The 57,671-nt window shown below is 63.8% G+C and carries 52 protein-coding genes (2 of these 52 cut by a window edge); 15 read left to right on the top strand and 37 right to left on the bottom strand.

Features of this window, described 5'->3' with window-relative positions:
* A protein-coding gene (locus T5B8_RS10685) for a metallophosphoesterase family protein (RefSeq protein ID WP_353178600.1) crosses the window boundary here: on the bottom strand, positions 1-1,641 show its 5' portion. It extends 303 nt beyond the left edge of the window; the window shows 1,641 of its 1,944 coding nt (coding positions 1-1,641); the start codon lies at positions 1,639-1,641; its stop codon lies off the left edge, out of view.
* Between the two features lie 185 nt (positions 1,642-1,826).
* On the opposite strand from T5B8_RS10685, the gene T5B8_RS10680 reads away from it, so the two are divergent.
* Positions 1,827-3,098, top strand: a complete 1,272-nt coding sequence (locus tag T5B8_RS10680) for an Nramp family divalent metal transporter (protein WP_353178680.1) — start codon at positions 1,827-1,829, stop codon at positions 3,096-3,098.
* Position 3,099: 1 nt separating this feature from the next.
* On the opposite strand, the gene T5B8_RS10675 is transcribed toward T5B8_RS10680, so the two are convergent.
* Positions 3,100-4,320: an MFS transporter gene (locus T5B8_RS10675; RefSeq protein WP_353178598.1), complete on the bottom strand. Its 1,221-nt coding sequence runs from the start codon at positions 4,318-4,320 to the stop codon at positions 3,100-3,102.
* Between the two features lie 299 nt (positions 4,321-4,619).
* Here T5B8_RS10675 and typA point away from each other — a divergent pair, with 299 nt between their 5' ends.
* The 6 genes from typA (at position 4,620) to T5B8_RS10645 (ending at position 12,138) form a co-directional block, all read left to right on the top strand.
* Complete coding sequence (typA, locus tag T5B8_RS10670; RefSeq protein ID WP_353178597.1) at positions 4,620-6,452, top strand: translational GTPase TypA; 1,833 nt, start codon at positions 4,620-4,622, stop codon at positions 6,450-6,452.
* A gap of 101 nt (positions 6,453-6,553) precedes the next feature.
* Positions 6,554-8,137 carry a GNAT family N-acetyltransferase gene (locus tag T5B8_RS10665; protein ID WP_353178595.1) on the top strand — a complete coding sequence of 528 codons (1,584 nt, stop codon included), beginning with the start codon at positions 6,554-6,556 and terminating at the stop codon, positions 8,135-8,137.
* Between the two features lie 81 nt (positions 8,138-8,218).
* Positions 8,219-8,983: an SIR2 family NAD-dependent protein deacylase gene (locus tag T5B8_RS10660; protein WP_353178593.1), complete on the top strand. Its 765-nt coding sequence runs from the start codon at positions 8,219-8,221 to the stop codon at positions 8,981-8,983.
* Between the two features lie 85 nt (positions 8,984-9,068).
* Positions 9,069-9,833 (top strand): ParA family protein, encoded by a 765-nt coding sequence (locus tag T5B8_RS10655; RefSeq protein ID WP_353178591.1) that lies wholly within the window; start codon positions 9,069-9,071, stop codon positions 9,831-9,833.
* Between the two features lie 76 nt (positions 9,834-9,909).
* A complete protein-coding gene (locus T5B8_RS10650; RefSeq protein ID WP_353178589.1) occupies positions 9,910-11,346 on the top strand; it encodes an NfeD family protein in 1,437 nt (478 codons plus the stop codon).
* A 3-nt stretch (positions 11,347-11,349) separates the two neighbouring features.
* Positions 11,350-12,138, top strand: coding sequence for a slipin family protein (locus tag T5B8_RS10645; protein ID WP_353178587.1), 789 nt, complete (start codon positions 11,350-11,352; stop codon positions 12,136-12,138).
* Positions 12,139-12,426: 288 nt separating this feature from the next.
* Here the strand turns inward: T5B8_RS10645 and T5B8_RS10640 are convergent, their stop codons facing one another.
* Genes T5B8_RS10640 through T5B8_RS10630 form a run of 3 tightly spaced genes read right to left on the bottom strand, consistent with a single transcriptional unit; the run spans position 12,427 to position 14,192 of the window.
* Positions 12,427-13,164 (bottom strand): polyphosphate kinase 2 family protein, encoded by a 738-nt coding sequence (locus tag T5B8_RS10640; RefSeq protein WP_353178586.1) that lies wholly within the window; start codon positions 13,162-13,164, stop codon positions 12,427-12,429.
* Positions 13,154-13,828, bottom strand: a complete 675-nt coding sequence (locus T5B8_RS10635; RefSeq protein WP_353178585.1) for a CoA pyrophosphatase — start codon at positions 13,826-13,828, stop codon at positions 13,154-13,156. The genes T5B8_RS10640 and T5B8_RS10635 overlap by 11 nt, the downstream gene beginning before the upstream one ends.
* Before the next feature lie 4 nt (positions 13,829-13,832).
* Positions 13,833-14,192 carry a type 1 pili tip component gene (locus T5B8_RS10630; RefSeq protein WP_353178583.1) on the bottom strand — a complete coding sequence of 120 codons (360 nt, stop codon included), beginning with the start codon at positions 14,190-14,192 and terminating at the stop codon, positions 13,833-13,835.
* Positions 14,193-14,350: 158 nt separating this feature from the next.
* Here T5B8_RS10630 and T5B8_RS10625 point away from each other — a divergent pair, with 158 nt between their 5' ends.
* A complete protein-coding gene (locus tag T5B8_RS10625) occupies positions 14,351-14,611 on the top strand; it encodes a hypothetical protein (RefSeq protein ID WP_353178581.1) in 261 nt (86 codons plus the stop codon).
* A 27-nt stretch (positions 14,612-14,638) separates the two neighbouring features.
* On the opposite strand, the gene tal is transcribed toward T5B8_RS10625, so the two are convergent.
* Positions 14,639-15,589: a transaldolase gene (gene tal / locus T5B8_RS10620; RefSeq protein ID WP_353178580.1), complete on the bottom strand. Its 951-nt coding sequence runs from the start codon at positions 15,587-15,589 to the stop codon at positions 14,639-14,641.
* A gap of 95 nt (positions 15,590-15,684) precedes the next feature.
* Between tal and T5B8_RS10615 the strand changes: the two genes are divergently transcribed.
* Positions 15,685-16,434 (top strand): class I SAM-dependent methyltransferase, encoded by a 750-nt coding sequence (locus T5B8_RS10615; protein WP_353178578.1) that lies wholly within the window; start codon positions 15,685-15,687, stop codon positions 16,432-16,434.
* Here T5B8_RS10615 and T5B8_RS10610 read toward each other — a convergent pair whose 3' ends face one another.
* The 18 genes from T5B8_RS10610 to T5B8_RS10525 form a co-directional block, all read right to left on the bottom strand.
* Positions 16,435-16,959 (bottom strand): gamma carbonic anhydrase family protein, encoded by a 525-nt coding sequence (locus T5B8_RS10610; RefSeq protein ID WP_353178576.1) that lies wholly within the window; start codon positions 16,957-16,959, stop codon positions 16,435-16,437.
* Positions 16,960-17,009: 50 nt separating this feature from the next.
* Positions 17,010-17,693, bottom strand: a complete 684-nt coding sequence (gene tsaB / locus T5B8_RS10605) for a tRNA (adenosine(37)-N6)-threonylcarbamoyltransferase complex dimerization subunit type 1 TsaB (RefSeq protein ID WP_353178575.1) — start codon at positions 17,691-17,693, stop codon at positions 17,010-17,012.
* Positions 17,690-19,597 carry a DNA repair helicase YoaA gene (gene yoaA / locus T5B8_RS10600; protein WP_353178574.1) on the bottom strand — a complete coding sequence of 636 codons (1,908 nt, stop codon included), beginning with the start codon at positions 19,595-19,597 and terminating at the stop codon, positions 17,690-17,692. Before yoaA ends, tsaB begins: the two co-directional genes overlap by 4 nt.
* A complete protein-coding gene (locus T5B8_RS10595) occupies positions 19,594-20,136 on the bottom strand; it encodes a tetratricopeptide repeat protein (RefSeq protein WP_353178572.1) in 543 nt (180 codons plus the stop codon). Before T5B8_RS10595 ends, yoaA begins: the two co-directional genes overlap by 4 nt.
* A gap of 90 nt (positions 20,137-20,226) precedes the next feature.
* Positions 20,227-22,650, bottom strand: coding sequence for a penicillin-binding protein 1B (mrcB, locus tag T5B8_RS10590; protein WP_353178570.1), 2,424 nt, complete (start codon positions 22,648-22,650; stop codon positions 20,227-20,229).
* Positions 22,651-22,749: 99 nt separating this feature from the next.
* Positions 22,750-23,487 (bottom strand): phosphate signaling complex protein PhoU, encoded by a 738-nt coding sequence (phoU, locus tag T5B8_RS10585; protein WP_353178568.1) that lies wholly within the window; start codon positions 23,485-23,487, stop codon positions 22,750-22,752.
* Positions 23,488-23,513: 26 nt separating this feature from the next.
* A complete protein-coding gene (pstB, locus tag T5B8_RS10580; RefSeq protein WP_502950792.1) occupies positions 23,514-24,347 on the bottom strand; it encodes a phosphate ABC transporter ATP-binding protein PstB in 834 nt (277 codons plus the stop codon).
* Between the two features lie 60 nt (positions 24,348-24,407).
* On the bottom strand, positions 24,408-25,577 hold the full coding sequence (gene pstA / locus T5B8_RS10575; protein ID WP_353178566.1) for a phosphate ABC transporter permease PstA: 1,170 nt from the start codon (positions 25,575-25,577) through the stop codon (positions 24,408-24,410).
* 20 nt (positions 25,578-25,597) lie between these two features.
* On the bottom strand, positions 25,598-26,827 hold the full coding sequence (gene pstC, locus T5B8_RS10570) for a phosphate ABC transporter permease subunit PstC (RefSeq protein ID WP_353178564.1): 1,230 nt from the start codon (positions 26,825-26,827) through the stop codon (positions 25,598-25,600).
* Positions 26,828-26,934: 107 nt separating this feature from the next.
* Positions 26,935-27,960: a PstS family phosphate ABC transporter substrate-binding protein gene (locus T5B8_RS10565; RefSeq protein ID WP_353178563.1), complete on the bottom strand. Its 1,026-nt coding sequence runs from the start codon at positions 27,958-27,960 to the stop codon at positions 26,935-26,937.
* A gap of 129 nt (positions 27,961-28,089) precedes the next feature.
* A complete protein-coding gene (locus T5B8_RS10560) occupies positions 28,090-29,748 on the bottom strand; it encodes a choice-of-anchor I family protein (protein WP_353178561.1) in 1,659 nt (552 codons plus the stop codon).
* 87 nt (positions 29,749-29,835) lie between these two features.
* Complete coding sequence (locus T5B8_RS10555) at positions 29,836-31,044, bottom strand: porin (RefSeq protein WP_353178560.1); 1,209 nt, start codon at positions 31,042-31,044, stop codon at positions 29,836-29,838.
* 263 nt (positions 31,045-31,307) lie between these two features.
* Positions 31,308-32,636 (bottom strand): phosphate regulon sensor histidine kinase PhoR, encoded by a 1,329-nt coding sequence (gene phoR / locus T5B8_RS10550; RefSeq protein ID WP_353178558.1) that lies wholly within the window; start codon positions 32,634-32,636, stop codon positions 31,308-31,310.
* 30 nt (positions 32,637-32,666) lie between these two features.
* Complete coding sequence (gene phoB / locus T5B8_RS10545; protein ID WP_353178677.1) at positions 32,667-33,362, bottom strand: phosphate regulon transcriptional regulator PhoB; 696 nt, start codon at positions 33,360-33,362, stop codon at positions 32,667-32,669.
* 93 nt (positions 33,363-33,455) lie between these two features.
* On the bottom strand, positions 33,456-36,074 hold the full coding sequence (pepN, locus tag T5B8_RS10540; protein WP_353178556.1) for an aminopeptidase N: 2,619 nt from the start codon (positions 36,072-36,074) through the stop codon (positions 33,456-33,458).
* A 90-nt stretch (positions 36,075-36,164) separates the two neighbouring features.
* A complete protein-coding gene (locus T5B8_RS10535; protein ID WP_353178555.1) occupies positions 36,165-37,286 on the bottom strand; it encodes a beta-ketoacyl-ACP synthase III in 1,122 nt (373 codons plus the stop codon).
* A gap of 257 nt (positions 37,287-37,543) precedes the next feature.
* Positions 37,544-38,968: an alpha/beta hydrolase family protein gene (locus T5B8_RS10530; protein ID WP_353178553.1), complete on the bottom strand. Its 1,425-nt coding sequence runs from the start codon at positions 38,966-38,968 to the stop codon at positions 37,544-37,546.
* 19 nt (positions 38,969-38,987) lie between these two features.
* Positions 38,988-39,227: a hypothetical protein gene (locus T5B8_RS10525; protein WP_353178551.1), complete on the bottom strand. Its 240-nt coding sequence runs from the start codon at positions 39,225-39,227 to the stop codon at positions 38,988-38,990.
* A 151-nt stretch (positions 39,228-39,378) separates the two neighbouring features.
* Between T5B8_RS10525 and T5B8_RS10520 the strand changes: the two genes are divergently transcribed.
* Complete coding sequence (locus tag T5B8_RS10520; protein ID WP_353178550.1) at positions 39,379-39,897, top strand: YqiA/YcfP family alpha/beta fold hydrolase; 519 nt, start codon at positions 39,379-39,381, stop codon at positions 39,895-39,897.
* Here T5B8_RS10520 and T5B8_RS10515 read toward each other — a convergent pair.
* Positions 39,848-40,930 carry a quinone-dependent dihydroorotate dehydrogenase gene (locus T5B8_RS10515; protein WP_353178548.1) on the bottom strand — a complete coding sequence of 361 codons (1,083 nt, stop codon included), beginning with the start codon at positions 40,928-40,930 and terminating at the stop codon, positions 39,848-39,850. The genes T5B8_RS10520 and T5B8_RS10515 overlap by 50 nt on opposite strands.
* Positions 40,931-41,116: 186 nt before the next feature.
* Here T5B8_RS10515 and T5B8_RS10510 point away from each other — a divergent pair, with 186 nt between their 5' ends.
* From T5B8_RS10510 to T5B8_RS10490, 5 genes are all read left to right on the top strand, one after another.
* Positions 41,117-41,323: a hypothetical protein gene (locus tag T5B8_RS10510; RefSeq protein ID WP_353178546.1), complete on the top strand. Its 207-nt coding sequence runs from the start codon at positions 41,117-41,119 to the stop codon at positions 41,321-41,323.
* Between the two features lie 110 nt (positions 41,324-41,433).
* On the top strand, positions 41,434-42,477 hold the full coding sequence (gene dusA / locus T5B8_RS10505; RefSeq protein ID WP_353178545.1) for a tRNA dihydrouridine(20/20a) synthase DusA: 1,044 nt from the start codon (positions 41,434-41,436) through the stop codon (positions 42,475-42,477).
* Positions 42,477-43,067 (top strand): peptidylprolyl isomerase, encoded by a 591-nt coding sequence (locus T5B8_RS10500; protein ID WP_502950791.1) that lies wholly within the window; start codon positions 42,477-42,479, stop codon positions 43,065-43,067. Before dusA ends, T5B8_RS10500 begins: the two co-directional genes overlap by 1 nt.
* A 7-nt stretch (positions 43,068-43,074) precedes the next feature.
* The gene (locus T5B8_RS10495; protein ID WP_353178542.1) at positions 43,075-43,803 is read left to right on the top strand and encodes a UDP-2,3-diacylglucosamine diphosphatase; all 729 of its coding nucleotides are present in this window, start codon (positions 43,075-43,077) and stop codon (positions 43,801-43,803) included.
* Positions 43,804-43,873: 70 nt separating this feature from the next.
* Positions 43,874-44,635: an SDR family NAD(P)-dependent oxidoreductase gene (locus T5B8_RS10490; RefSeq protein WP_353178540.1), complete on the top strand. Its 762-nt coding sequence runs from the start codon at positions 43,874-43,876 to the stop codon at positions 44,633-44,635.
* Between the two features lie 8 nt (positions 44,636-44,643).
* Here T5B8_RS10490 and T5B8_RS10485 read toward each other — a convergent pair whose 3' ends face one another.
* The 12 genes from T5B8_RS10485 to T5B8_RS10430 all read right to left on the bottom strand — a co-directional run.
* On the bottom strand, positions 44,644-45,402 hold the full coding sequence (locus tag T5B8_RS10485; RefSeq protein ID WP_502950730.1) for a ferritin-like domain-containing protein: 759 nt from the start codon (positions 45,400-45,402) through the stop codon (positions 44,644-44,646).
* A 32-nt stretch (positions 45,403-45,434) separates the two neighbouring features.
* Positions 45,435-46,622, bottom strand: coding sequence for an O-succinylhomoserine sulfhydrylase (locus T5B8_RS10480; RefSeq protein ID WP_353178673.1), 1,188 nt, complete (start codon positions 46,620-46,622; stop codon positions 45,435-45,437).
* 452 nt (positions 46,623-47,074) lie between these two features.
* Positions 47,075-48,586 carry an amidophosphoribosyltransferase gene (gene purF, locus T5B8_RS10475; protein WP_353178539.1) on the bottom strand — a complete coding sequence of 504 codons (1,512 nt, stop codon included), beginning with the start codon at positions 48,584-48,586 and terminating at the stop codon, positions 47,075-47,077.
* Positions 48,587-48,598: 12 nt separating this feature from the next.
* Entirely contained in the window at positions 48,599-49,132 is a 534-nt protein-coding gene (locus tag T5B8_RS10470; RefSeq protein ID WP_353178538.1) for a CvpA family protein, read from the bottom strand.
* A gap of 67 nt (positions 49,133-49,199) precedes the next feature.
* A complete protein-coding gene (locus tag T5B8_RS10465) occupies positions 49,200-49,880 on the bottom strand; it encodes an SPOR domain-containing protein (protein ID WP_353178536.1) in 681 nt (226 codons plus the stop codon).
* Positions 49,881-49,888: 8 nt separating this feature from the next.
* A complete protein-coding gene (folC, locus tag T5B8_RS10460; protein WP_353178534.1) occupies positions 49,889-51,145 on the bottom strand; it encodes a bifunctional tetrahydrofolate synthase/dihydrofolate synthase in 1,257 nt (418 codons plus the stop codon).
* The gene (gene accD / locus T5B8_RS10455; RefSeq protein WP_353178532.1) at positions 51,142-52,029 is read right to left on the bottom strand and encodes an acetyl-CoA carboxylase, carboxyltransferase subunit beta; all 888 of its coding nucleotides are present in this window, start codon (positions 52,027-52,029) and stop codon (positions 51,142-51,144) included. Before accD ends, folC begins: the two co-directional genes overlap by 4 nt.
* Positions 52,026-52,862, bottom strand: a complete 837-nt coding sequence (gene trpA / locus T5B8_RS10450; RefSeq protein ID WP_353178531.1) for a tryptophan synthase subunit alpha — start codon at positions 52,860-52,862, stop codon at positions 52,026-52,028. The genes accD and trpA overlap by 4 nt, the downstream gene beginning before the upstream one ends.
* Positions 52,859-54,043, bottom strand: coding sequence for a tryptophan synthase subunit beta (gene trpB, locus T5B8_RS10445; protein ID WP_353178671.1), 1,185 nt, complete (start codon positions 54,041-54,043; stop codon positions 52,859-52,861). The genes trpA and trpB overlap by 4 nt, the downstream gene beginning before the upstream one ends.
* Before the next feature lie 135 nt (positions 54,044-54,178).
* A complete protein-coding gene (locus tag T5B8_RS10440; RefSeq protein WP_353178529.1) occupies positions 54,179-54,850 on the bottom strand; it encodes a phosphoribosylanthranilate isomerase in 672 nt (223 codons plus the stop codon).
* 43 nt (positions 54,851-54,893) lie between these two features.
* Positions 54,894-55,673 (bottom strand): tRNA pseudouridine(38-40) synthase TruA, encoded by a 780-nt coding sequence (gene truA / locus T5B8_RS10435; RefSeq protein ID WP_353178527.1) that lies wholly within the window; start codon positions 55,671-55,673, stop codon positions 54,894-54,896.
* Positions 55,674-55,916: 243 nt separating this feature from the next.
* Positions 55,917-57,671: the 3' portion of a FimV/HubP family polar landmark protein gene (locus tag T5B8_RS10430; protein ID WP_353178525.1), read on the bottom strand. 873 nt of this gene lie beyond the right edge of the window; 1,755 of the gene's 2,628 nt are visible here — the last part of the coding sequence; the start codon falls outside the window, past its right edge; its stop codon occupies positions 55,917-55,919.

Genomic DNA, 57,671 nt, shown 5'->3' with positions numbered 1-57,671 from the left:
CTTCTGGCGGGCGGCCGAAAAACGCAGGGTCACATCGTAGACGAACGAGTAATGCACATCGCCCGACAGGATGGTGAAATTCTTCGGCGTATTGCCGTGGCGGAATATGTTGAGCAGCGTATGGGCCGCGCCCGGGTGCGCCATCCAGTTTTCGGCGTCCACCATCAATGGCTTGCCGAACCAGGTGAATACGCGTTGGATGTTCTCGATGAGCTTGACGCCGAAAATCGGCGCGGCCGACACCATCACGACGCTCTCGCGATGCATGAGCTGGGTCTGCATGTCGCTGAGCGCCTCCCAGTCCATCAGCCCCGAGGGCTTGGCCGGCGCGCGCCCACGCCGCCAGCGCCGGGTGCGTGTATCCAGCACCAGCACGCCCGGTTCGGTTTCGAGCATGAAATCCCAGCGATGAAAGGCCAGCAGCGTGTCGATGAGCGCGTCGTGAGCGGTATTGTCGCGGGTGGCGTAATACGCTTCGACGCTGGGCCAGACGTTGTCCTCGAACACCTCCGGCCGATTGCCCCACCCCTGGCATAACAGATACGCGACCAAGGCATTGCCAATGATACGGCGCGAAAACGGATGGCCGTAGGCGGTATCCATCCATTCGCCGGTAAGGTTCCAGTCGTCCGTGACGTCGTGATCGTCGAAGATCATGGCGGTCACGCTGTTGGCCATGAGCCGGCGCACGCCCGGCAGTTCGGCCACGAAGCGCTCGATGATCGCAGCCTCTTCGTCGTAGCGTTCGCGCTCCTGCTCATCGAGGGCGGGTGGCGTGTATTCGAGTCCGCGCCAGGCCGCGTCCGACCAGCACAGCAGATACATCGCCAGCACTTCGGCAAGCGTAATCAGGTGGTTGCCGGAGGACGCCGAGGTAAACACCGGTTTGCGCGTGCCGCCGAAAAAGCGGTCGCGCAGATAGCGGTTGACCTTTTCCTGCGGCAGTAATTCGTCGCGCCGGTAATAGCAGGCACTACAGGCATACAGCGCATCGCTGTCGTCGAGCACGGCGCCTTCGAGCGTTTCCGGCCATAGCCCCAGCCGGGCGATGAGCGCATGAATCGCGCGCAGCATGGGCCCGGCGACGTCGTCGGCATAGATCTGATCGCCGGTCAGCAGCACCGCCACCGGCCAGCTTCGGCTGTCGTCGCGGCGCTCGCCCAGCCAGCGATCCGCGCGCGCCATGCCGTCGCCCGACGGATGATGGGGGCGCCGGCAGGAGCCATGCAGCAGGCTGTCGAGGCGAGTCTTGATGACAAAGCGCGGGCGCGCCTCGCCCGGATAACACAGGCCTGGATCGAGTGCGGCCAGCGAATGTCGCGCGTCGTTAAGCAACAGGTCGTAGCCGATCGGCGTATCTTCGGCCAGCGCATCGACCCCGGCGGCGGCCAGATCGATATCGATGAACACCAGCCAGGCGTGTTCGCCGATACGCAGATCGCGCCGGTAGCGATCGAGGGCGATCGTGTCGTCGGCGATCTGACGCCGGCCATCGTCGTCACGGTACAACGCCAGCGCCAAGTCCACCGGCTGCGATACGGCCAGCCATAGCACCAGCCGCTGCGGGCGCGCCTGGCGCAGGATTGGCCCGGCGAGCACGGTGTCTGAAACGGGCGACGGCGATAAGGCATTGTGCGGCATACGGCAATTGTACGGTGCGCGCCGCTGGGCGCCAGCCATTTCCCTATTGACCGCATCGATTGCGATCGCTAAATTCAGCCCATGCTAAGTTTTACAGTCTCGAGTCATACTCGATTGATGCCACGAATTGCACGCGTCTGGACCGCAAGCGCGTGAGCGCCGATCCCCACAGCCAATCCGCCGACATGCTGCCCGGCGAAGGGGCCACCATTCGTGCTGCCCAGGCCGCGCTGGATGGCCATCATCGCGGGCTGCGCGGACTGTGGCCGTTTCTCGGGCCCGCCTTCATCGCGGCCGTGGCATATATCGACCCCGGCAATTTCGCGACCAATATCCAGGCGGGCTCCACCTTCGGTTATCTGCTGTTGTGGGTCGTAGTGGCAGCCAATGTCATGGCCATCGTCATCCAGAGCATGTCGGCCAAGCTTGGTATCGCCACAGGCAAGAACGTGCCGGAAGTCTGTCGCGCGCGTTTTCCGCGGCCGGTCACCATTGCGCTGTGGATTCAGGCAGAGATCATCGCCATCGCCACCGATCTGGCCGAGTTCATCGGCGGCGCGTTGGGGCTGTACCTGCTATTCGGCATTCCGTTGTTTCCGGCAGCCCTGATCACTGGCGTGTTTTCCTTCGGCCTGCTGGAGTTGCAGCGGCGCGGTTTTCGCCCGCTCGAAGCCGGCATTACCGCGCTGGTCGGCGTGGTGATCGTGTCGTTTGCCTACGAAGTCTATGTCGCCGACCCGGCGATGGACGATCTCGCCCTGGGCCTGATTCCCGGCTTCGAAGGCAGCCATAGCGTGATGCTCGCTGCCGGTATTCTGGGCGCGACGGTGATGCCGCATGTCATCTACCTGCATTCGGCGCTCACCCAGCGGCGTGTGGTCGGGCGCAGTGCCAGCGAACGCCGGCGCATCTTTCGCTTCGAGTTCATCGATATCCTCATCGCCATGGGCGTGGCCGGCCTGATCAATGCCGCCATGCTGGTCATGGCGGCCGGGCTGTTCTTCGGCGCGACTACGCCCGTGACCACCCTGGAAGGCGCCTTCGCCCAGCTCGGTGACTATGCCGGGCCGACCGCGGCCGGCTTGTTCGGTCTCGGTCTGCTGGCCAGCGGCTTTTCCAGTTCCTCGGTAGGCACCATGAGCGGCCAGGTGGTGATGCAGGGCTTCATCGCCCGCCAGATTCCGTTGTTCGCCCGCCGCATGATCACCATGGCCCCGCCATTGGTCATTCTGGGCATGGGCGTGGATGCCACCACGGCATTGGTGATGAGCCAGGTGGTGTTGTCCTTCGGTATTCCCTTCGCGCTGATTCCGTTGCTGCTGTTCTGCTCCAACCGCGAGATCATGGGCGATCTGGTCAACCACCGCGCCACGACCATCGCCGCCTGGGCGATCGCCTGTGTGGTGATCGCACTCAACGTGTTTCTGCTTTACGAAACCTTTCGCGGCGGGTTTTAAACTACCGTTTCGAACGGCGCCAGCGCATCAGCCAAAGCGTGACCGCCAGCCCGGCGAGCAGGACCACCGCGACCATCAGTGTCACCCCGGCCCAGCCGGCCGCGCTCCAGAACAGCCCGCCCAGCGAGCCAACCACGCTCGAGCCGAGGTAGTAGCCCAGCAGATACAGCCCCGCGGCATGGCCCTTGCCGCGTTCGGCGAGCAGGCCGACAAAACCGCTGGCGGTGGAATGTCCGGCAAAGAAACCGATGGTCAGCAACGCCATGCCCAGCACCACGGCAATGAGGTTGGCCGGCCACATCACGGCCAGCCCGGCGGCCATGCACACGATCGCGAACAGCAACACCGGCGGACGGCCGGCGCTGTCGGCCACGCGCCCAGCAATGGGTGAGGTGAGAATACCGAGAATATAGATCACGAAGACCGATCCGATCGCGCCCTGGCCGAGCGAAAACGGGGCTTCGCTCAAGCGAAAGCCGATGTAGTTGTACACGGACACGAACGCGCCCATGAACAAAAAACCACAGACGAACACCCAGGGCAACGCCTTGTGGCGTAGATGTTCACCAATCGGGCCGGCGTGCTGGGCCAGCGACATGCCGCGCTTGGCGGTGAAGTTCTGCGAGCGCGGCAGCAACCAGAAGAAAAGCACGGTCGCAACCAGGCCGATCACGCCGATCGTGGCGAGTGCCACGCGCCAGTCCGCGTATTCGGAAATGAAACCGGTGATCACGCGTCCGCCCATGCCGCCGGTGGCGGTGCCGCCGATATACAAACCGGTGGCGGTGCCCAGATCGGAGGGCGCGATCTCTTCGGATAGATAAGCAATCGCCAACGCCGGCACGCCGCCCAGGGCCACGCCTTCGAGCGCCCGCGCGGCCAGCAGCGACCCCCAGCCCGGCGCGAGCGCGGCCGCGATCGACAACACGGCCGAGCCGATCAGCGAGGCGATCATCACCGGCTTGCGCTCGATCGCCTCGGACATCAGCCCGGCCAGCAATAACGTGAAGGCAAGCACGCCCGTGGTCACCGACAGCGACAGACTGCTCGCCGCCGCGCTGACATCGAATTCGCGCGCGAATGCGGGCATGAGTGGCTGCACCGCGTACATGGAGGAAAATGTCGCGAAGCCGGCTGCGAACAGCGCCAGATTCGCACGCCAGTAAATCCGGCTGCCGCGTTGCAGATAGCGCGTCTCGCGCGCGGGCTGGGCATTGTTCATCGACTTATTGTCGCATGCAGCTATCCACGGCCGGCAAAAGTAGGCATGTGTGCGTGCGGCTGCGGCGGCTTCGCATGCCGCAGCTGCGCAATATCGGTCCCGATATTGGGTCGGGCGCGCCTGACGCGCTCATATGCCCGGATGTTCTTAAAACGCGCAACCGCCGGTAACGCTGATAGCGGCTGCCATTGCGCGCTGCAGTGCAAGAAAATCGGCGGGCGCCGGGGCGCAGGGCCTAGCCGGGGAGCGGCTGCTTCACGGATAATGGCGCGCTTTATTTTCTACCGGCCACGGCCTCTATGATCGACAACCTGCGCAATATCGCGATTATCGCCCACGTGGACCATGGCAAGACCACGCTCGTGGACTGCCTGCTTCGCCAGTCCGGCACCTTCGAAGCGCGCGAGGAAGTCGCCGATCGGATCATGGATTCCAACGATCTGGAAAAAGAACGCGGCATTACGATTACGTCCAAGAATACCGCGATCGAATGGCGCGACCCGGACAGCAACGAAAACTATCGCATTAACATCGTCGACACCCCCGGCCATGCCGACTTCGGCGGCGAAGTCGAGCGCGTGCTGTCGATGGTGGACTCGGTGCTGCTGCTCGTCGATGCGGTCGACGGCCCCATGCCGCAGACCCGTTTCGTGACCGAAAAGGCCTTCGAGCTGGGCCTGAAGCCGATCGTGGTGATCAACAAGATCGACCGCGACGGCGCGCGCCCGGACTGGGTGCTGACCCAGACCTTCGATCTGTTCGACTCGCTCGGTGCCACCGACGAACAGCTGGATTTCCCCACCGTCTACACCTCGGCGCTCGGCGGCTATGCCGGCCTCGAAGACGACGTGCGCGAAGGCGACATGAAGCCGCTGTTTCGCACCATCACCGAACGCGTGCCCTCGCCCCCGGTCAAGACCGACGGCCCGTTCCAGATGCAGATCACCACGCTGGACTACAACAGCTTCGTCGGTCAGATCGGTATCGGCCGTATCGCCCGCGGCGCGATCAAACCGGCCACCCAGATCACCATCGTCGATCGCGAAGGCAACAAGCGCAACGCCAAGATTGCGGGCGTATTCGGCTTTCTCGGCCTTAACCGGGTGGAAGTCGATCAGGCGCAGGCCGGCGATATCGTCGCGCTGACCGGCATGGACGGGCTCGATATTTCCGACACGCTCTGCGATACCAGCGCGCCCGAGGCCCTGCCCGCGCTGACCGTCGACGAGCCGACCATGAGCATGACCTTCGAGGTCAACAAGTCGCCGCTGGCCGGCAAGGACGGCGACTACCTCACCTCGCGCCAGATTCGCGAGCGCCTTTATCGCGAACTCAAGTCCAACGTCGCCATGCGCGTGGATCTGACCAGCGATCCGGATCGCTTCAAGGTGTCCGGGCGTGGCCTGCTGCACCTGTCGGTGCTGCTGGAAACCATGCGCCGCGAAGGCTACGAGCTGTCGGTTTCGCGCCCGGAAGTGGTGACCCGTGAAGTCGACGGCGAAATCCACGAGCCCTACGAGCTGCTGATCTGCGATATCGAGGACGAACATCAAGGCGCGGTCATCGACAACCTCAACCAGCGCCGTGGCCAGCTGCAGAACATGCAGCCCGACGGCAACGGCCGTACCCGCCTGGAATTCATGATCCCCTCGCGCGGCTTGATCGGTTTTCAGACCGAGTTCATGAGCCTGACCTCGGGCACCGGCATCGTGACCCATGTGTTCGATCACTACGGGCCGAAAGGCGCGGATGCCATCGGCCAGCGTCATTCCGGCGTGCTCATTTCCAATGCCGCCGGCAAGGCCGTGGGCTTTGCCCTGTTCAACCTGCAGGATCGCGGCAAGATGATGGTCTCGCCCGGCGACGAGGTCTATGAAGGCATGGTCGTGGGTATTCATTCGCGCGAGAACGATCTCACCGTGAACGTGCTCAAGGCCAAGCAGCTCACCAACGTGCGCGCGGCCGGCTCCGACGAGAACATCGTGCTCACGCCGCCCATCCGCATGACGCTGGAACAGGCGCTGGAATTCATCAACGACGACGAACTCGTCGAAATCACCCCGGCCAACGTGCGCGTACGCAAGCGCTGGCTCAAGGAACACGAGCGCAAGAAAGCCAGCCGCGGCGGTTGATGCCGGCGCGCGGTTCGGTATTCATGCCGTAATCATCGATCGAGGCGGTACGCGCGCCAGTGCGTACGTATCGCCTCGTCATCGCCAACGAGGGATCGTTCATGCCCAGCCAAAGCCGTTCACGTCTGATCGTTCGTACCGCCAATCTGTCGGATATTCCGGCGATCAATCGGGTGGTACAACGTACCTATCCCAACCTCGACGATTACACCTTCGACGAGCTGCGCGGCCAGATCAACAACTTCCCCGAAGGCCAACTGGTCGCGGTCTACGAGGATGTCGTGGTCGGCTACTGCGCGACCCTGTGCCTGCCCGAGGATCAGGTCATGCGCCCGCATACCTGGGCCCGCATCACTGGCAACGGCTACGGCTCGACCCACGATATCGACGGCGATTATCTCTACGGCTACGAAATCTGCGTGGACCCGGAAGCCCGTGGCCTGCGTATCGGCCAGCGCCTCTATCGCGAACGTGAAGCGCTGTGCGTAAAGCTCGGGCTCAAGGGCATCGTCTTTTCCGGGCGCCTGCCCGGTCTCAAGCGCCGCTTCAAGAAGTACGGCAGCGCCGAGGCCTATGTCGAGGCGGTCCAGAACAAGGAAATCCGCGATTCGGTACTGAGCTTTCAGCTCAACCAGGGCTACGAACTGCTCGGCGTCATGCCCAACTATCTGCCGCCGGATGAAGAGTCGATGGGCTACGGCGCCCACCTGCTCTGGCGCAATCCGGAGTACAAGTACCGCGAGGATGTCGCCGGCGACTCGCATGTGCATCTGCAGCGCCCGGCCACGGTACGCATCGCCACCATCCAGTATGGCCAGCGCGCGATCAACTCCTTCGACGAGTTCGCCCAGATCGTGACCTATTTCGTACAGGAAACGGCCGATGCCAAGGCCGATTTCGTGGTGTTTCCGGAACTGTTCACGGTCCAGCTGCTGTCGATCAAGAACGAGGAATTGCGTCATCGCGCGGCCATTCAGCGTCTGGCCGATTTCGTCGACGAGTTCCGCGAGCTGATGGCCTCGCTGGCGGTGAAGTTCAATATCAACATCATTGCCGGTTCGCATCCGACCCGGGTCGGCGACGATCTGCAGAATATCGGCTATATCTATCTGCGCGACGGTTCGGAATACCAGCAGCCCAAGATTCATCCCACCCCGGGCGAGCGCCATTACTGGAATATCGTCGGTGGCGATTCGCTCAATGCCATCGAAACCGACTGCGGGCCGATCGGCGTGCTGGTGTGCTACGACAGCGAATTCCCCGAACTGTGCCGGCATCTGGCCGACCAGGGCATCAACATGCTGTTCGTGCCCTATTCCACGGAAGACCGCAACGGCCATCTGCGGGTGCGCTATTCGGCGCATGCACGGGCGGTGGAAAACCAGATCTATGTCGCCACCGCCGGCAATGTCGGCAACCTGCCCCGGGTGCATGCCATGGACCTGCACTACGGCCAGAGCGCGATCATCACGCCCTGCGATTTCGCCTTCGCCCGCGACGGCATCGCCGCGGACACCACGCCCAACGTGGAAATGGTGGCAATCGCCGATGTCCGCCTGGACGTACTGCTGGACGCCCGTACCACCGGCTCGGTACAGAACATGCTCGACCGTCGCCACGATCTCTATCACGTGCAGTGGATGCCGCGCCGGCGTGCGGTCAAGGCGCCGCGCAGTCGTCGCTAGCGGCATGACCCGCGGCGGCGACAGCCGTTAGAGTATCGGGCAGCGTTTTCCAATGGCCGGCCTTCGGGCCGGCGCTGCCTCATGACAGCGACTCCGATGATAGATGCGGCGGCCCGCGCACTTGCGCGCAGCCGGCGTTTACTCGTACTTTCCGGCGCCGGGTTGTCGGCCGAGTCCGGTATCCCGACTTTTCGCGAAGCCCAGACCGGCCTCTGGGCGCAGTTCTCACCCCAGGATCTGGCCACGCCGGAAGCCTTTGCCGCCAACCCGGAACGCGTCTGGGCGTGGTATCGCTGGCGGCGCACGCTCATCGCGCGCGGCGGCGTAAACGCCGGCCACCGCGCGATCGCGGCGCTGGAACGGCATATGGACGTGGTCATCGCCACCCAGAATGTCGATGGCCTGCAAAGTACGGCCGGCAGTCGCGACGTGTCCGAACTGCACGGCAATATCTGGATCGATTGTTGTAGTGAATGCGGCGACGAACGCCGCCAGGCAGTCGCCGAAGCCGACGAGCAGGCCCCCCTCCCAACGTGCCAGTCCTGCGGCGCACGCATGCGCCCGGGCGTGGTCTGGTTTGGCGAGATGCTGCCCATGGCCGCGCTCGAACGCGCCCAGGCGGAACTGGGTCGCTGTGACTGCGTGCTGGTCGTGGGCACTTCCAATCAGGTCTATCCCGCCGCCGCATTGGTGGAAATGGCCGTGGACGGGCCCACGCCCGTCATCGAGGTCAACCCGCAGGCCACCGCCGTATCGCCCTCCGTGGATGTGCATATCGCCGAGACCGCGAGCATGGCACTGCCGGCGCTGGTCGACAGGCTCGACGCTATGCGGACAGCCCGCTAAGCTCCCTTATTCGGAAAAAACGGGTTTTACGCCGGCCCACCTTTACAACACGCCGGCCATAGCCAGGGCAGACCGGGGGTTATCGATGACGCGTCGCGTGGTGTTCAATCAAAAAGGCGGGGTCGGCAAGACCACGCTGTTGTGCAATCTGGCCGCGATCGCTGCCGCGCGCGGCAAGCGCACGCTGGTGATCGATCTGGATGCCCAGTGCAATGCCAGCCAGTATCTGCTGTCGTCGGACAACCGACAGGCCGAGGCCGGCAGCGCGGATTTCTTCGAATCCACCCTGTCGCGGGCGCGCACGGGCAGTAATCTGGCCGACTACATCACGCCCTCGCCGTTCGAAAATCTATCGGTGATGGCCGCGCATCCGGACCTGGAAGAACTGCGCATCAAACTCGAGGCCAAGCACAAGATCTACAAGCTCAAGCAATCGCTGGCACGCCTTCACGACTACGATGCGATCTTCATCGACACGCCACCGGCGCTGAATTTCTATTCGCAATCGGCGCTGATCGCCGCCGAGCGCTGTCTCGTGCCGTTCGATTGCGACGATTTCGCCCGCCAGGCGCTGTATTCGCTGTTCGACAACATCCACGAGATCCAGGACGACCACAACCCCGATCTGGTGATTGACGGCATCGTGGTCAATCAATTCCAGGCGCGGGCCAAACTGCCCGAGCGCATGCTCGCCGAGCTCGCCGCCGAAGGCCATCCGCTGATCGAAACGCGTATCACCTCTTCGATCAAGGTGCGCGAATCCCACGACGCCTCGATCCCGCTGATCCACTACGCGCCCAGTCACAAGGTCACCCAGCAGCTGATCGCGCTCTACGAACGCCTCGACTAGCCCACTCGGCAAAAGCACGCGCGCCGAGGCTGGCGCACGGGCATCGTAAAGCGCCGCGATCGCGTAATATCGCCCCATGGCTTTCGTACGCACAGGGTTGATCGGGTTGCTCTTGTTCGTCCTGATGGCGGGCACAGGGGCGATTTCGGCCCAACCCTCGGCGAGCGATGCGCCCGGCGTGCGCGAAGTTCCCATCGTCGGCCCGATCGGCCCTGCCACCAGCGCCTTCGTGCACGACGAACTGGCGGCCGCCGCGCAGGCGAACACGGATCTGATCATACTGCGCCTGGATACACCGGGCGGGCTCGACGGCGCGATGCGCGATATCGTCAAGGCGATACTGGCGTCATCCGTGCCGGTCGCCGCCTATGTCGCGCCCGGCGGCGCGCGCGCCGCCAGTGCCGGCACCTATATCCTCTACGCCAGCCATATCGCGGCCATGGCGCCAGCCACCAATCTCGGCGCCGCCACGCCCGTATCGATCGGTGGCGACAGCAAGCCGACCTCGCCCGCGCCATCCGATTCCCCGGATAACGAAGCGGAAGGTCGCGAGGCGCCGGCCGACGACGCCACCGCCAAGCGCCGCAAGGCCGTCAACGATGCGGTGGCCTATATCCGCAGCCTGGCCGAACAGCGCGGGCGCAATGCCGACTGGGCCGAAAAAGCCGTCCGCGAAGGCGTGAGCCTGTCGGCCAGGGCCGCGCTGGACGCCAACGTCATCGACCTGATCGCCGCGAACACCACCGAACTGCTCGCCGCGCTCGACGGCCGGCGGGTCGATACCGCGGCCGGACCACAGCAGCTCAACGTCGCCGGCGCGGCGATCGAACAGCGCGAACCGGGCTGGCAGACGGAACTGCTGTCGGTGATCACCAATCCCACCGTGGCCTATCTGCTGTTCATGATCGGCATCTATGGCCTGATTCTGGAAGGCCTGAACCCGGGTACCGCGGTGCCGGGCGTGGTCGGCGCAATCAGCCTGCTGTGCGCGCTGTTCGCTTTTCAGGTGCTGCCGGTCAACTATGCCGGCCTGGCGCTGATCGCGCTCGGCGCGGGCTTGATGATCGCCGAGATGTTCGCGCCCAGCTTCGGTATTCTGGGTCTGGGCGGCGTCGCCGCCTTCGTGTTCGGCTCGATCATGCTCATGGATACCGACGTACCCGGTTTCGAAATCCCGTTCGGCCTGATCGGCGGGCTCGCCGTAGCCAGCGCCCTGCTGCTGTTCGGGATCGTGTATCTGTTTTTGCGCTCGCGACGCGAGAAGATACAGACCGGCCATGCCGGGCTCATCGGCAGCCGTTGCGTGTCCCTCACCGACTTCGAGCACGAAGGCCGCGTGCTGCTGCACGGTGAATCCTGGCTGGCACAAAGCCCCACGCCGGTCGCGCGCGACGACCAACTCATCGTCACCGATGCCGAAGGCCTGAAAGTATTCGTGCGCCCTGCCGGGCCGGCGGATACCACCATTCATACGGGCAACGCCTCAGCGCGTCGGCCCAAACCGCGGAGCTAAGCCATGCTGATCAATTTCGGTTTCGCCATCGTCATTCTGCTCGCCCTGCTGATCTTCGCCTCGATCAAGATCCTGCCCGAATACGAACGTGGCGTGATGTTCACCCTCGGGCGCATGACCGGCGTGAAGGGCCCCGGCCTGTTTCTGGTCATTCCGGTGATCCAGAAGATGGTCAAGGTTGATATGCGCGTGGTGGTGCTCGATGTGCCGCCCCAGGACGTGATCTCGCGCGATAACGTGTCGGTGCGGGTCAACGCCGTGGTGTATTTCCGCGTGATCGATGCCGACAAGGCGATCGTGGAAGTCGAGCATTTCTACGACGCGGTCAGCCAGCTCGCCCAGACCACTCTGCGCAGCGTGCTCGGCAAGCACGAACTCGACGAAATGCTCGCCGAGCGCGACAAGCTCAATGCCGATATCCAGGAAATTCTGGATCGGCATACCGATGCCTGGGGCCTGAAAGTGGCCAATGTCGAGATCAAGCAGGTCGATCTCGATGAAAGCATGACGCGGGCGATCGCCCGCCAGGCCGAAGCCGAACGTGCGCGCCGGGCCAAGGTCATCAACGCCGAAGGCGAAATGCAGGCCGCCGAAAATCTGCGCGAAGCCGCCAATCAGCTCGCCAAGGAACCCCAGGCCCTGCAGCTACGCTATCTGCAGACGCTCGTGGATATCGCCGGCGACAACAACTCCACTATCGTCTTCCCGCTGCCGATGGATCTGATCGAACCGCTCATGGACGTGGCGCGGAAAATCGACGATCGAGCGCCGAGGAGCGACAACGACGGTTAGGGAAGCTCTGCACAACCTGTCACGGTCGCGCCGGCGTGCTTTGCGCGTGGCTGGCAGACAGAGGCGCAGCGTAGCGTGCTGGTTGCACGGTGCGTTACGCCTCGACGCCGTCCAGGCGCGCGCAAAGCCCTGGCCCCGAAGGGGTTCGGCCTCAAATGCGCCGCGACTGCGTTGCCGAGCTTGACCTGCCCCTCGTTGATTTCCTGGGGCAGGCGCTGCGCTCGGACGCCTTGTCGCAACGCATGTGAGGACTCGAACGCGATCCGCGAGAGGATATGCAGAGCTTCCCTAGGAACTCGCCAACATGAACCGTTCCACGATCGGGTCGACCTGGGGCTCGGCGGACAGATCGAGTCCCGCGCCGAGCACCTCCACGATACGCTGCAGCGCCGCTACACGGGCGCGCGGCTTGTGGTTGGCATCAATACGGGTCCAGGGCGCATACGCGGTGGAGCAACGCTCGAACATGCGCGCATAGGCCTGTTCGTAATCCTGCCAGCGCGCGCGGTTACGGATATCGTCTTCGGTGAGTTTCCAGCGCTTGGCCGGATTCTCGTAGCGGGCACGAAAACGCGCGAGCTGGGTATCGGCATCGATGTCCAGAAACAGCTTCACCAGGCGCACACCGTTGTCGACCAACGTGCGCTCGAAGGCATTGATCTCGTCATAGGCGCGTTCGCACTCGGCCTCGGTAATGAAGCCCTCGATACGCTCGACCAGGACCCGCCCGTACCAGCTCCGGTCGAAGATCGCGATTTCGCTGGCCGTGGGCAAGCGCTCCCAGAAGCGTTGCAGCCACAGCTCGCGGCGTTCGCGTGCATCCGGGGCCTTGATCGGCCATACATCGAGATAACGCGGATCGAGTGTCCAGGCGATACGCCGGATCAGCCCGCCCTTGCCGGCCGCATCCCAGCCTTCGAGCACGATCACGCCCGTATACGCATACGATGCATAGACATGCTGAATACGCAGCAGCTGCGCCTGCAGCGCCTTGAGTTCGTCGCGCGCCGACTTGTCAGCGGCCACGGCGCACGGTCTCCTCTTCGGCCGGGCGCGGCATATCCAGCGGCCGCCGTTCGGCATGGGCCAGACGTTGTACGAGGCCGAGCAGAATACCCGCGGTCGCGCCCCAGATATGATCGTCGCCGTAATCGATGCCGTAGACCTGATAGGTCTGGCCGTTACGCTCGTACGGGTAGCGTCGATAGTTGTCCAGATCCAGCACATGCGCCAGCGGCACGGCGAACAGCCGTGCGACCTCGGCGTCGTCGGGGTAGACCTGGGCGTTCGGGTCCACCCAGCCGACGAAGGGGCTGATCACGAACCCCGTGACGGTCGGGTATTCGGGTAGCTCGCCAAGCACTTCGACATGGCGCGGGTGCAACTCGATTTCTTCCTCAGCCTCGCGCAACGCGGCGTGTTCCGCATTGCGATCGCTGGCTTCCATGCTGCCACCGGGAAAACTGATCTGGCCCGGATGATGCCGCAGGGCCGCGCTGCGCTGGGTGAAATAGACATAGGGCTCGGCGGCGGCGACCACGGGGATGAGCACCCCGGCACGGCGCGCCGACCGCCCGTGGGCGGCGATCGGGCGGTTATCCCCCGGGTCGCGATGGCCCACCGGCATGGTGACCGACAGCGCCTGTTCCAGGCGCGCCCGCCAGGCGCCCGACGAGGTCGCGCGCGTCAAGACATCAACCGCGCGACGCGGCGGATTGGTCGATACGCTCGCCCGCCTGCAGCTTTTCGGCATATTCCTTGGCCAGCGCCTGGAAGCGCGGCGTCAGTCCGGCATCGGCATACATCGGGTCGCCTTCTTCGTCGTAGGCCGCGATTTCGGTGCCCGGTTCGTAGGAAAACGAGCTGGCCAGTTCGTCCAGGGCGGCAGCCAGCAGATCGGTGAGAATACGTTCCTGGGTCAGGCCGGGAAACAGATCGCACAGGGCTGCCACCTTGGCCGCGTCGTAGAGGGGCAGACGAATCTCGTAGCTTTCGTCGGTGCGCGTTTCGCCAGCATTGGCTTGCCATTGTGCGACCAGTTCGTTGACTTTCATCCGGGTACCTGCAGTGTGAAGAATCGATGCGCGTCCATGCGCCTATAGATTACGAGAGTCATCGCCGTTCGAACAACGTCACGCGGGCGTTTGAAAGTCGCGTTGACCCGTTTCTAAGCGCCTGCTAGCTTGGCGCCAACTCAACCCGAGAGCAACGCATGGCCAAGACCGAAAAGACCTGGAGCCTGAAGGAAATCGATCAGCAGCGCGGTGACAAGAAAGGCACGGCGTTCCTGGCATTCAAACAGCTCAAGGACAGTTTCGACGAGGGCCGCGACTACTATTACCTGAGCGCAAGCCAGGATGCGCGCGAGATCGAGCAGCTGCGCCAGGCCGGGCGTATCTACGAAAGCACGGTCAACGCCATTCTGTTGACCGAAGGCGGCTACAGCGCGGTACTCGACTACCTCGACGGCTAACGCAATGCCCGGCCGGCGCGCACGCGCTCAGCCGCCCAGTTGTGTTTCCAGCGCGCGCTGATCGTCGGCAAAACGGCGAATGCCCTCGGCGAGTTTCTCGGTGGCCATGGCATCGGCGTTCATGGCCCAATCGAACGCGCGCCGATCGAGCATCAGCCGCGGCACATCGGAGTCGGTCGTGGTGATGCCCGGCGTATCGCTTTCCTCCAGCCCGGCCAGCTCTTCGAGCAGCGCCGGCGAAATGGTCATCAGATCGGCCCCGGCCAGCGCGAGAATCTGTTCGCGGTTACGAAAGCTCGCGGCCATCACCTGGGTCGGATAACCATGGGTTTTTGCATAGGCATTGATACGGCGCACACTGGCTACGCCCGGATCGTCTTCCGGCGCGTAATGGTCGACGCCGTCGGCTTTCTTGTACCAGTCGGTAATACGACCGACGAACGGCGAAATCAGCGTCACCCCCGCCTCGAAACAGGCCTGGGCCTGGGCCAGCGAAAAGATCAGCGTCATGTTGCAGGCAATGCCCTCGGCCTCGAGCACGCTGGCCGCGCGAATACCGGCCCAGGTGCTGGCGATCTTGATCAGGATACGATCGGCGCCTACCCCCAGCTCGGCATAGTCAGCAATCAGCGCGCGCGCCTTGCGGATGGTGGCATCGGTATCGAACGACAGGCGGGCGTCCACTTCGGTGGACACATAGCGCGGCACGACCTGCGTGAGTTCGCGCCCGAACAGCGTCATCAGTCGTTCCACCCGCGTGAGCCCGCCAGCGGGCGTAGCACCCAGGGCCTCGTCCACGAGATGCCGATAGCGGCTATCGCCGGCGGCCTGCAGGACCAGGCTCGGGTTCGTCGTGGCATCGGTCGGCTTATAGGCCCGAATGGTTTCGAAATCGCCGCTATCGGCAACCACCGTGGTACGGGCGCGCAAGGCTTCGAGCGCATTCGGCGCCGCGGCGCGGGCGAAGGATTCGGACATGACGTGACTCGTGGCGAACAAAGGCGTCACTATAAAACACCCGGCCAATCGGCGGCCAAACCCGGGCCGCGAAAGCGCCGGCCGGCGCCTTGTTCATGAATCAGATCCACACCACCCTGCCGCCCCTGATCGTCGAACCCGGCTGTACAGCAGGCGCAAGCGAGGCCGTGCGTGGCTTCGTCATTCGCGACGCCCCGCCCGAGGCCGGCTTTTATCTATGCCAGCAGCCCGACGGGCTCACCCTCTACCATGCGCAGGCGCCTGCGACCGATCGCGGCCTGCGTATCGATCTGCTCGATGCCAGCGTGGACAAACGCGCCGCGGGTGGGCGCCGCTCGCCGCTGGCCGGCGCGCTCGGGCTGCGCCGGCATCCGGGTGCGCACGTGCTGGATACCACCTGCGGGCTCGGCCGCGATAGCGCCACGCTGGCCGCGCTGGGCTGTCAGGTCGTTGCTATCGAGCGCCATCCCGTGTTGTTCGCGCTCGTGGCGGATGCGCGCGAACGCGCACGACTGGCCGCCCCGGCCTGGCTGGCCAACTGGCCCTCGTTGATTCATGCCGACGCGCGCGCGTGGCTAACCGTGGCCGACGCGGCGCCATTCGATGTGATCTATATCGACCCCATGTTCGATACACCGCGTCGCAAGGCCCGGCCCCAGAAAGCCCTGGCCTGGATGCACGAATTGATCGGCACCGATGGCGACGCAGCCGAGTTGCTGGCCTGTGCGCGCACGCGCGCCACGCGCCAGGTGGTGGTCAAGCAGCATGCACGGGCCGCGCCGCTGGCCAAACCGGATCGCCAGGTCGAAGGCAAGGCGATCCGCTTCGATATCTATCTAAGCTGACTACACCGGTACCAGACCGGCCAGAAAGCGCTTGTAGTTTTCGACATAGTGGGCGGCGCCGCGCTTGAGCTTCTTGGCGTCGTCCTCGCTGAGCTCGCGTTTCACCCGCCCGGGCACGCCGATCACCATGCTGTTGTCCGGGATCTCCTTGCCTTCAGGCACCAGCGCGCCCGCGCCGATCAGACAGTTGCGGCCGATCTTGGCGCCGTTGAGCACGGTCGCCTTGATCCCGATCAGGCTGTTATCGCCAATCGTACAACCGTGCAGCATGGCCTGATGGCCCACCGTGCAGTCCGCGCCCACCGTCAAGGGAAAACCGGGATCGGTATGCAGCACACAGCCATCCTGGATGTTGCTGCCGCGGCCGATGGTGATCAGTTCCTGGTCGCCGCGCAGCACGGCGTTGAACCAGATACTGGCATCGACTTCGAGCGTCACGTTGCCCAGCACCGTGGCATTCTCGGCCACGAAGAACTGGCCCTCGCCCGGCGTTTGCGGGCTGATGTCGTCCAATCGATACAGCATGTCTTCCTCCGTTTTGTGTTTTCGCCCGGCCTGGCGCGGCCGGTGCGATCTCAGCGCGCCCCGCCCGGCTTGCGGGCCACATCGTCGCGCACGTAGACCGGCAGCGCCCGGGCCGCGGCTACGCCGTCGCCGCGTGCCAACACCGGCCAGGCAAGACGGGCGATATCCAGCGCGTGCGGCCATTGCTCGAGGGCAACTAGCGTATCGGCCGCCACGCCACGCGCGCTGGCCACCACGCCCCAGCCGTTGCCGGCCCGTACCCAGGCGTCATCGGTGTCCAGCGCTTCGGGCCGTATCACCCGTTCCTCTTCAATCACAATCGGCGCGGCCGTCTCGCCGCGCTTGTAATCCGCGGTATAGATCTCGCCCATGCGGGCATCCTGAACTACGCGCACGTGCCGGATTTTTTCGTCGTGATGAAAACAACGCGCGGCGAGTGCGGCGAGTGTCGAAACCGGCACCACCGGCCGATCCACCCCGGCCGCCAGGCCTTGCACGAGCCCGGCGGCGATCCGCAGGCCGGTGAACGCACCCGGCCCCCGCCCGAAGGCAAAGCCATCGAGATCGGCGAGGGCGAGTTCGGCGCGTTCCAGCAGTTCCTGGGCGAGCGGCAACAAACGGCGCGCGTGCGCCTGGGGCGCGATCTCGAAATGTTCGATCTCGTAGTCGCGCTCGCTGTCGACGACCGCCACGGATAACGCCTCGGTCGAGGCATCGAGTGCAAGCAGCTTCATGCGGGCGCCAGGCTGTCGAGGAATTCGCAGGCTACCGCCTGATCGCGGGTGATCGGCATGGGCGGCAGGCTGGCACGAATGGCACCCCCGTAGCGGGCCGTGAACAAACGGGGGTCGCAGATCGCGAGCACGCCCTGGTCGGCCGCATCGCGAATGAGTCGTCCGACGCCCTGTTTGAGCGTGATGATCGCCTGCGGCAGCTGATAATCCATGAATGGATTCTCACCGGCCTCCTTCATCGCGGTAAAGCGTGCGGCCAATACCGGGTCGGCCGGCGAGGCAAACGGCAGCCGGTCGATAATCACCAGTCGCAGCGCCTGCCCGCGTACGTCCACGCCTTCCCAGAAGCTGCTGGTGGCCACGAGTACGGCATTGTCGTCGTTACGAAAATCGGCCAGTAGCGTGGTGCGCGGCGCACTGCCCTGCATGAGCACCTCGATACCGGCCGCGGCCAGGGCCTCGCCGTAACGGGCGACCGCGCGATAACTGGTACACAGCAAAAACGTACCGCCGCCCGAGGCTTCGATGAGCGCCAGCGCCTGCGAAACCACGGCGTCGTCGAAATCGGGCGTGTTCGGCGCCGGCATCGACTGCGGCGCGTAAAGCATGGCATTGCGCTGGTAATCGAACGGGCTCGGCAAGACCTGCTGGGCGACATCGGCCAGCCCGAGCCGGCGACAGAAATAGTTCAGGTCGTTTTTGACCGCGAGCGTGGCCGAGGTGAATATCCAGGCGCCCGGATAGGCCTCGATCGCGCGCGAAAACGGCGTGGCCACATCCAGCGGCGTGCTGTGCCAGATCCAGGCGTTGCCGCGTTTTTCCAGCCAGCTGATACGGTCGGCATCGCTGGCGCTGACCGTGGTCAAGGCGGTTTCCAGTTCGCCACAGCGCCGCGAGAGCGCTTTCATGCGATCGCTACGGCTGGCGACCGGTTCCACGCCGGTCTTGAGCGCGATCAGTGCGGCCGCCAGATCGTCGCGCGCAGCCCGGCGTATATCGGTGGCCAGTTCCTCCCAGCTGCGATTGCCGGGCGCATCGCCCAGCGCATCGGCAAAGCGGCGTTCGGCATTGCCGACATCCTTGAGCTTGGCCTTGAGGCCCGGCATATCGCCACCCAGCGTATCCAGCTCGGCCAGGCCATCGCGCACCAGATCCTTGAGCTGGCGTGCAGACAAGGCCTGGCCGAAAAAACGTCCGGCGATATCGGGCAGGCGATGGGCCTCGTCGAGCACGATGGCATCGGCGCCGGGCAATACCTCGCCGAAGCCGGATTCGCGCAGGGTCAGATCGGCGAACAGCAGGTAGTGGTTGACGATCACCAGATCGGCGGCCTGAGCCTCGCGGCGTGCATGCACGACCCAGCATTGATCGAACAACGGGCATTCCTGGCCCAGGCAATTATCCGTGGTCGAGGTGATACGTGGCCATAACGCATCGCCATCGCCCAGGTCGCCGAATTCGCCCAGATCGCCGGTCGTCGTGCGTGCCGCCCATTCGCGTACCGCGCGGATCTTGGGCGCGAGATAGAGATCGCCGCTGGCCTCGGTCAGATTGAGCCGGTGCAGGCACAGATAGTTCGCCCGCCCCTTGAGCACGGTGGCATGTACCTCGCGGCCCAGCACGGTCTGAGCCAGCGGCACGTCCTTGTCGTCGAGCTGGCTTTGCAGATAGCGCGTGGCCGTGGAGACGATGATCTTGCGCTGCGAGGCCAGCGCCGGCAGCAGATAGGCCAGGGTCTTGCCCGTGCCGGTACCGGCCTCGACGACGAGGCGTTCGCCCGCGTCGATCGCACGGGCGACAGCACTCGCCATCTCGGCCTGCCCCGCCCGGGCGGCATAACCCGGCAGCGCGCGGGCGAGCGCCTGGTCATCGGCAAAAATCGCGGCGCCGGCCGCTGCACTCATCGCATGAGCTGCTGGCTGGCGGTGCGATAGTTGCTGGCCCGCTGAATGGCTTCGTCCGCGCCGCTACGATCGCCGTCGGCACGGCGCGCTTCGGCGATCAGACGCCAGTTGTCGGCGCGTACGAAGGGATTGTCGCCGGCCACGCTATTGGACTTGCGCGCCATCGCCTCGGCCTGAGCGCCCTGACCCTGGGCGAGCTTAACCGCGGCCAGGCGCTGATAGACGAAGGGATTGCGCGGCTCCAGATCGAGCGCGCGCTCGAGCGTGGCCGCGGCCATGTCCATATTGCCGTTGCGTGCGAGCGTATCGGCACGCCCGAGTAGCGACAGGACCGCGGGACTGCTGGCCTCCTGGGCCGAACGCGGCGGCATGACCTGCGGCTTGGCCGGCGCGACCGGCTCGCGCTCCGGTCCGGACGGGCGTTGCGGCGTGGGCGTGCTCGGCCCGGCCGGGCCCTGCGGCGGCGGAAAGCTCGTGCGCTGGGTGGTGGCACAGCCGGCCAATACCACGGCCAGCGCCAGTACTGCGATTCGTTGCATGCGTCGAAAACCTCTCGTCAGATACGCGCGCGGCCGCCGCCGGTTGCCGTGGCTGCGGCGTTATACCGGCCGCGCCACGCGCTAACGGCATCAGCCGAACAGCCGCTGCAGCCAGTTGCCCTCTTTCTTCTGCTCGTCCGGTTCGCTTGGCTGCTGCCGGCGATAGCGATTTTCACGCATGATATCGCTATCGCAATCGGAAAGCCCGTCCGGCACATAGCCGCGTATGAACGGCACCGGCGTGGTACCGCTGCAGCCACCGTAGTCGTTGCCGGCACTACGGTCGGCATCGAAGCGCAGGCGCAGCGGCACTTCCACCACGTCTTCGGGCGGCACGTTCATCAGGCCGCGCGGGTCGATATCGGCCATGATACCGGCCCACAGCTGCAGCGCGCCGGTCGCACCGGTCAGCTGGGCGGGCTTGTTGTCATCGCGCCCGACCCACACCACAGCCAGACGATTGGCGGCAAAGCCGGCAAACCAGCTGTCGCGCAGATCGTCTGTCGTACCGGTCTTGCCGGCCACATTCAGCGAGCGATTCAGGGTGTTGTACATCGATGCGCCGGTGCCGTGGCGCGCCACACGCTGGAGTATCCAGTTGGTCAGATAGACCGGCGCCTCGTCGACCGCCCGACGAATCTTGAGCGGGTAGCGCGACAAGGGCTCGCCTTCGCGCGTGGTCACATCACGAATCGCCAGCAATGGCGTGTAATAACCCCCAGCCGCGAGCGTGTTGTAGATCTGGGCGACCTGCATGGGCGCCATATCCACCGCACCCAGCGACAGCGACGGTACCGACAACGGATCGCCGTTGTAACCCAGTTCCTTGAGTGTGTCGATCACATTGGGAATGCCGACATCCAGAGCCAAACGCGCGGTGGCCAGGTTGTAGCTGTGGGTCAGCGCATAGTGCAGCGGCACTTCGCTGCCATGCGTGCGCTTGGAGTAATTCTGCGGCCGCCAGGTGTCGCCGTTGGCCAGCTTCACCGACAACGCGCTGTCATCCAGCGGCGTGATCACGTTGTATCTGGACGGTTCGGCGAGCGCGGTAAGATAGACCACCGGCTTGATCAGCGAGCCGATCGGCCGGCGTGCATCGAGCGCACGATTGAAACCGGCGAAACCGGCATTGCGCCCGCCCACCAGAGCCAGCACGCGCCCGCCCTCGACGCTGGTCACTACGGCCGAGGCCTGCAGGCTGTCGCGGTCGATACCGCGGGCGGCTTCCACCTTGTCGAGCCCGTCGGCGACGCGTTTCTCGGCAGCGGCCTGTACGGCCGGGTCGAGCGTGGTGAAGATGCGCAGGCCTTCTTCGGTGAGATCTTCGTCCTTGTACTGGCCCAGCAGCTGGCGTCGTACCAGGTCGATGAAGGCCGGATACTGGCTGGTACTGCGTACCGAACGCGCGGTCACGCCCAGATCGGCTTTCTTGGCTTCGCGCCAGGCATCGTCTTCCAGAAAACCGGCATTGTGGAACATGTCCAGCACCAGATTACGACGCCGCTCGGCCCGTTCCGGATTACGGCGCGGGTCGTAATAGCTCGGGCCCTTGACCATGGCCACGAGCAAGGCGATTTCCTGGGGCTGGAGTTCTTCCAGCGGTTTCTGGAAATAGAAATAGCTGGCCAGGCCAAAGCCGTGAATGGCGCGGCTGCCGTCCTGGCCCAGATAGACCTCGTTGAGATAGGCCTCGAGGATTTCCGGTTTGGAGTAATGCGCATCGAGCAGGATCGCCATCAGCGCTTCCTTGGCCTTGCGCACCAGCGTCTGCTGATTGTTGAGATAGAAATTCTTGACCAGCTGCTGGGTAATGGTCGAGCCGCCCTGCACCACACCGCCCGCGCGTACGTTGGCGATCGCCGCACGCAAGATCGACTTGGGCGATACGCCCCAGTGGTGCATGAAATCACGGTCTTCGACCGTAATCAGCCCGGCCGGCAACATCGGCGGCACCTCGCCCAGCTTGACCAGAATGCGATCCTCGCCCTGTTTGGGGTAGATACTGCCGATCATCAGCGGGTCGAGCCGGATCAGGGCGAGATCGCCCTGCTTGTCGAGCGCGCTCAACGAACTCACGCCGGTGGCATCGAAGTTCAGCCGGATTTCGCGCGCGTCTTGCTTGCCGTCCCAGAAGTGAAAGGCACGGGTATGAATATCCAGTCGACTACCGCTGCTGCGATAGGTACCCGAACGGGCCAGCTCCGCACTGGCGCGATAGCCCTGGCGTTGCAGACGCGACACGATCTCGCCACGCGACAGATCCAGCCCGGCATAGAGCTCGAGCGGGCTGGCATACACCTTGGCCGGCAGCGTCCAGCGCGTGCCCTCGAACTGGGCCCGTACCGCGCTGTCGAGATAGACCATATAGCCGGCGAGTACGGCCGCGCCGATACAGGCCAGCAGAAACACATACGGCAGTAAACGCCGAAAGAAACCGCGCCGGGGCTTGGTACGCGCGCTGCTGCGCGTACGGCGTTTGGGGGTGGGTTTGGAGGGTCGCTTTTTCTGGGCCAATTCCGCTATCCGCGCCAATCAGGGACGCCGATAGTATCAAAGCCCGGCGCGGCTTTTGTGCGCCGCACCGGGGTTTTGCAGTCGCGGCCGGCGCCGGGCTCAGCCACCACGCCGGCGGGCGGCCCCTTCGTTGATTTCCTTTTCCATCGCCTCGAGGCCGATATGGCGCACATCCTTGCCCTCGACGAAGTACACCACGTACTCGCCGATGTTGGTGGAGTGATCGCCGATACGCTCGAGCGCCTTGACCGCCCAGAGCACATCGAGCATGTGCCGGATGGTGCGCGGGTCTTCCATCATGTAAGTGATGCACTGGCGCACCACGCCTTCGTATTCGCGGTCGACATCTTCGTCCTGCTGGGCGACCCGCAAGGCCGCTTCGGAATCGAGCCGGGCAAAGGCATCGAGGGCGTCGCGTAGCATCTCGCGCACATGCCGGCCCAGGGTCTCGATCTGACGAAACGCACTCTTGGGCCGATCGTAGCTGGCCAGATGGGTGGCCATACGACCGATCTTCTCGGCTTCATCGCCGATGCGCTCGAGATCGGTAATGGTCTTGGCGATGGCGATGATCAGGCGCAAATCGCCCGCCTGGGGCGCGCGCCGCGCGAGTATCCGGGTGCATTCCTCGTCGATCTCGACTTCCATGCGGTTGACTTCGGTATCGCCCTGAACGACATCCTCGCCCAGTGTGCCCTCGCCCGAAATCAGGGCGCGCACGGCGTCGGCAATCTGCTGCTCGACCAGCCCGCCCATCGAGAGGACGAGTTCACGCACATCCTCGAGATCGGCATCGAATTGTTTCGAGGTGTGTTTTTCCAGCCCGACCTTATCCATAGCGTTCTCCTGACCGTACGCCGCGTTCAGCCGTAGCGGCCGGTGATGTAGTCCTCGGTCTTCTTCTCGCGCGGATGCGTGAACAGCGAGTCGGTATCGGCGTATTCAACGATATTGCCCAGATGGAAGAACGCCGTATAGCCCGCCACACGTGCTGCCTGTTGCAGGTTATGGGTGACGATGACGATGGTGTAGTTCTCCTTGAGCTCGTCGATGAGCTGTTCGACCGTGGCCGTGGCAACCGGGTCGAGCGCCGAACAGGGTTCGTCCATAAGCAGAACCGACGGGCTGACCGCGATCGCACGCGCAATACACAGGCGCTGTTGCTGACCACCCGACAACGACAGTCCCGGCATGTCGAGACGGTCCTTGACCTCTTCCCACAGGCCGGCGCGCTTGAGCGAATGCTCGACCAGATCCTCCATATCGGTGCGCTTGCGCACCTGGCCGAGGATCTTCGGCGCATAGGCGATGTTGTCGTAGATGCTCTTCGGGAACGGATTGGGCTTTTGAAAGACCATGCCGATATGCGAACGCAGTTCCACCACATCGACTTCCGGTGCGTAGATGTTCTGGTTCTCGAACTCGACCTCGCCTTCGATGCGCACATCCGGGATGAGATCGTTCATACGGTTCAAGCAGCGCAGAAACGTCGACTTGCCACAGCCCGATGGGCCGATCAAGGCGGTGACCTCGTTTTCGGCCACTTCCATCGAAACGCCATGCAATGCCTGTTTTTCACCGTACCAGACGGCCAGGTCGTTGACCTTCATTTTCGTCTTCTGCTTCACCTGCGGGCGCTCCGTGGTCGGCACTTGCACCACCTGGGTACTGTCGCCGGTCAAATCTCGTGTACGCATCCTAAGTCTCCGCCCGATAAAATGGAAAATGTTTCAACCCGTTAGATCGCCGCTTCCCGACTACCAGCGGCGCTCGAAGCGATTACGCAGAATCACCGCGCTCGCGTTGAGCGTAATCAGAAGTGCCAGCAACACCAGAATGCCGGCCGCGGTCAGGCTCACATAGGCACCTTCCGGCATGCCCGACCAGGTATAGATCTGCGCGGGCAGCACGGTGGCGGCCTCGGTCATGCTCGTCGGCGCGTCCGGAATATAGGCGATCATGCCGATCAGCAGCAGCGGCGCAGTTTCTCCCATCGCCTGCGCGATGCCGATGATCGTGCCGGTGAGAATGCCCGGCAGCGATAGCGGCAGCACGTGATCGCGAATCGCCTGCCAGCGCGACGCGCCTACGGCCTGCGCGCCCTGACGGATATTCTGTGGCACCGCCTTGAGCGCGGCACGGGTACTGATGATGATCACCGGCAGCGTCATCAGCGACAGGGTCAGACCACCGGCGAGCGCCGACGAGCGCGGCACGCCGAAGAAGTTGATGAAGATCGCCAGACCCAGCAGACCGAACAGAATCGAGGGCACGGCCGCGAGATTGTTGATATTGATCTCGATGGCCTGGGTGAAGCGATTGTCCGGGGCAAACTCTTCCAGATAGATTGCCGTGGCCACGCCAATGGGAAAGCTCACGATGAGCACGACGAGCATCACATAGAACGAGCCCACAAACGCCGACCACAGACCGGCATTGGACGGAATCTTGGAATCACCCGAGAAGAACAACCCGGAGTTGAAGCCGTAGGCCACCCGGCCCTCGGATTCGAGCCGTTCCAGCGTCGACCTCATATCGGGATCGAGCCGGTCGCTATAGCCTTTGCGAAACTGGTCCACATGCGCGGTCGCGGTCAGCCAGCGCGTCTGGGTGGTGCCCATCAGCGAGGGGTCGGCATCCACCTGACGCGGAATACTGCGAAAGAAGGCGCGCGAAACCAGCGGCGAGATCTCTTCGGGCACGGATTCGTTGGTGAACTTGACCGTATCCTCGTTGTAGGTGACCTCGGCCTTGATTTCGGTCTGTACGAAGGCCGAATACCCCTGGCGGATCATGTCCGAGAAGAACAGCACGAGAAACGCCATCGCCAGCACCAGCGCGCCGATGCAATAGGCCTTGAAGCGTTTCTCTGCCCGATACCGTTTCTTGAGCTGGCGCGACGGCGTCAGCGTAATGCCTTGACTCATAATCGAATGCCCTTGCAGCGCTATTCGTAGGACTGGCGGAACTTGCGGATGATGATGATCGAAACCAGATTCAGCGTGAGGGTGACCACGAACAGCACCAGACCAAGCGCGAAGGCGGCCAGGGTTTCCGGGCTGTCGAAGGCCTGATCACCGGTAAGCGCATCGACGATACGCACGGTCACCGTGGTCATGTCCTCGAGCGGGTTCCAGGTCAAATTCGGTCGCAGGCCGGCGGCCATGACCACGATCATGGTTTCACCCAGGGCGCGCGAGATACCCAGTAACGAAGCGGCCATGATCCCGGGAAACGCCGCCGGCAGAATGATCTGCTTGATCGTTTCCGACTTGGTTGCGCCCAGCGCATAGGCGCCTTCACGCAGGCTGTTGGGGATGGAATTGATCACGTCGTCGGACAACGACGAAATAAAGGGAATGATCATGATGCCCATGACCAGCCCCGGCGCGAGCGCGTTGGTATAGGAGGAGTGCAAACCGAAGAAATTGGCTACCTCCACCACCAGCGGGCTGACCGTAATCGCGGCGAAAAAGCCATACACCACGGTCGGGATGCCGGCCAGGATTTCCAGCAGCGGCTTGGCCAGCGTACGCACCCGGTAGCTGGCGTATTCGGACATGTAGATCGCCGCCAGCAGGCCGACCGGAATCGCCACCGACATGGCGATCAGGGTGATCATGAACGTGCCGGCGAACAGCGGCACCGAACCGAATTGCGAGTTGGCAGCTTCCTGGCCCGGGCGGAATGTGGCCACGGGCGACCAGTTGGTTCCGGTCACGAAATCCCAGACGCTGACCTGACTGAAGAACTTCAGCGCCTCGAACAGAATCGAAATGATGATGCCGAACGTGGTGAGAATCGACACCAGCGACGCCGCGAACAGCGTCCAGTAGACGAATTTTTCGATCGCGTTGCGGGCGCGCAGCGAGGGTTCGACCTTGCGCAGCGCCAACGCCAGACCAATGGCGGCGCCAAACAGCGCGAACGACAACACGAACGGCGCCGACGGTACGCGTACGCCCAGCAATGCGGCGCCGGCGGCAACCACACCGATGGCCAACGCAGGCAGCGCCATCCAGGTCGCCACATACACGCCGTACTGCGCCGGCAGCGAATGCATGCGGCTGCCGGCGGCATCCGACAACAGCGCCTTGCGCCGACCGAGGGCAAACGCCACTGCGGCCATGGGCACGAGACCGCCAAAGAAGATGAGCAGGATCTGGCTGGTTTCCAAAACGCGTTTCCTAGGCTGAAATGCGAATGCGGCGGGTCGCCATCATAATCAAGATGGCGCCGACGCGCCGCCAAGCGGCGGCGGCCGGCGCCCATACGGTCGAGCTGTTAGCCCTTGAGATCCGATGCCTTGAGCTTGGCACGGGATTCCCATTCGCTACGCTCTTTCTTCAGACGATCTTCCGGCAGCGGAATCAGGCCGAGGTTCTTGAGATAGCCACGGTCGCTGACCATCTGGTCGGACAGGAACAGGTCGACATAGTCTTCCATGCCCTTGACCTTATCCAGGTGCGCGTTCTTGGTGTAGAAGAACAGCGAGCGCGACACCGGGTATTCGCCCGACGAGATCAGATCACGCTTGGGCTCGACGCCGTCGATCTTGGCGCCCTGGATCTTGTCGCGGTTCTCTTCCAGATAGGAGAAACCGAAAATGCCGAAGGCGTCCTTGTTCTGGGCCAGCTTCTGCACGATCAGGTTGTCGTTCTCGCCGGAGGGCACGTATTTGCCGTCCTGACGGATGGTGGTGTAGCCCTCGTCGTAGCCGTCGATGTTTTCGGAGCCGTGCTCCATGACCAGCTCTTCGAAGGCGTCACGCGTGCCCGAGGAGGTCGGCGGGCCGTAGATCAGGATTTCACGATCCGGCAGCGACGAATCGATATCGCTCCACTTGTTGTACGGGTTGTCGACCAGCTTGCCGTCTTTCGGCACCTTGGCAGCGACCGCCAGCGTGATCTGCTCGCGGGTCAGATCGATTGCGTCGTCCGACTTGCTCTGCGCGAACACGATGCCGTCAAAGCCGACCACGTTTTCGGTGATGTCCTTGACGCCGTTTTTCTGGCACATCTCGAATTCGGACGGCTTCATGCGGCGCGAGGCGTTGGTGATGTCCGGCGTATCGTCACCGACACCGGCACAGAACAGCTTCATGCCACCACCGGAACCAGTGGATTCGACGACCGGCGTACGGATGTCGGTGGTCGCGCCCAGTTCCTCGGCGACGTACGACGAGAACGGATAGACCGTGGACGAACCCACGATACGAATCTGTTCGGCGGCCTGCGCGGTACCGACCGCGGCGAGCAGGCCCGCGGCGATGCCCGCCACGCCCAGCGTGTGTTGCAAACGAAGTTTCATCAATGTCTCCCGGATGAAATGTCAGGCCAGCCCTTCTGACCTGCGGTGAGTGTGGGAGCCGACTTTGAACAGGGTATTGCCGATTGATGACAGATTTGTGACATCCGCGGCCAAACCCTGTCATCGCGGCTATTTCAGGTCGAGTCGATAGAGCGTGGTCGAGCCGCTGACCTCGTTACCGACCGCCAACAGCGGCACCCCGGGTACCGGACTTTGCTCGGCATCGATGAACACGATGCTTTCCGGGCCCAGATCACCAGCCATCAACGCGCCGTTTTCGGTGTCCATATCGACGCTGACATCGCGCGCGTTGGTATAGCTGACATATTCGGGGGCATCGACATCGGTGATGTCGTAGACGAAGAAACCGCCCATGCGCTCCAGACCAATGAACGCATAACGCCGACCGTCGATCACGCCGTAGGCGATGGCTTCGGGTTCCGGCCCCTTGTTGTCCGAGCGCGAATCGCCGTCGTTTTCGTTATTGTCATTGTTGAACTCGTCACCGTAACGCTCGCCGGTAATACGCTCGAAGTCATCGCCGGAGTCGTAGACCAGTTCGGCGGTATCCGCGCGTCGGATCGAAAACGAGCGCGCGCCAAAGGCGTAGAGCGCGTCGTAGATCGGCTCACCCTCGCCATCGGTTTCGCCAGTACGGCCCAGGGTCGTCGTGACCTTGAGATCGCCCAGCTGGGCGTCTTCCTGCAGCGCAGCCGCGTTCGCAAAGGCGTCGGGGTCCAGCGACAGATCCTTCACGTCGGCCTCTTCGCTGAAGCCGTCATAATCGCGCGAGTCGCCCTCGTTGGCGGTCAGCAGGTAGGTGGTGCCGCCGTCCTCGAAGGCGGCGATCGTATCCGGCTGATACATGCCCATGACCGGCACGGTGCGGATGTTCAGGCCGTCTTCGTTGCTCGGGTCGATGCCCTGCCCGGCCGCGCTGTGGTCCTTGTAGCCTAGCGGCAATACATCGGTAATCCGCATCGCTGCGAGATCGATGACCGCGATGGCGTTGTTCTCCTGCAGACTGGCATAGGCATGCTCACCGTCGGCCGCCACGGCGATATATTCCGGCTCGAAATCCTGGGCGGCGGTCGCGTTCGGGCCGAAAATACGCACGCCCTTCGCGCGCAGCGCATCGGCCTGGTCGTTGAAGTCCTCGAAACCCAGGGTCGTCACCGTGGGCGCATTGAAGCCGCCCGTCACATCGACCACGCTGATCGAGCCTTCCGGATCGTTGGTGTAGTCGTCGTTCGGCTCCCCCTCGTTTGCCACGAGTACGCGTGTGCCGTCGGGCGTGAAGGTAACCATATCGGGCAACGCCCCGACCGTGGCCTCGCCGAGCTTTTCCAGCCCCGTGCCGGAGTAGAACACCACCTTGCCGGGCGCCTGCGTGTCGTCGGCTTCGATGGCTACAGCGACGGTGCCCTCGTGTACGGCAACGCTATTGGCCGAGTCGCCTTCCGCGGTGGCATCGATCTGGCCCATGCGCAGGAGGCGGCCGCTGCTGTCGATGGCCAGCACGTCGACCGTTTTCGCGTTCGAGTTGACCACGTACAGACGCTGGGTGGTTGCATCGTAGGTCACGATCTCGGCCGCGCCTTCGTCGAACACATCGTCGAGAAACGACTCGCCGGCGGCAGGCTGCACCTGGTAGCGGCCGACACGGGTCACCGAGAGTGTGCGTGCCGGTGCGTCATTGGCGGTTTCGACCGAGTTATCGTCGTCGTTACAGCCGCTCAGCCCGACCACGGCGAGCGCCGCGGCAAAGCATACTGTTAAATATTTCATGTTTCCGTCGTCCAAAAAAAAAGACCCCGGACGAGCCGGGGTCATGATCAAAGGGAGCAATCCGCTTCTTTTTCTTCAGGGGAGTTGTTACAGAACCTGCTGGAACTGCAGGAACAGCGTGTTCTGATCGCCACCGATGTTCGACGGCGCCTGGACCTGGCCGTTGGCATCGTTGGTGTAGAGCACGTCACGACCGATTTCATAGGTCAGCTGAATCTTGGCGTCGTGCTTGTTGAAAAAGTAGTTCAGACCGGCCGAATAGCGCTTGTCCATGTCGTCATACTTCTCGCCGCCGGCATAGAAACCGTCGTCCGGGTCGAGCGCGGAAAAGCCGGCCACGAATTCCAGCTTGCTCGGCACGACCATGTAGCCGGCCTTGACCAGATAGGTCGAGAACTTAGCGTCGCCGTTTTCGTCGACCAGACCGGTGGAGCTCGCCGCGCCGTCGATGGTGTCGGCATCGAAGTACTGGACCGCCGCATCCGCCGAGAAATAGCCCGAACGAAAGCCGGCGTCCACGCCGTAACCGTTGACGGTGTCGTACTGATTCTGGATGTCGTCGTCGCTGATGTCGTCGTCGTTGTTCCAGGTGAAGGCGTTCAGGCCCATGCCGAATTTGGTCTCTTCACCGAAGGCGCCCTGGGCCATCTTGAATTTGCCCAGCGGCGTCCAGTCAATACGGCCCGCAACCATGTTGCCGAAGTACTCGGCATCGGAACTCACGCGCGACTCGAAGTCGACCTTGGAGAAGCTGGGGTCGATACCGGCCTGGTAGATGCCCAGCGAGCCCTGAACCATGTCGTTGTCGTCGAGGTTGTAGGTCACGCCCATCTGACGATCCGGCACACCGTAGTTGTGATCGCCCACGACCGTGCGCTCGACGAATTGCTGGCGCTTGGAGGAGGTCAGCAGTTCACGCGAAAACGGCACCTTCGCGTTACCCACCGTGATGTTGCCCATCGGCAGGCCGGAATAGTTGATGAAGGCGTCCTTGACTTCCGGATCGTCCGAGGTGTCGCCGAAATCCACCTGCCAGATGCCATAGATGTTCTCGGTCAGCGTGCCTTCGATATAGAAGCGCATACGACGCAGAAAGAAGTCGTCGCCCGAATCGCTGCCCTCGGCGTCGCCATTGTCACCGTCGACCAGACGGTACTGCGGTTGCAGACGGCCGCCGATCTCCAGCGACTTGTTGCCTTCTTCGTAAAGGGTGATGCCAGCCGAAGCGAGCATGGGCATGGCGGTCACGGCCGCGCCGGCGAGCACGCCCATGGCGCGCAGTTGAAAACGGTTCATCAGTAGGTCTCCCTGGATTGTGTCTCGGCTTGTGCAGCCGCGGGAGAAACTACCTAAGGCGTATGACAGCCAGATAACGACTTTATGACGGTCCAGTGACAACGCCGCACGCATGCAAACGCGCCGCCGGGCCGCCATGTAAGCACGCCGCGGCCCGGCCGTGCCGGCCGCCCTGGCGATCGTCGATTAAAGGCAGAAACGGCCACCGGGACGTCGCATCGGTCAGACCGGTTCGACGCCGGTCGAAGCGCTCGATGACGGGCTCAGGCCGCCTGGCGGTCGAGCGCGCGCTGGGCCGGGAAACGACAGGTAAAAGTCGAACCGTGGCCGGGTTCGCTGTCGATATTCAGTTCGGCCTCGTGATGCTCGAGACAGTGCTTGACGATGGCCAGGCCCAGACCGGTGCCGCCCGTGCTCGCCTGTCGCCCGGCATCGACCCGATAGAAACGCTCGGTCAGGCGTGGCAGGTGCTGGGGTTCGATACCGGGGCCATTGTCGGTGACCGAAAAACAGGCAGCGTCCTCTTCGCGCCACCAGCGCACGGTGATCTTGCCTTCGTCGCCGGTGGTATAGCGCACCGCGTTGGACAACAGATTGGAAAACACGCTTTCCAGTTCGCCCGGTCGCCCGTAGAGCCCCAGCCCCGGCTCGATATCCATGACGATTTCGTGCGTTGTGGCATTCGCACGCCGGATATCGTCGACCAGCGACTGCAGCATGGCGGGGATATCGATACGTTCCTGGCGTTGTTGCAAACCTTCGCTTTCCAGGCGCGCGAGCTTGAGCAGGCTTTCGATGATGCGATTCATGCGCCGCGACTGCTCGCCCATCTCCCGGATCGGTGCCTGCCAGCCCTTGAGCGGGCCGTCGCTGGCGGCTTCCTCTTCCATCATCTCCAGATAGCCGCGCAGCACCGTAAGCGGCGTGCGCAGTTCGTGCGAGGCATTGGCCACGAAGTCGCGCCGGGTATGCTCGAGACGCTTCTGTTCGCTGATATCGCGGGCAATCAGCAGGCGTTGATTGTTGCCGTAGGGAATCAGGCGCAACAGTAATGTGTCCGCTTCGTTGACGGGCGACGGTACTTCCAGTTCGCCCACCCCTTCGGCTTTGATCAGATGACTGGACACCCGCGGATGGCGCAACAGATTGGCCAGACGCTGCCCCAGATCCTGCGGACTGCGCAGTGCCATGAGCGCGCCCGCGGCTTCATTGAACCAGACGATACGTCCCTGCGAATCCAGCACCACGGCACCATCCGGCAGCGCCGCGGTCGAGGCCTGGAATTCGTGGACGATGCTCTTGAGCCGTTTCTTGCGTTTGCGATTACGCTGCTTGAGCCGATACAGCTCGGTATAGATTTCCTGCCAGACACCGATGCCGTCGGATGGCTCGATGCGGTCCGAGGCCAGCCATCGATGCAACTGGTAGGCATAGGCCAGGTGCATGCCCAGATAGGCGCACACACCCAGTAACACGGCCACGAGCACATAGCCGGTAAACAGCCCGAGCAATACGCACAGAGCCAGCCACGCCCCGATGAGCAACAGTTCGCGCCGCCATACGCGCGCCACACCAAGCGTGGGCATACTCATGAGTCCGCCGGCCACGCCATGGGCGCGGCCCTACACACCCTTGCTGGAAAAACGATAGCCGCTGCCGCGTACCGTCTGAATGAAATGGTCGAAGCCATACGGCGCCAACGCCTTGCGTAGACGCCGGATATGGACATCCACAGTGCGCTCTTCGACGAACACATTCTGTCCCCAGACACGATCGAGCATCTGCTCGCGCGAGTACACGCGCTCCGGGTTGCTCATGAAAAAACGCAGCAGCCGGTATTCCGTGGGTCCCAGCTTGACCGGCGAATCGCCAGCGGCGACCCGCTGGCTGGCCGCATCGAGCACCAGCCCGTCGAGCTCCAGGGTTTCGTCCTCGCCGCCCGGCAAACTGCGACGCAGCACCGCGCGCACGCGCGCAACCAGTTCGGAGGACGAAAACGGTTTGGTGATGTAGTCGTCCGCGCCGAGATTGAGCCCGCGTACGCGGTCGTCCGCATCCACACGCGCGGTGACCATGATCACCGGTAACTGGGCGGTGAGTTCGTCGCGGCGCAGCTCGCGCGCGAATTCCGCCCCCGACACGCCGGGCAACATCCAGTCGAGCAACACCAGATCCGGGCGCCGCTCGGCCATCGCCAGACGCGCACTCTGGGCATCCTCGGCTTCACTGACGGCAAAATCCGCCCGTTCGAGGGCGAATCGGATCATGTCGCGAATCGGCGCTTCGTCCTCGACGATCAGAACATGCTTGTGCTGCATTACGTGGGGTCTCATGGGGACTATGACGCCGTAACGCTAGGCACTCGATATTACAGCAACATGACAGTTATTTGGCAGCGGGCACCCGCGGCCTCAGTCCGTGCTATCGCGGCGCTCGAGCCCGACGGTCACGATTTCGCGCGTATTGTCGGATAGTTGCGCGGCCGCGATACGCTCGAGCGCGCTGCGCATGCCGTCGGCCTGGGCCGGCACATGGCGTGCCCAGTCGGTGAGCATGGACGCCAGGGCCGCCGCCAACTGCGGATTGAGCGGATCCAGACGCAGGATTTCGTCGGCGACCAGGCGATAACCTTCGCCATCGGCGCGATGAAACCCCACCCGATTGGCGCGCACGAACCCACCCAGCAGCGCACGGATACGGTTGGGGTTGGTGAAGTCGAAACGGCTATCGCCGAGCAGTTCGCGCACGTGCTCGACGCTGTCGTCGCGGCGCGTGCTGGCCTGCAGGCGCAGCCACTTGTCCATGACCAGCGGGTAATCGGCCCAGCGCTCGGCGAAATCGGCGAGCACTTGTTCGCGTTCGGGCACATCCATATCGCGCAGCGCGTCGAGCGCGGCCATGCGATCGGTCATGTTGTCGGCGCATTCGTAAACGCTGGCCGCGCGTGCGGCGATGCCGTCGGCCTCGATCGCTGCCAGATAGTCGAGTGCGAGCGCGAACACGCGTCGGCGCCCGGCCTCGGCCACATCGAATACGTAGGCTTGCGTGGGCGCATGGGCATCGGCGAGTGCCGCGAAGCGGGCATCAAAACGGCGCGCGATCACCTGTTTGAGCGCGCGCCGCGCGGCATCGACGGCGAAGATATCGATCGTATCGAACTGTTCGCCGAGCATGGCTTCGCTGGGCAGCGTGAGCATTTCCGCGAGCAGTTCGCGATCGTCCGGCGGGTTGTCGAGCAACGTGGCGATTGCATCGAACAACAACTCGGGCGCCGCGACCGGCGCGCTGCCCGCGCGTCGCGCCTCGACATCGGCGATCAGTGTTTTCAGGTACAACGCCTGGGCCGCGTCCCAGCGACACACGGGGTCGCTATCGTGGGCCATCAGCCGGGCCAGCGCGGTATCGCTTTGTTCGTATTCCAGACGTACGGGGGCGGTGAAACCACGCAGCGCCGATACCGTGGGTTCGGCCTCAAAGTCATCGAACGTCCAGTGTTGTTCGGCCTGGGTCAGACGCAACACCTGCGGCGCACCCACCGGCGCACCGTTGGCATCGAACAGTGCGATCTCCACCGGGATGTCGAACAGGGGCTTGTCGGCCTGGCCGGGCGTGGCCGGGGTGTGCTGCGACAGGGTCAGCTGCAGGCGTCCATCCGCGAATTCGGTGGCCACCCGCACACGCGGCGTGCCGGCCTGAGCATACCAGTGCCGGAACTGGGCCAGGTCCAGGCCGGTCGATTCTTCCATCGCAATGACGAAATCCTCGATGGTCACGGCCTGGCCGTCGTGCTTGTCCAGATAGTGGCGCACGGCCGCGATGAAGGCCTCGCGCCCGGCCATCTGGGCGATCATGCGGATCACCTCGCCGCCTTTTTCATAGACGGTGATGGTGTAGAAATTGTTCATTTCCACATAAGATTCCGGGCGCACCGGATGCGCACGCGGGCCGGCGTCCTCGGGGAACTGGATTTCGCGCATGGCGCGCACCTGGCGAATCCGGGTCACGCCGGGCGAACCCTGATCGATCGCGAACTGATGCTCGCGATAGACGGTCAGCCCTTCCTTCAACGACAGCTGGAACCAATCGCGACAGGTCACGCGGTTGCCGGTGTAGTTGTGGAAGTACTCGTGGGCGACCACGTCGCGCACCAGCGCAAAATCGCTATCCGTGGCGGTATCGGCCCGGGCGAAGATACAGGCCGTATTGAATACGTTCAGGCCCTTGTTCTCCATCGCGCCCATGTTGAAGCTGCCCACGGCGACGGTGACATAGCTGTCGAGATCGTATTCCAGGCCGTAGGTGTCTTCGTCCCAGGCCATGGCCTGCTTGAGCGAGGCCATGGCGTGGTGGCACTGATCCTCGTTGCCATGCTCGGTGTAGAGCCGAAGATCGACCGTACGCCCGGAGGCAGTGGTATAGGTATCGCGGATCATGCCCAGATCGCCGGCGACCATGGCGAACAGATAACAGGGTTTCGGGAACGGGTCCTCGAACACCGCATAGTGGTGGCCGCAGGGCATCGGCCCGGATTCCACGCAATTGCCGTTGGCCAGCAACACCGGAAACGCCTCGGGCCAGGCCACGATACGCGTGGTATAGCGCGCCATCACGTCGGGGCGGTCCGGGAAATAGGTGATCCGCGAAAAGCCGTTGGCCTCGCACTGGGTACACAGAATATCGCCGGAGCGGTACAGCCCTTCCAGCGAAAGATTGTTTTCGGGGTGGATCGTGTTCTCGATCAGCAGTTCGAACTGATCGGGCGGATCGAAGATCGTGAGCGTCGTATCGTCTACACGGTATTGCGAGGCGTGCAGCTCGCGACCGTCGATCGCGAGCTGTTCGAGTGCCATATCCCGGCCATCGAGCACCAGCGGCCCGGTCGCACTCGCCTGCGGGTTGCGCCGCAGCTGGTGGGTCGCCCGTACGTGGGTATGGTCCGCCTCCAGGCCGAACGCGATATCGACATGGTCGATGAGATAGCCCGGCGGCTGGTAGTCGGCGCGATACTTGCGCTGTGTCTGGCCCGTCATAACAGCCTGTCCAATCGAATTGTTGGTCCGGTAAAAGACAGCGGCCGTGGTCCGCTGTTTTCAACGCTCACGCGCGCGGCGTGCGATGTCTCAACGCTTGCGTGTCACCACGCTACCCGCGGAATAACCCGCACCGAAGCCGCACAACACGCCCACGTCACCGGCGACCATATCGTCCGAGAACTTGTGGAACACGATCACCGGCGAGGCCGAACTGGTGTTGCCGTATTCGGCCAGCACTGACGGCATTTCCGCTTCCGTCGCATCCCGGCCGAGCACGCGTTTGCAGATGAGCGTGTTCATGTTGATATTGGCCTGATGCAGCCACAGCCGCTTGATATCGGCGGCCTCGAGTTCCAGCTCGTCAACATGCTCGCCGATCATCTGCGCGACCATCGGCGCCACGTCCTTGAACACGCGCCGGCCGTTCTGCACGAACAACCGGTCTGCATCCGAACGCGCCGTTTCCTCGGTGCGATTGAGAAAGCCGAAGTTGTTACGGATGTTGTTGGAGAACTCGGTCTTGAGCTTGGTGCCGAGCACGTCGAAGCCCTGCCCGTCGGCCACATCGTCGCCGTGCTCGATGAGCGCGGCGGTGCACACATCGCCGAAGATGAAGTGACTGTCGCGATCGCGAAAATTCAGATGCGCGGAACAGATTTCCGGGTTGACCATCAGCACCGTGCGCGCACTGCCGGACTTGATCATGTCGGCCGCGGTCTGGATACCGAACGCCGCCGACGCGCAGGCCACGTTGATATCGAAACCAAAGCGCCCGCCGCCGAGATATTTCTGCACCTCGACCGCCAGCGCCGGGTACGGCCGCGGCAGATTGGAACAGGCCACGATCACCGCGTCGATATCCTCGGCGCGCTTGCCGGCCTTTTCGAGGCAGGGTTCGATCGCGGCCAAGGCCATCTCGCATTGTAGCGAGGGCTCGTCGTTACCGCGGGTGCGAATCCACGGATGCATGACCTCGGGGTCGATGATGCCGCTCTTTTCCACCACGTAGCGACTCTTGATGCCGGACGCCTTGTAGATGAAATCCGCATTCGACGGCGACAGCGCCTCCAGTTCACCGTTTTCGATCGCGCGCGCGTTATCGCGGTTGTAGTTCTCGACGTAGGCGTTGAAGGCGGTGACCAGTTCCTCGTTGGAAACCGACTCCGGCGGCGTGTAGAGCCCGGAGGCCGAGATAACGACGTTGTTCACCTGTATTCCCCTTCCATGACCGACAAAACAAGCAGTGCGCGGCATTCTCGCGCGCGAGCGCGCCTGTCACAACCGTGTCTTGTCGCGCGCAGTGGCTCAAGACAGCGAAAGATCGCTTACTCCGCACGCACGCTGGCGTCGTGTGCAGACATCATCCGGCACTGCAATCCCCGGTTGCGTATGGCAAGCAGGCGCGCGCCGACCTCGCTCAGAGCCAGCGCTGGGTTTGCCTCACACACGATCGGCGCATGAATCGATCAGCGCTTGCCCGGGTTCACGATCAGCTCGTGTTGCGCCAGCGCATCTTCGACAAACGGCAGCAGTTCGGCCTCGCGCCGAACCGACAGGTGCGAGCCGTGATACCAGTGCATCGCCGGCTCGTCCCAGTGATGCCACAATCGCAGTGGCTGATCCGGATCGACCAGACGATCGGCGGTCGCGGCAAAGATATAGCGCCGTTCTCGGGGCACAACGGGGGCCAGATGCAACGGCGACACCGGGGCCATCAACTCGCTCAGGCGAGGCTGGGACAGCCCCTGGGCTTCGAGGTAGCGCAGATGCAGGGTCGGCATATGCGCCCACAGCGCGGCCGGAATATCGGTGAGCGGAATACCTGCGATCACACAGGCCAGATCGGCTTCGAAAGCGGCCAGCAAAGCGGCATGGTAACCGCCCAGGCTATAACCCAGCGCGCCGATCGACTGGCCCGGCTGCTGGGTTTCGATCCAGGCCTTGAGCCGGCGCAGATCCCAGAGCCCCTGGGCCTGGGCATGCACCAGATCGGCCATCGGCCCGTCCAGAAAATGCCCGCCCGTCACCCGCGCGATCCGGCGCGCACCGTGCAACGGCAGAATCGGCATCGCCACGTTCATGCCGAACTTCAAATGCAGCCGTTTGGCCCGAAACAACGATAGATCGAGCGCGTCGACGCCCATGCGATAGCCATGGATACAAATCAGCCACGGCCGCGGCGCGCCTTCGTGGCGAAAGATACGTGCAGCCATGCGCTGGTTGGGCCGGTGCGCCTGCCAGCGCGCCGCGCCGGGCAAGGCTGGATCGGCCTCGAAATCGCTATCGAAATTCAGCCACTGGAAACGAAAGCCCTGCGCGCTGGCCGGTACCAGGCGAAAATCGCGCGGCGCGCCCGGCGCTCGGTGCCAGTCTTTGCCGCCGTTGTGCCAATAGCCCTGCTCCGCGAGCGTGCTGAGCGCCCGCAGCTCGTTGCAATCGCGTTTGACCACCTCGCCGCGCGGAATACGCGCGCCGGCGACAAACACGCCCAGCAGCGCATCATCGGTCGCGACCTTGCGACATACCGCCAGCGACAGGGGCGGTTCGGGAACCGCCAGCGGCCGTGCCGCCTCACGGGTGGCAACCCAACCGGCCGCCAGAAAACAGGCGATCGCGCCCACGATCAGCCCGCCACCAACGAACAGCCCAAGCCAGGGCCATAGCAGTACGGCGAGCAAGCCGCTCGCAATCGCGCTCACCGCCAGATACTGGGTGATCTGACGATCGCCCGGCCATAAAGCGATAGCGGTGGCACAGCCAAGCAGTGGCACACCGGCGCAGGTGGCCAGTATCGCGACAACCAGCCCATGGGCCCAGCCGAAAGCCAGCCAACCCAGCCCGACAGCGAGCGGAATCAGCGCGGCCGCCTGCCAGCGCGGTTGTGCGCGCATACGCCACGCCTGGGTCATCTCAACGCTGGGCCAGCGCGAAAACGATCACGCCGATGAGCGCCGCGAGCAGCACGCCCTGGCCCAGCCACAGCGCGGGATGGCGTTTTTGTACCAACCAGGTGGAAAGGCCCGCCGCGGCGGTGAAGCCGGCCGTGACCAGCGTGATCTGCACGACCTGATCGAAACCGCCACCGGCATCGGCCACCAGCTGTGGGTACGGCCACATCATCAGACAGACCACGGCATAGAGCAGCGTCATCAGCGCGCCGATACCCAGTGCCACCCAGTTGATGAAAGACAGGAGTTTCAGTGTCGGTCCCCGGCATCGAAAAGTCAGTCAGCGCACGATGAGACCGTGCACCGTGGCATAGTACGCGCGCGCCCCAATCAACGTCCACGCAAGAGTTGTCATGACCGAACCCCGCGTCGTCTTCGCCCACGGCAAGGAAAGCGGCCCCTGGGGCAGCAAGATCCAGCATCTGGCCACCATCGCCCAGGCACGCGGCTTCGCCGTGGAAAGCCTCGACTATAGCGACCTCATGGACCCGCTCGCACGCGTGCGCCGTCTGATCGAACACGCACCGAGCGGCCAGCCACTGGTACTGGTCGGCTCCAGCATGGGCGGCTATGTCTCGGCGATGGCCTGCGAAGCACTCGCCCCCGACGCGCTATTGCTCATGGCGCCGGCGCTCTATCTCGACGGCTATCCGGGCGACCCGGCGCACTGCCCGGCCGATACCATCGTCGTGCACGGCTGGGACGACGATATCGTGCCGCTGGCATCCGGCTACAACTTCGCCCGGGCGCGCCGTGCGGCGTTGCATGTCGTGGCCGACGGCCATCGTCTGGCCGAATCCATCGACTTCATCGGCGAAGTCTTCAACGCCCAGCTGAAACGCGCGCTCGGTCGCGTGTCACCACATTCTTGAGTGTGCGTGCGCGCTGGCCGGCCTGGACCAGCGCGGCCGCACGGGCGCAGTCGGCAATCAGACGCGGCCCCTGATAAATGAGTCCGGTATAGCACTGCAGCGCGGTGGCGCCGGCTTCGAGTTTGTCGCGCGCATCGCGTGCGCTCTGGATGCCACCCACACCGATAATCGGTATCGCCGAGCCCAGCCGTTCATGCAAGGCAGCGATCATGGCGGTCGAACGCGCACGTAGCGGCACGCCGCTCAAACCGCCGGCCTCGTTCGTCCAGCGCAGATCCACGCCGTCACGGGCGATGGTGGTATTGGTCGCGATCACCCCATCGATGCGGTGATAGAGCAACCGCTCGGCGATGGCATCGAGCTGCGCGGCGTCGAGATCCGGAGCGATCTTGACCGCCAGCGGCACATAGCGGCCGTCGGCGTCGGCGCGGCGATCGCGCGCCTCGCGTACCGCGGCCAGTAGCCCGTCCAGGCTGTCGCGGGACTGCATGTCCCGCAGCCCTTTGGTATTCGGCGACGAGATATTGATCGTGATGTAGTCGGCAATCGCGTACACGCCGTCGAGCGCTTTCAGATAATCGTCAACCGCGCGTTCGGCCGGCGTCGTCGCATTCTTGCCGATATTGATTCCCAGCGCGGTCGTGCCGCGCCGCCGCTTCGCGCGTTCGACCAGTGCGTGCACGCCGTCATTGTTGAAGCCCATGCGATTGAGCAGCGCCCGCTGTGCCGGCAGACGAAACAGGCGCGGCCGGGCGTTGCCGGCCTGCGGCTCGGGCGTGACCGTGCCCACTTCGACGAAACCGAATCCGAGCGCGGCCAGACCGTCGATACAACGACCGTCCTTGTCCAGGCCCGCGGCCAGGCCGATCGGGTTGGGTAATTGCAGGCCCATGAGATCGACCGGCACATGCGCGACCTTGCGTCCATACACCCGACGCGCGATCGCGGCGCTATGCGCCAGCGTACGCAGGGTCACGTCGTGGGCGGTTTCCGGTTCGAGCGCGAACAACGCACTGCGAGCGAAGGCGTACATGAACGCTCCTGCCAATCCAGCGATGAGAAAGCCTCAATGGCGCGCATTGTGACGGCGATCACGCCCGTGCGCGAGTTCGGTCGCGGTTTGCAGCGCCACGCCGACGCCCAAGGCAACACGCAAGGTGAATGACGCGCACCGCGCCATAGATTCCTCGAGGTCGCTGGTGCTTACACAATATTGATCATGCGTACGCCGGTTCGCTTCATTAATTTCGAACACACCCGTAAATCAGCCGGATTTTCGTTGATGAAAAGCGTGAACCATTGCCCGCATTGCGGCACCTACAGCTGTTTTCGTATTCGTCGCAACCACGTACAGCGGTTATTCAACCGCCCGCAACGCTGGCAATGCGAATCCTGCGAACGCATCAAGCGCGTGCGCGCCTATTGAGTAATCCGGCGCCCTGAATACCGCTCGAGCGTGAACGAGGTCACGCATATTGCTCGGACCGTGACCAACGAACGCCAACCCTCGGGGCAAAGCGCGTAAAATATGTGCCGATGACGCGAGTACACACGCAAATCAGCACACACGGCGATACACCCTCGCCGCCAGACAAGCGCACCCCCGGCGCGCGTATCAGCGTCGCGCCGATGATGGCGTGGACCACGCGGGAGCAGCGCTATTTCATGCGCCAGATCAGCCGGCGTGCCCTGCTCTATACGGAAATGGTAACCACCGGCGCCCTGATCCACGGTGATCGCGATCGGTTTCTGGCCTATCACGCCGACGAGCATCCGATCGCCTTGCAGCTGGGCGGCAGCGAGGCCACGGCGATGGCCGAATGTGCGGCGATGGCCGAAGCGCATGGCTACGACGAGGTCAATATCAATGTGGGCTGTCCGTCGGATCGGGTCCAGAACGGCACCTTCGGCGCCTGTCTGATGGGCGATCCGCAACGCGTGGCCAATTGCGTGGCCGCCATGAAAGCGCGGGTTTCGATCCCGGTGACGGTCAAGACCCGTATCGGCATCGATGACCAGGACAGCTATGCATTCCTGCATGCCTTTACCGGCGCGGTGGCCGCGGCCGGTGCCGACGCGCTGATCGTGCATGCGCGCAAGGCCTGGCTGTCGGGTCTGAGCCCCAAGGAAAACCGCGAGGTTCCCCCGTTGAACTACGCACGGGTTCATGCGCTCAAGCAGGATTTCCCGAATCTAGCGATGAGCATCAACGGCGGCATCGTCGATCTGGATACGGCCGCGGATCAGCTCGAACACGTCGACGGCGTGATGATCGGCCGCGAGGCCTACAAGAATCCCTATGTCATGGCCGATGTCGACCGGCGTTTCTTTGATGCCGATGCCAGCGTGCCGAGCCGCGGCGAGATCGTGGCCGGCATGCGCGGCTATATCGCCGATCATCTGGCCGCGGGCGGCGCGCTCAAGGATATTACCCGCCACATGCTCGGTCTGTATCATGGCCAGCCGGGCGGTCGGGCCTGGCGACGCGTGCTTTCCGAGCAGGGTCATAAAAAGGATGCCGACCTGAACGTACTCGACGCGGCACTCGCACGCGTCGAACCAACCGAGGCCGTTGCCTGATGAAGTCAGTACGCACTTTGCTCGTTACCGTATTTGTTTCCCTCGCGCTATGCGCGCCCCTCGCGTTCGCCGCCGGCGACGCCAGCAAGGATGATTCCATGGTTGTCATGCATACCAATCTCGGCGATATCACCATCCAGGTTTTCGAAGACCAGGCCCCGAAATCGGCGGCCAACTTCCTGCAGTACGTACGCGACGGCTTCTACGACGGCACGATCTTTCATCGCGTGATTCCGGGCTTCGTGATTCAGGGCGGTGGCTTCACCGAAGACTATCGCCAGAAAAAGACCCGCGACCCGATCGTCAACGAAGCCGATAACGGCCTGAAGAACGACCGCGGCACCCTGTCCATGGCCCGCACGAGCGACCCGAACTCGGCCACCTCGCAGTTCTTCGTCAACCTCACCGACAACGCCCCGCTCAACCCGAGCCGCGGCAATGCCGGTTATGCGGTATTCGGCAAGGTCACCGACGGCATGGATGTAGTCGACAAGATCGCAGCCACGCCCACCGGCTCGGCCGGCCCGTTCCGCCAGGATGCGCCGCAGGATCAGGTCGTGATCGAGACGGCCGAGGTCGTCGAAGACTAGCCTCGGGGTGGCGGTTCATCTGCTCGCCGATGTCCATCTGACCGGCGACGACGACCCCAACGCCGAGCGCCTGATGCGCTATCTGGACGGCCCGGCCCGCGCGGCCGAGGCCGTCTACGTATTGGGCGACCTGTTCGATGTATGGGTCGGCGACGATGGCTCACTGCCGGTGCATGCCGGCGTGATCGATCGCTTCGCCGCGCTTGCACGAACGGGAGTGCCGTTGTATTTCATGCGCGGCAACCGCGATTTCGCCGTGGGCGAGGCGTTCGTTGCCGCCAGTCATATGCAGATTCTCGACGACCCGGTCGTGGTCGAGCTGTGCGGCATCCCCACCCTGCTCTCGCATGGCGATATCTTCTGTACCGACGATACCGCCCACCAGGCGTTTCGTGCCCGCTATACCGACCCGCGCTGGCGCGCACGGATGATGAAAATCCCGCTGTGGCTGCGCCGGCGTATCGCCCGACGCGCACGCAAGCGCAGCATGCGCGGCAAGACACGCAAGCCTGCCGAAATCATGGACGTCAATGCCGAGGCGGTATGCCGGGCCATGCAAACGCACGATGTGACGCGCCTCATCCACGGCCATACCCACCGGCCGGACACCCACCACTTCGAGATCGCGGGTGACGCCTGTGAGCGTATCGTGCTCCCCGACTGGCGCCCGGACCGTGCCCAGGTCCTCGTCGCCGATCAGCGAACCCTCGAATACCTGGATGTGGCCTCGTGGTAGCGACAACGCTGCGCAGATTTGATCAGCCGTGATAATCTGAAATTATCGCATTTCACAATTAGTCTTCCGCATGAGTAACTACACCCTGATCACCGGCGCCAGTTCCGGCATCGGCGAAAGCATCGCGCGTGAATATGCCGAGAACGGCCACGACCTGATTCTTACCGCCCGGCGCACGGAGCGACTGGAAAAACTGGCCGGCGAGCTGCGCGAACAACACGGGCGCACCGTCGAGGTAATCAGTGCCGATCTGGGCGATCCGAACGGCGTGGCCGAACTGGCCGATACCATCGTCGAGCGCGACTGGGCTTTGCGTGGACTGGTCAACAATGCCGGCTTTGGCGACAGCGGCGCCTTCGCCAAGCGACCGCGCGAAAAACAGCTGGCGATGATTCAGGTGAATGTGACCGCCCTTGTGGACCTCACCCACCGCCTGCTGCCGGTGCTCGAACGCGCCCAGCAGCCGTTCATCATCAATGTTGCCTCGGTCGCCGCTTTTCAGGCCGGGCCGAACATGGCGGTCTATTACGCCAGCAAGGCGTTCGTGCTGTCGTTTTCGGAAAGTCTGGCCGAGGAATTACGTGGCCGCGTGTCGGTCAGTGCCCTGTGTCCGGGGCCGACGGAATCCGAATTTGCCGAGCGCGCGGAAGCCAGCAAGGCCAAGCTGTTCAAGATGGGCACCATGACCAGCCGCGACGTCGCCGCGTTTGGTGTCAAGCATCAAAACGACACGATCGTCATTCCCGGCATGCGCAACAAGCTCATGGTCTGGGGCGGAAAGGTCACGCCGCGCGTGCTGCTGCGCCGTATCGCCTATCGCATCAACCGCTGAGCTGGATATCAGCTGTGGCGGCGGGCGAGCCAGTCGAGCTCGTTTTCCGAAAATTTCGCCTTGCGCCGGGCCGGAAAGTTGTACGGCCCCGGCGGGCCGCCGTTCATGTAGTCGTCCAGTAGCTGGGTGAAGGTGCTGTCTGGGTCGAGCCCGCGCGGCTCGGCACAATAGCGAAACCAGCGGGTGCCGATTTCCACATGCGGCACTTCTTCTTCGAGAATCACTTCCAGAATGGCCACGGTCTCGGCATCGCCGGCCTGACGGAGCTTTTCGATCATGCCCGGGGTGACATCCAGCCCGCGGGCTTCCAGCACGCGTGGCACCAGTGCCATGCGGATCATCACGTCATGGGCGGTCTTGACCGCCATTTCCCATAATCCGTTATGCGCATCGAAATCGCCGTAGGTGTAGCCGTAATCGGCCAGGCGGTTATTGAGCATTTCGAAATGGCGTGATTCGTCGGCCGCCAGACTCAGCCAGTCGGCATAGAACGCTGCCGGCATGCCGCGAAAACGATAGGCCGCATCCAGGCCGAGATTGATCGCATTGAACTCGATATGGGCGATGGCATGAATAAGTGCCGCGCGCCCGGCCGGCTTGCCCAGCCCGCGCTTGGCAAGCTTGGCCGGATGGACCAGTGCGGGCACGTCCGGCCGCCCGGGTACGACCACCGGCTCCGGCGTGCCGCCCGCCTTGGCCAGCGCCGAACTATCGGCGGCGTGCAATGCACGAGCCGCCACGCACTTGGCCGCCGGATCGCGCGTCATCAACGCGTCGTAGACGTCGTCGATGTGCACGATCAGCCCAGGCCGCGTGCGAGATCGGCGATGATGTCTTCGACGTTTTCCAGGCCGACGGAAATCCGGATCACGCCTTCGGTAATCCCCGCGCGGGCACGATCCTCGGCGGAAATACGGGCATGGGTGGTACTGGCCGGATGCACGATGGTGGTTCGGGTATCGCCCAGATTGGCGGTAATCGAGAGCATTTTCGTGGCGTTGATCAGCGCGAATGCGGCCTCGCGGCCGCCCGCCAGGCGCAGCGACAGCACGCTGCCGAAGCCGCCTGGCTGCTGGCGCGCGGCCAGTTCATGCTGGGCATGCGATTTCAGGCCCGGATAATAGACATGCTCGACGCCCGGCTGCGCATCCAGCCATTCCGCCACCCGCTGGGCGGAACGGCAATGCGCCTGCATCCGCACTTCCAGTGTTTCCAGCGCCTTGTAGAACAGCCAGGCATTGAACGGGCTCATCGTCGGCCCCGCCGTGCGCAGAAAGCGAAAGACCTTGTCGCCCACGATATCGGCATCCCCCACGACCGCGCCGCCGAGCGCGCGGCCCTGGCCATCGAGGAACTTCGTGGCCGAGTGGGTCACCACATGGGCGCCGAAATCCAGCGGCCGTTGCAAAGCCGGCGTACAGAAACAGTTATCGACCACCAGCAGCGCGTCGTTGTCGTTGGCGATCTCGGCCAGCGCCGCCATATCCACGATTTCGGTCAAGGGGTTGGACGGCGTTTCCACGAACAGCATGCGCGTGGCCGGCGTGATCGCGGCTTTCCAGGCCGCCACATCCTCGGGCGCGACGAAGCTGGTGGTAATGCCGAAGCGGGACAGATAGTTGTTGAACAAGCCGATGGTGGAACCGAACAACGTATGTGCGGCCACGATATGATCGCCGGCTTCGAGTGTGGCCAGACAGGTGGCCAGAATCGCCGACATGCCGGAGGCGGTGGCCACGCAGCACTCGCCGCCCTCCATCGCGGCCAGGCGCTTCGAGAAGGCATCCACGGTCGGATTGGTGAAACGCGAGTAGATATTGCCCGGCGCCTCGCCGGCAAAACGCGCCGCACATTCCTCGGCGGTTTCGAACACGAAACTCGACGTCATGTAGATCGCGTTGCTGTGTTCGCCTTCGGGGCTGCGATGGGTGCCGGCGCGCACGCCGCGCGTGGCCGTGCCCCAGCTGTCGTCGAATTCGTCGGTCATAAGAATCTCCAGGCAATGGGTCTCGGGCATAAAAAAACCTGCACTCGCGATTGCGATGCAGGCTTGCCGTCCCTCGACCGTTTAGCGGAATTTCAGGCCTGCCAACAGTTACGCGAATCCGCCGCGCCGCCGGCGATTTTCTGCAGACCAAGGCGCAGTGCGCGTCGTGTAGCGTGGCTACATGAGCGAACTGCAACGCCGGAATGCTGAAAATCGCCGACGGCCCGCAGGGTTGCGCTCAAAATCCCGCCAAGCGGCGTTGCTCGTCGCTCATTGGGTCAAACCCAATTTCGCTCCTCTTGCCTTGCTTGACCGAATTTTGCGCAGCAACGCGGCGATACGCGTAAATGTTGGCAGGCCTTAGGGCGCCCGCAAGCTGTTACAAATCGGCGCGATTGCATTATGCAAGCACCGGGCAGCACGATCAACCGTCGTGCTGCCCAGCGTCGGCGTCACCCGTCGTTATGCAGTTCGAGTACGGCGTTGTCCTTGGTACGCCGGTCCTCACGGGCGGCGTCGGCACGAAACAGCTCCAGCTGTTCGAGATATTTGGCACTGATATCGGCGGTCACGTATTCGCCGGTGAATACGGAATCGTCGAAGCGGGCCAGATCGGGATTGCCGGCATTCACCGAGCGCACCAGATCGTCCATATCCTGATAGATGAGCTTATCGGCGCCAATGATCTTGGCGATCTCTTCTTCGCTATGGCCATGGGCGACCAGCTCGGTGGCGCTGGGCATATCGATGCCGTAGACGTTGGGATAGCGTACCGGCGGCGCGGCCGAGGCGAAATAGACCTTGCGCGCGCCGGCCTCGCGGGCCATTTCGATGATCTGGCGCGACGTGGTCCCGCGCACGATCGAATCGTCCACGAGCAGCACGTTCTTGTCGGCGAATTCCAGATCAATGGGGTTGAGCTTCTGGCGTACCGATTTCGCCCGTTGCTGCTGGCCGGGCATGATGAACGTACGCCCGATATAACGGTTCTTGATGAAGCCCTCGCGGTATTTCACGTCGAGCTGGCTGGCCAGTTCCACCGCGGCGGTGCGGCTCGTGGAGGGAATGGGAATGACCACGTCGATATCGTGGTCGGGCCATTCGCGCTGAATCTTTTCGGCCAGATAGGTGCCCATGCGCAGGCGCGCCTTGTAGACATAGACATCGTCGATTACCGAGTCCGGGCGCGAAAGATAGACATATTCGAAAATGCACGGCGCATAGCTGGGGTTGTCCGCACACTGCTGTACGTGAATCTCGCCGTCGAGCGTGATGACCACGCATTCGCCCGGGTTGATATCGTCGATCAGCTCGTAGCCCAGCGCATCGAGCGCCACCGATTCGGAGGCGATCATGTAATCGGTGCCGGCTTCGGTTTCGCGCTTGCCGTAGACCACCGGACGAATACCGTGCGGATCGCGAAAGCCGATGAGCCCGTAGCCGGTGATCAGCGCGGTCGCGGCATAACCGCCACTACAACGGCGATGCAGCGCGGTGACTGCCTCGAAGATATCCGAGGGCGCCAGCTGCAGACGCTCGCTACGCATGAGTTCATGCGCGAAGACGTTGAGCAGGATCTCGGAATCGGAATCGGTATTCAGATGCCGCCGGTCCGAGCGGTACAGCTCTTCCTTGAGCTGGTCCGCATTGGTGAGGTTGCCGTTGTGCGACAGACAGATGCCGTAGGGCGTGTTCACATAGAACGGCTGCGCCTCGGCGCTGGTATCCACCCCGGCCGTGGGATAGCGCACATGCCCCACCCCGGCGTTGCCCTGCAGGCGCAGCATGTGGTCGGTGCGAAAGACATCGCGGACCAGGCCGTTGTCCTTGCGCAGAAACAGTCGTCCGCCGCTGGTGGTGACGATGCCTGCAGCATCCTGCCCGCGGTGCTGGAGCACCGTGAGCGCGTCATACAGCTCTTGATTGACGGGGGTATGGGAAACAATGCCTACGATGCCGCACATAGCCAGACCAGTTCAGATAGAGGATGGAGAATCTTCAGCCGGCGCTGCCGGCCCGGGATAGTTGATCGCGCCGCCCAGATCCTGCGGCAGAAAATCACGCGCCCACAGCGCGGCTTTTTCCAGATGGGGCAAGAACACCGAATGCTGCCACCACGCATCGCGCGGCAACGCCGTGAGCGCACCGGCGAGCATGACGAGTACAACCAATACCGCGATGCCCCGCAATGCACCGAACCCGGCGCCAAGCACCCGATCGGTACCGGCGAATCCGGTCTGATTCACCAGCCGGTGCAAGACAAAATTGATGATGGCGCCCAGTAGCAATACGACAATAAAGATGACCGCAAATGATACCGCCAGCCGCACCGGCTGGGTGTCGATCCATGAGCTGAGCACCGCCGCGCCGTGGCGCACGAACGTAAACGCCAGATAGAACGCCAGAAGCCAGGTAGCCAGCCCGATCGCTTCGCGCAGGAATCCGCGAAAGAAACCGATGATCGCGGAAAGCGCGACCACGGCCAGAATGGCGATGTCGACCCAGATCATTGCACCCGTTCGCGCCGGCCGGATACGCCGAGTCTAGCAAATGGCGGGCGTATCCGGCCGGTCATGGTCATTCCGCGCGCCGAACCAGCGTGGCCCGCCCAGCCCGCTTGAGCTGGGCGGCTGCCGCGTTGGCCGCCGCTTCGTTTTCGAACGGCCCGACGCGTACCCGGTAATACGTGGTGCCGTTGACATCGCCCGCGCGATAGAAGGCCTTGAATTCGCTGTTGAGTTCGCGGGCCACCTTCTCGGCGCTGGCTTCGTCGCGAAAGCTGGCGACCTGAACCACATAGCCGCCGGAAAACGATGCCGTCTGGCGCAGCGAGCCGCTCGAAGACGCGCCTGCTGGCGCCTCGGCGGTCGCACCGGCCGGCTCGGAAGGCTCCTCGGCGGCCGCGGGTTCGGCTTCGGCTTCGGCTTCGGCTTCGCTGGCCGCTGCCGGGCGCGATTCGGCGACACTCGCGGGCGATACCGCATCCGGCATATCCGGCGCAGCCTGTTCGCTGGCGGCCGCCGGGGCCGGTCGCTGTTGCTCGTCAGGCGCGCCGCTGTTGGTTTTCGCGTCAACCTGCGCAGGCGTGTTCTCACCCTCGGCGCTGGCGGGCTTGGCCTGGCCGTCCGGCGCGACTTCGTAGACCCGCATGGCGTCGGTATCGCCCTCGCCGCCGCCCTGCATGCAACGCGCCAGCAACAAGGGCAGCGCGATGCCCAGAATCACCAGAACCGTGGCTCCGACCACTCGTTTTTTCATCACATCCTTCATGACGGCATTGGCCTCCGGGCGTGCGCCACGGTAAGAAAGGAACCACACACGACGATTCGATCGCCAGCCTCGCTGGCATTACGCGCCGCCGCCACAGCAGCGGCCGGCGAGTCGAAGCGATCGCCTTCGATGCCGACGCGGCGCGCCAGATCGTCGGCGGCCAGGCCGCGACTTCCCAAACTGTCGAGGCCTGCGAAATAGAATCGATCCGCCACCTTTTCAAGGTGTGCGGCGACAGTTTCCACCGGTTTATCGGCCAGCATGCCCAGAACGATATGGGTACGCCCGGCCGACGGCGCGCCGAGCAGCTCTTCGGCGAGCACGGCCACGGCCTCGGCATTGTGGCCGACATCGTAGATCATCGATACCGTGTCGTCGACGCGTTCGCGTCGGCCGGGCAGCCCGGCCTGGGCACGACAGGCGGTCTCGATCGCCGCGGGCGCGGGCAGACGGGCAGTCAGCGCATCGACCGTGGCCAGCGCGCCGGCGAGATTATCGGCCAGCACACCCGCCATGCCCGCCAACCTGCGCGTATGCGCGCCGCGGCTGAAAACCCAGCCCTGGCTATCGGCCTGAATATCGAACTCATGGCCGATGCATTCGAGCGCGGCGCCGACCCGTGCGGCATGCTGCGACAGCGATGCAGGCGGCTGGCGATCGCAACAGATTACCGGGCGTCTGGTACGCATCACACCGGCTTTTTCGTAGCCGATGCTCTCGCGGTCGTCGCCCAGCCAGTCGACATGATCGAGGCCGATATTGGTGATCAGCGCGATATCGCCATCGACGATATTCACCGCATCCAGACGGCCCCCCAGACCGACTTCGAGTACCGCGTAATCCACGGCCGCCTCGTCGAACAGCCACAACGCGGCGAGCGTGCCGTATTCGAAAAACGTCAACGACGTCTCGCCCCGCGCGGCTTCGACGGCCTGAAATGCATCGAGCAGCGCGCGATCGGAGACCGCTTCGCCGTCGATACGAAAGCGCTCGTTGTAGCGCCACAGATGCGGCGAGGTGTAGGTGCCCACGCGCGCGCCATCGGCCAGCAGACGTTCGATGAGTGCCGCACAACTGCCCTTGCCGTTGGTGCCGGCCACGATCACGCGCTTGGCGTGCCCGCCAGGCACGCCGAGACGTTGGGCGACCTCGGCCACCCGGGTCAAACCCAGTTCCATTTCGCTGGCATGCAGGGTGAGTTGCCATGCCAGCCAGTCGTCGACGCTGCCTTGTACCGGCGCGGCCGTGCTCACGTTACATCGGCAGCCTGTTCTGAAGCCGCGTCCTGGTGCATGAACACCGACACCACCTTGTGGATACGATCGCGCAGATGGCGGCGTTCGACGATCATGTCGATCGCGCCATGCTCGAGCAGGAATTCACTGCGCTGGAAACCTTCGGGCAGGGTCTGCTTCACGGTCTGCTCGATCACGCGCGGGCCGGCAAAGCCGATCAGTGCTTCCGGTTCGGCCACGTTGATATCGCCGAGCATGGCATAGCTTGCCGCTACGCCGCCCATGGTCGGATGGGTCAACACGGATACGAATGGCAGACCGCGGTCGGCCAGGCGGGTCAGCGCGGTGCTGGTCTTGCCCATCTGCAGCAGCGAGAACAAGCCTTCCTGCATGCGCGCCCCGCCGCTGGCGGAAAAGAAGATGAACGGACAGTTGCGATCGATGGCCGCGTGTACACCGCGCACGAAGGCCTCGCCCACGACACTGCCCATCGAGCCGCCCATGAACCCGAAATCCAGTGCGCCCGCGACCACCGGCATCTGTTTGAGGCTGCCGGCCATGACGAGCGCGGCCTCGCGTTCGCCGGAGTCCTTCTGTGCCTGGGTCAGACGTTCACGATATTTGCGGCTGTCGCGAAACTTGAGCGGGTCGCGCGGCTCGATACCGAGCGCCAATTCCTCGCGATTGTCGGCATCCAGAAACAGATCGAGGCGTTTGCGCGCGCGCAGACGCTGATGGGCGTTGCACTTCGGGCATACCTGCAGCGAGCGCTCCATCTCGGCGCTGTAGAGCACCGCGCCGCAGTTGCTGCATTTGGTCCAGAGCCCCTCCGGCACCGTGCTTTTCTTTGCCGCCGAGTCGTTGCGCATCTGCGACGGCATGAGTTTTTCCAGCCAGCTCATGCGCGGCGTGCCTCCTTTTGGGTTGTGTCCTGTTCGTCGATCGCTCGACGCATGGCCGACAGCGTATCGCGTAACGCGCGCTGCGTGGCATCACGATCGGCGCCGTGTTCGGCGATCTGGCGCACCAGCGCGCTGCCCACGACCACGGCATCGGCCACCTGCGACACATCGGCAGCGTTTTGCGGCGTACTCACACCGAAGCCGACCGCGACCGGCAGCTCGGTTTTTGCACGAATACGCTCGATACTCGTCGCCAGCGACGAGACATCCAGGCTGGCCGAACCGGTCACGCCCTTGAACGACACGTAGTAGATGAAACCGCCCGCATTGGCACAGATCTTTTCGATCCGTGCCTCGCCCGTGGTCGGCGCGATGAGACACACAGCATCGAGCCCGGCCGCATCCAGCGTAGGCACGACATCCGGCGCCTCTTCGGCGGTCATGTCGACGATGAGCACGCCGTCCACCCCGGCCTGACTGGCCCGCTGGGCGAAGGTCTCCAGTCCCAGGCGATCGATGGGGTTGAGATAGCCCATGAGCACGATCGGCGTTTCGGTGTCGCGCTCGCGAAATTCGGTTACCATCTCAAGCACGCCGGACAGGCTGGTACCCGCCGCCAGCGCGCGCTCGCAGGCGCCCTGGATGACCGGCCCGTCGGCCATGGGGTCGGAAAACGGTACCCCGACCTCGAGCACGTCAGCGCCGGCCTCGACCAACGCATGCATGAAGCCCACGGTGGCGTCCGGGGCTGGATCGCCTGCGGTCACATAGGGGATCAGCGCGGTTCGGCCCTGCTCGCGCAGGTCGTTCAGGCGGCTGGCCAGACGGCTCATAGCGTTTCTCCGGCGGCCTCGGCCACGCTGGCCATATCCTTGTCGCCGCGCCCGGACATGTTCACCAGCACGATCTGATCGTCGCGCATGGTCGCAGCCAGCTTCTTGGCATAGGCCACGGCATGGGCGGATTCCAGCGCCGGCATGATGCCTTCGATACGCGTGCACTCATGAAAGGCGTCGAGCGCGTCGGAATCGGTGATGTCGACATAATGCGCACGCCCGATATCCTTGAGCCAGGAATGTTCCGGGCCGACACCGGGGTAATCCAGACCTGCCGAAATCGAATGGGTCCCGCTGATCTGGCCGTTATCGTCCTGCATCAGGTAGGTGCGATTGCCATGCAGCACGCCCGAGCGCCCTGCCGACAGCGGCGCGGCATGCCGCCCGCTGCTGATGCCGTCGCCACCGGCTTCCACACCGTAGATCTCGACCTGTTCGTCGTCGAGAAACGGATAGAACATACCGATGGCATTGGAACCGCCGCCGACACAGGCGACCAGCGCATCCGGCAGCCGGCCGACGCGTTCGAGCATCTGGCGACGCGACTCGCGCCCGATCACGGCCTGAAAATCGCGCACCATCGCGGGATACGGGTGCGGGCCGGCGACCGTGCCGATGATGTAGAAGGTATCGTCGACATGCGCCACCCAGTCGCGCAGGGCGTCGTTCATGGCGTCCTTGAGCGTTTTGGAGCCCGACTCGACGGGCCGGACTTCCGCGCCCAGCAACCGCATGCGATAGACGTTGGTGGCCTGGCGGCGCATGTCCTCGCTGCCCATGAACACCACACATTCCAGGCCCAGACGGGCAGCCACCGTGGCCGTGGCCACGCCGTGCTGGCCGGCACCGGTCTCGGCGATGATGCGTTTTTTGCCCATGCGCGCGGCCAGCAGCGCCTGACCGATGGTGTTGTTGATCTTGTGCGCGCCCGTGTGGTTCAGGTCTTCGCGCTTGAACCAGATCTGCGCGCCGCCGACTTTTTTCGACAGCCGCTCGGCGTGATAGATCGGCGTCGGTCGGCCCACATAATCGGCCAGATCCTGATCCAGCGCGGCCATGAACTGCGGATCGTTGCGCGCGGACTCGTACGCCGCAGCGAGCTCGTCGAGCGGCGCCATCAGCGTTTCCGCGACAAAACGCCCGCCGTAGGGGCCGAAATGGCCCCGCGCGTCGGGCATGTTGCGCCAGGCGTGGGCCAACGGCGCGGTATTATCGAGCGACTGCTGGGGTTCGGGTATCGTCATGTTGTCCAAGCCTCTGGTCGATCGCGATGCCTGTACGCCATCGCGCTTCAATCTGTGGTGCTCCGGCGTTCAGGCCTCGGCCATGTCTTCGCCCCGGCGGCGTTCGATACCGCCGGGTCGGGCGCGGCTGACCGCCGCGGTGAACGCGCGAATACGTTCGGCGTCCTTGATGCCCGGCGCGCTTTCCACGCCACTGCTGACATCCACCGCATACGGATGAAATCGGGTAATGGCTTCACCGACGTTGTCGGCATGCAGCCCGCCGGCGATCACGATCGGCATATCCGGCAGCGCGGCCTGGCGTTCCCAGTCAAAGGTTTCGCCACTGCCACCCGCCGCGCCGGCGCGGTTGGCGTCGAGCAACAGACCCTGGGCATCGTGATAGTAGTCCGCCCAGGCGCGCGGCTCGATGTTGTCTTCGCCCATGGGTACGCTCTTGAGATACGGCCAGGCGAAACGCCGACAGAATTCGGCGGTCTCGCGGCCGTGAAACTGCAGCGCGTCCGGGTGCAGGCGATCGAGCACGGTTTGTACCGCAGCCGGCGCGGGCTCGAGAAACAACGCGACCCGGGCCACAAACGGCGGCAGCTGATGGCTGATCGCACAGGCCTGCTCGATATCGATCGCGCGCGTACTGGGTTCGTGAAAAACGAAGCCGATCGCATCCGCACCGGCATTTACGCTTGCCAGCGCGTCTTCAAGGCGCGTGATGCCACAAATCTTGATGCGTACTCGTTTCATCGCTGCTGCGTTGGCCTTCGCCGTTGCAAGCCAATACCACAGTTTACCAGCCGTCGTCGTCCAGCGCCGGTGCCGGCAGCACGAACTCCGGCGGATAATGCACGCGCCGTAGCGACAGCCCCTGCGCCGGCGCGGTCATGCCGGCATGGCGGCGATCGCCCTCGGCAAGCAAGCGCAGGATCCAGTCCGGCGCATACTGGCCTCGCCCGATCGGCAACAGGCTACCCACGATATTGCGCACCATATGATGCAGAAAGGCATTGGCATGCACTTCCAGGCGGACCCAGTCACCACGGCGAACGACCTCGCAACGCGTAATTTCGCGCCACGGGGTCTTGGCCTGGCAGGCCGCAGCCCGGAAGGCGCTGAAATCGTGATAACCCAGCAGATGCTGCGCGCCCGCATGCATGGCCTCGACATCCAGCCGGTGATGGGAATGATAGGCGCGGTTGCGCCATAGCGCGCTGGGCGCTGTGCGATCGAGAATCCAGTAGCGGTATTCGCGCGCGATCGCGCCAAAACGGGCATGAAAATCACCCGATACCGGTATCACCCACTGCAGCGCGATATCGTCGGGCAGATAACGGTTGGTGCCGAGCAGCCAGGCACGTTCGCTGCGCTCGACATCGGTGTCGAAATGCACGATCTGGCCCTGGGCGTGCACGCCGGTGTCGGTACGCCCGCTGCATACGGTACGAATCGACGCATCCGCCAGGCGTGACAGCGCGGCCTCGAGCGTATCCTGGACACTCGCTGCATGCGGCTGGCTCTGCCAGCCATGATAGGCCGAGCCATCGTATTCGACACAGGCCGCCCAGCGCACTAGCGGGGTTCCAACACGTGCGCAGCCACCCGCGGGCATATATCAGATCCCGCCCGACGCTGGCCCCTGGACGCAACCGCCCCGCAGGGCGATACGCGCGAAACCCGCCGAGCGCCGATCGATTGTGGCAACGAGTCTTTCAAGCGCAGTCAGCTTCGCGGATGAAAACGGTAAACAGCCAGCAGATCGCGCGTATCCCGATAGCCGGCATACGCGCGTCGAGCGCGCCAGTATGAACAGGCCCTAGAGCGTGTTCAACAACTCGGTGGCGGTCGCGCGTTGGGCTTCGTTGCCCTCGCTCTGCACCTCTTCGAGCAACTCGCGGGCCGCGGTGGCGTCTTCCATTTCGATATACATGCGCGCCAGATCGAGCCGGATTTCCACCGGGTCGGTTTCGACGTCGTCTTCAGCGGCCGTATCGTCCTCGGCATCGAGATCGAATTCGCTGTCGTCGATCGTCTCCACCGAGCGCGGCTTATCCTTGCCGGCATCGTCGTCGACGCTGTCCAGATCGAACGCCAGGCCGGGATCGTCGCCCTGATCGTGCTGGCGCTCGCCGCCATCGGCGATTTCCTGATCCTGCCACTCGAAACCCTGCTCGTCGGGCGTTTCGGACGCGCGTTTCGGCGCCTCCGGAAGGTCGAGCTCGGTATGCGCGGCGTCGGCATCGTCGCTATCGGGCAGCGATTCGTCGATGGTGAAATAGTGCCCGTCGTCGCTGCTTTCGTCGTCGATCGCCGGCGGCAGTTCTTCGTCCAGGCCGCTATCACGGCTGGAGATAAAACTTTCGTACAGCGCTTCGGCCGATTCGGGGTCCTGGGGTTCATCGTCCGGCTCGGCTTCGGCGGCGGCCGGCGTGGGGCCATCGTCGGTCAAACCAAGCGCGAAGCGCGGGTCATCGGGGCGCAGTACCCGCCCCATCGCGGCCACGCCAGCCCAGCGCACACCGTTGCCGGTCAGGGCCGAGCCGAAGCGTTCGATATTGCCCATGAAGGCGTTGTCGTCACCGGTCAGATAATCCAGCTCAAGACGCTTGTCCTGGAGCGCGCTGTCGTGGGGATGGTCGGCCAGACCGGCTTCGAGCGTGGCCCGCGCCTGATCGAACTCGCCGGCCTTGATCTGGGCATCGGCCTGTTCGATCCGCAAGGACGGGCGGGTGGTATTCGGCGCCGGCGCGATATAAGCCTGACGCGCCTCGCCGGGCTGTTCGAACTCTTCTTCGGCGGAGGGGGCCACCGGATGATCGCCCTCGGCTTCGAAGTGCAGCGGCACCGGCTTGTACTGGCGCCGTCGACGCCAGGCCAGCAGCAAGGCGGCCAGCCCCAGCCCACCGGCGAGCAGCAGCAGGTTACGCGGGCTCAGCAGACTGCCGCCATCGTTGGCGCCCACCACATCGACATCCTGGGCCGGCAACGGCCGATAGCTGTCCTGCGACTGCAGGCTGCCGCTATCGGCGGCGACCGCCGTATCGGTGCTGTCGGCGACGGCGTCACTCGCGCTGTCGGACTGCAGGGCCTCGTCCGTATCGCCGGTCGTGACCATGGCATCGGTCGTAGCCGGCGTATCGGCCGGGCTGGCGGCGATATCCTGATCGGCCGCGGCGCCTGCCGGCACGTTATCGACATCGGCTGCGGCATTGTCGCCCGTGGTCGCGTCGACTTCGGTGGTCGCATCACGCGCGGTCGAAGACAGGGCATCGGTCTCGTCGGTCGGCGACTGGGCGGCTGTTTCGTTCGTGCGCGTCGCGCTATCGACCGCCGTATCCGTGGGCGCGTTTTCTCCACCCGGCGCCTGCGCGCCACGATCAGCCACGGCACGGCCATCGCTGACCATGGGATCGGTTCCGGTATCGGTATCGGTATCGGCGGTATCGGTATCGGGGCTTGCGGCATCACCCGCGCCGACACTGCCCTCGCCGGGGCCGAAATCGGGCAGGGTCAAGCGGCCGAAACCGGCGGTGCCCACCGCCCCGCCAGCACTCTGGCCGTCGATACGCGA

The sequence above is a fragment of the Salinisphaera sp. T5B8 genome (assembly GCF_040361255.1).
In the GTDB taxonomy this organism is placed as follows: domain Bacteria; phylum Pseudomonadota; class Gammaproteobacteria; order Nevskiales; family Salinisphaeraceae; genus Salinisphaera.
Note: the sequence above shows the minus strand (reverse complement) of the source record. Positions and strands in the feature narration are given on the sequence as shown.

Bases quoted from the DNA above. Each gene is read 5' to 3' on its own strand.
- T5B8_RS10680 (WP_353178680.1), top strand. From the start codon at position 1,827: ATGCTGCCCGGCGAAGGGGCCACCATTCGTGCTGCCCAGGCCGCGCTG.
- T5B8_RS10675 (WP_353178598.1), bottom strand. From the start codon at position 4,320: ATGAACAATGCCCAGCCCGCGCGCGAGACGCGCTATCTGCAACGCGGC.
- typA (WP_353178597.1), top strand. From the start codon at position 4,620: ATGATCGACAACCTGCGCAATATCGCGATTATCGCCCACGTGGACCAT.
- T5B8_RS10665 (WP_353178595.1), top strand. From the start codon at position 6,554: ATGCCCAGCCAAAGCCGTTCACGTCTGATCGTTCGTACCGCCAATCTG.
- T5B8_RS10660 (WP_353178593.1), top strand. From the start codon at position 8,219: ATGACAGCGACTCCGATGATAGATGCGGCGGCCCGCGCACTTGCGCGC.
- T5B8_RS10655 (WP_353178591.1), top strand. From the start codon at position 9,069: ATGACGCGTCGCGTGGTGTTCAATCAAAAAGGCGGGGTCGGCAAGACC.
- T5B8_RS10650 (WP_353178589.1), top strand. From the start codon at position 9,910: ATGGCTTTCGTACGCACAGGGTTGATCGGGTTGCTCTTGTTCGTCCTG.
- T5B8_RS10645 (WP_353178587.1), top strand. From the start codon at position 11,350: ATGCTGATCAATTTCGGTTTCGCCATCGTCATTCTGCTCGCCCTGCTG.
- T5B8_RS10630 (WP_353178583.1), bottom strand. From the start codon at position 14,192: ATGAAAGTCAACGAACTGGTCGCACAATGGCAAGCCAATGCTGGCGAA.
- T5B8_RS10625 (WP_353178581.1), top strand. From the start codon at position 14,351: ATGGCCAAGACCGAAAAGACCTGGAGCCTGAAGGAAATCGATCAGCAG.
- tal (WP_353178580.1), bottom strand. From the start codon at position 15,589: ATGTCCGAATCCTTCGCCCGCGCCGCGGCGCCGAATGCGCTCGAAGCC.
- T5B8_RS10615 (WP_353178578.1), top strand. From the start codon at position 15,685: ATGAATCAGATCCACACCACCCTGCCGCCCCTGATCGTCGAACCCGGC.
- T5B8_RS10610 (WP_353178576.1), bottom strand. From the start codon at position 16,959: ATGCTGTATCGATTGGACGACATCAGCCCGCAAACGCCGGGCGAGGGC.
- tsaB (WP_353178575.1), bottom strand. From the start codon at position 17,693: ATGAAGCTGCTTGCACTCGATGCCTCGACCGAGGCGTTATCCGTGGCG.
- yoaA (WP_353178574.1), bottom strand. From the start codon at position 19,597: ATGAGTGCAGCGGCCGGCGCCGCGATTTTTGCCGATGACCAGGCGCTC.
- T5B8_RS10595 (WP_353178572.1), bottom strand. From the start codon at position 20,136: ATGCAACGAATCGCAGTACTGGCGCTGGCCGTGGTATTGGCCGGCTGT.
- phoU (WP_353178568.1), bottom strand. From the start codon at position 23,487: ATGGATAAGGTCGGGCTGGAAAAACACACCTCGAAACAATTCGATGCC.
- pstB (WP_502950792.1), bottom strand. From the start codon at position 24,347: ATGCGTACACGAGATTTGACCGGCGACAGTACCCAGGTGGTGCAAGTG.
- pstA (WP_353178566.1), bottom strand. From the start codon at position 25,577: ATGAGTCAAGGCATTACGCTGACGCCGTCGCGCCAGCTCAAGAAACGG.
- T5B8_RS10565 (WP_353178563.1), bottom strand. From the start codon at position 27,960: ATGAAACTTCGTTTGCAACACACGCTGGGCGTGGCGGGCATCGCCGCG.
- T5B8_RS10560 (WP_353178561.1), bottom strand. From the start codon at position 29,748: ATGAAATATTTAACAGTATGCTTTGCCGCGGCGCTCGCCGTGGTCGGG.
- T5B8_RS10555 (WP_353178560.1), bottom strand. From the start codon at position 31,044: ATGAACCGTTTTCAACTGCGCGCCATGGGCGTGCTCGCCGGCGCGGCC.
- phoR (WP_353178558.1), bottom strand. From the start codon at position 32,636: ATGAGTATGCCCACGCTTGGTGTGGCGCGCGTATGGCGGCGCGAACTG.
- phoB (WP_353178677.1), bottom strand. From the start codon at position 33,362: ATGCAGCACAAGCATGTTCTGATCGTCGAGGACGAAGCGCCGATTCGC.
- pepN (WP_353178556.1), bottom strand. From the start codon at position 36,074: ATGACGGGCCAGACACAGCGCAAGTATCGCGCCGACTACCAGCCGCCG.
- T5B8_RS10530 (WP_353178553.1), bottom strand. From the start codon at position 38,968: ATGCGCGCACAACCGCGCTGGCAGGCGGCCGCGCTGATTCCGCTCGCT.
- T5B8_RS10525 (WP_353178551.1), bottom strand. From the start codon at position 39,227: ATGACGCTGCTCTATGCCGTGGTCTGTCTGATGATGTGGCCGTACCCA.
- T5B8_RS10520 (WP_353178550.1), top strand. From the start codon at position 39,379: ATGACCGAACCCCGCGTCGTCTTCGCCCACGGCAAGGAAAGCGGCCCC.
- T5B8_RS10515 (WP_353178548.1), bottom strand. From the start codon at position 40,930: ATGTACGCCTTCGCTCGCAGTGCGTTGTTCGCGCTCGAACCGGAAACC.
- T5B8_RS10510 (WP_353178546.1), top strand. From the start codon at position 41,117: ATGCGTACGCCGGTTCGCTTCATTAATTTCGAACACACCCGTAAATCA.
- dusA (WP_353178545.1), top strand. From the start codon at position 41,434: ATGACGCGAGTACACACGCAAATCAGCACACACGGCGATACACCCTCG.
- T5B8_RS10500 (WP_502950791.1), top strand. From the start codon at position 42,477: ATGAAGTCAGTACGCACTTTGCTCGTTACCGTATTTGTTTCCCTCGCG.
- T5B8_RS10490 (WP_353178540.1), top strand. From the start codon at position 43,874: ATGAGTAACTACACCCTGATCACCGGCGCCAGTTCCGGCATCGGCGAA.
- T5B8_RS10485 (WP_502950730.1), bottom strand. From the start codon at position 45,402: ATGACGCGCGATCCGGCGGCCAAGTGCGTGGCGGCTCGTGCATTGCAC.
- T5B8_RS10480 (WP_353178673.1), bottom strand. From the start codon at position 46,622: ATGACCGACGAATTCGACGACAGCTGGGGCACGGCCACGCGCGGCGTG.
- purF (WP_353178539.1), bottom strand. From the start codon at position 48,586: ATGTGCGGCATCGTAGGCATTGTTTCCCATACCCCCGTCAATCAAGAG.
- T5B8_RS10470 (WP_353178538.1), bottom strand. From the start codon at position 49,132: ATGATCTGGGTCGACATCGCCATTCTGGCCGTGGTCGCGCTTTCCGCG.
- T5B8_RS10465 (WP_353178536.1), bottom strand. From the start codon at position 49,880: ATGAAAAAACGAGTGGTCGGAGCCACGGTTCTGGTGATTCTGGGCATC.
- accD (WP_353178532.1), bottom strand. From the start codon at position 52,029: ATGAGCTGGCTGGAAAAACTCATGCCGTCGCAGATGCGCAACGACTCG.
- trpA (WP_353178531.1), bottom strand. From the start codon at position 52,862: ATGAGCCGTCTGGCCAGCCGCCTGAACGACCTGCGCGAGCAGGGCCGA.
- trpB (WP_353178671.1), bottom strand. From the start codon at position 54,043: ATGCCCGACGCGCGGGGCCATTTCGGCCCCTACGGCGGGCGTTTTGTC.
- T5B8_RS10440 (WP_353178529.1), bottom strand. From the start codon at position 54,850: ATGAAACGAGTACGCATCAAGATTTGTGGCATCACGCGCCTTGAAGAC.